The 57,315-nt window shown below is 65.1% G+C and carries 53 protein-coding genes (2 of these 53 only partly in view); 20 read left to right on the top strand and 33 right to left on the bottom strand.

Annotation, left to right across the window (positions count from 1 at the left end):
• Together M2336_RS09225 and M2336_RS09220 are read right to left on the bottom strand one after the other, a co-directional pair.
• A protein-coding gene (locus M2336_RS09225; protein WP_264574729.1) for a competence/damage-inducible protein A crosses the window boundary here: on the bottom strand, positions 1-48 show its beginning. The gene continues 708 nt to the left of window position 1, outside the view; only the first 48 of its 756 coding nucleotides appear in the window; the start codon lies at positions 46-48; its stop codon lies off the left edge, out of view.
• 65 nt (positions 49-113) lie between these two features.
• Positions 114-626, bottom strand: a complete 513-nt coding sequence (locus tag M2336_RS09220; RefSeq protein WP_264574728.1) for a GFA family protein — start codon at positions 624-626, stop codon at positions 114-116.
• Positions 627-689: 63 nt separating this feature from the next.
• Here M2336_RS09220 and map point away from each other — a divergent pair, with 63 nt between their 5' ends.
• The 4 genes from map to M2336_RS09200 all read left to right on the top strand — a co-directional run bounded on the left by map (position 690) and on the right by M2336_RS09200 (position 5,137).
• Positions 690-1,514: a type I methionyl aminopeptidase gene (gene map, locus M2336_RS09215; RefSeq protein ID WP_264574727.1), complete on the top strand. Its 825-nt coding sequence runs from the start codon at positions 690-692 to the stop codon at positions 1,512-1,514.
• A gap of 259 nt (positions 1,515-1,773) precedes the next feature.
• Positions 1,774-2,112, top strand: coding sequence for a P-II family nitrogen regulator (locus M2336_RS09210; RefSeq protein ID WP_181559032.1), 339 nt, complete (start codon positions 1,774-1,776; stop codon positions 2,110-2,112).
• Positions 2,113-2,174: 62 nt separating this feature from the next.
• Positions 2,175-3,587: a type I glutamate--ammonia ligase gene (glnA, locus tag M2336_RS09205; protein WP_181559031.1), complete on the top strand. Its 1,413-nt coding sequence runs from the start codon at positions 2,175-2,177 to the stop codon at positions 3,585-3,587.
• Between the two features lie 176 nt (positions 3,588-3,763).
• On the top strand, positions 3,764-5,137 hold the full coding sequence (locus M2336_RS09200) for an MATE family efflux transporter (RefSeq protein WP_264574726.1): 1,374 nt from the start codon (positions 3,764-3,766) through the stop codon (positions 5,135-5,137).
• Here M2336_RS09200 and M2336_RS09195 read toward each other — a convergent pair.
• The 4 genes from M2336_RS09195 to M2336_RS09180 form a co-directional block, all read right to left on the bottom strand.
• A complete protein-coding gene (locus M2336_RS09195) occupies positions 5,131-9,330 on the bottom strand; it encodes a translocation/assembly module TamB domain-containing protein (protein WP_264574725.1) in 4,200 nt (1,399 codons plus the stop codon). The two genes, M2336_RS09200 and M2336_RS09195, sit on opposite strands and share 7 nt — an antisense overlap.
• Complete coding sequence (locus M2336_RS09190) at positions 9,330-11,402, bottom strand: autotransporter assembly complex protein TamA (protein WP_264574724.1); 2,073 nt, start codon at positions 11,400-11,402, stop codon at positions 9,330-9,332. Before M2336_RS09190 ends, M2336_RS09195 begins: the two co-directional genes overlap by 1 nt.
• Positions 11,403-11,540: 138 nt before the next feature.
• A complete protein-coding gene (locus M2336_RS09185; RefSeq protein WP_264592894.1) occupies positions 11,541-12,017 on the bottom strand; it encodes a DUF1465 family protein in 477 nt (158 codons plus the stop codon).
• A gap of 108 nt (positions 12,018-12,125) precedes the next feature.
• A complete protein-coding gene (locus M2336_RS09180) occupies positions 12,126-12,326 on the bottom strand; it encodes a YdcH family protein (RefSeq protein ID WP_181559026.1) in 201 nt (66 codons plus the stop codon).
• A gap of 270 nt (positions 12,327-12,596) precedes the next feature.
• Between M2336_RS09180 and M2336_RS09175 the strand changes: the two genes are divergently transcribed.
• Positions 12,597-12,758 (top strand): YdcH family protein, encoded by a 162-nt coding sequence (locus tag M2336_RS09175; RefSeq protein WP_181561349.1) that lies wholly within the window; start codon positions 12,597-12,599, stop codon positions 12,756-12,758.
• A 163-nt stretch (positions 12,759-12,921) separates the two neighbouring features.
• Here M2336_RS09175 and sdhA read toward each other — a convergent pair whose 3' ends face one another.
• Genes sdhA through sdhC form a run of 3 tightly spaced genes read right to left on the bottom strand, consistent with a single transcriptional unit; the run spans position 12,922 to position 15,562 of the window.
• Positions 12,922-14,736 carry a succinate dehydrogenase flavoprotein subunit gene (sdhA, locus tag M2336_RS09170; protein WP_181559025.1) on the bottom strand — a complete coding sequence of 605 codons (1,815 nt, stop codon included), beginning with the start codon at positions 14,734-14,736 and terminating at the stop codon, positions 12,922-12,924.
• Between the two features lie 2 nt (positions 14,737-14,738).
• Positions 14,739-15,128 (bottom strand): succinate dehydrogenase, hydrophobic membrane anchor protein, encoded by a 390-nt coding sequence (sdhD, locus tag M2336_RS09165; RefSeq protein WP_181559024.1) that lies wholly within the window; start codon positions 15,126-15,128, stop codon positions 14,739-14,741.
• Complete coding sequence (gene sdhC, locus M2336_RS09160) at positions 15,128-15,562, bottom strand: succinate dehydrogenase, cytochrome b556 subunit (RefSeq protein ID WP_264574721.1); 435 nt, start codon at positions 15,560-15,562, stop codon at positions 15,128-15,130. Before sdhC ends, sdhD begins: the two co-directional genes overlap by 1 nt.
• Positions 15,563-15,772: 210 nt before the next feature.
• Between sdhC and M2336_RS09155 the strand changes: the two genes are divergently transcribed.
• The 3 genes from M2336_RS09155 to M2336_RS09145 all read left to right on the top strand — a co-directional run bounded on the left by M2336_RS09155 (position 15,773) and on the right by M2336_RS09145 (position 19,186).
• On the top strand, positions 15,773-17,161 hold the full coding sequence (locus M2336_RS09155) for a methyl-accepting chemotaxis protein (RefSeq protein ID WP_264592893.1): 1,389 nt from the start codon (positions 15,773-15,775) through the stop codon (positions 17,159-17,161).
• A gap of 73 nt (positions 17,162-17,234) precedes the next feature.
• On the top strand, positions 17,235-18,248 hold the full coding sequence (locus M2336_RS09150) for a 50S ribosomal protein L11 methyltransferase (protein WP_264592892.1): 1,014 nt from the start codon (positions 17,235-17,237) through the stop codon (positions 18,246-18,248).
• 74 nt (positions 18,249-18,322) lie between these two features.
• Positions 18,323-19,186 (top strand): dienelactone hydrolase family protein, encoded by an 864-nt coding sequence (locus M2336_RS09145; protein ID WP_264574718.1) that lies wholly within the window; start codon positions 18,323-18,325, stop codon positions 19,184-19,186.
• Between the two features lie 12 nt (positions 19,187-19,198).
• Here the strand turns inward: M2336_RS09145 and ligA are convergent, their stop codons facing one another.
• The 7 genes from ligA to M2336_RS09110 all read right to left on the bottom strand — a co-directional run bounded on the left by ligA (position 19,199) and on the right by M2336_RS09110 (position 26,426).
• Positions 19,199-21,400, bottom strand: a complete 2,202-nt coding sequence (ligA, locus tag M2336_RS09140) for an NAD-dependent DNA ligase LigA (protein WP_264574717.1) — start codon at positions 21,398-21,400, stop codon at positions 19,199-19,201.
• Positions 21,397-21,705, bottom strand: a complete 309-nt coding sequence (locus M2336_RS09135) for a hypothetical protein (protein ID WP_264574716.1) — start codon at positions 21,703-21,705, stop codon at positions 21,397-21,399. Before M2336_RS09135 ends, ligA begins: the two co-directional genes overlap by 4 nt.
• Complete coding sequence (gene recN / locus M2336_RS09130) at positions 21,705-23,369, bottom strand: DNA repair protein RecN (RefSeq protein WP_264574715.1); 1,665 nt, start codon at positions 23,367-23,369, stop codon at positions 21,705-21,707. The genes M2336_RS09135 and recN overlap by 1 nt, the downstream gene beginning before the upstream one ends.
• Before the next feature lie 72 nt (positions 23,370-23,441).
• Positions 23,442-24,227, bottom strand: coding sequence for an outer membrane protein assembly factor BamD (locus M2336_RS09125; RefSeq protein ID WP_181559017.1), 786 nt, complete (start codon positions 24,225-24,227; stop codon positions 23,442-23,444).
• Between the two features lie 342 nt (positions 24,228-24,569).
• A complete protein-coding gene (locus tag M2336_RS09120; protein ID WP_264576296.1) occupies positions 24,570-24,995 on the bottom strand; it encodes a hypothetical protein in 426 nt (141 codons plus the stop codon).
• Between the two features lie 210 nt (positions 24,996-25,205).
• Positions 25,206-25,625: a hypothetical protein gene (locus M2336_RS09115; RefSeq protein WP_264574714.1), complete on the bottom strand. Its 420-nt coding sequence runs from the start codon at positions 25,623-25,625 to the stop codon at positions 25,206-25,208.
• Positions 25,626-25,898: 273 nt separating this feature from the next.
• Positions 25,899-26,426, bottom strand: coding sequence for a helix-turn-helix domain-containing protein (locus tag M2336_RS09110; RefSeq protein WP_264574713.1), 528 nt, complete (start codon positions 26,424-26,426; stop codon positions 25,899-25,901).
• A gap of 377 nt (positions 26,427-26,803) precedes the next feature.
• On the opposite strand from M2336_RS09110, the gene M2336_RS09105 reads away from it, so the two are divergent.
• From M2336_RS09105 to M2336_RS09075, 7 genes are all read left to right on the top strand, one after another.
• Entirely contained in the window at positions 26,804-27,958 is a 1,155-nt protein-coding gene (locus M2336_RS09105) for an iron-containing alcohol dehydrogenase (RefSeq protein ID WP_264574712.1), read from the top strand.
• A 12-nt stretch (positions 27,959-27,970) separates the two neighbouring features.
• Positions 27,971-29,284 (top strand): MFS transporter, encoded by a 1,314-nt coding sequence (locus M2336_RS09100; protein ID WP_264574711.1) that lies wholly within the window; start codon positions 27,971-27,973, stop codon positions 29,282-29,284.
• A complete protein-coding gene (locus M2336_RS09095) occupies positions 29,281-30,018 on the top strand; it encodes an SDR family NAD(P)-dependent oxidoreductase (RefSeq protein ID WP_264574710.1) in 738 nt (245 codons plus the stop codon). The genes M2336_RS09100 and M2336_RS09095 overlap by 4 nt, the downstream gene beginning before the upstream one ends.
• 99 nt (positions 30,019-30,117) lie before the next feature.
• A complete protein-coding gene (locus tag M2336_RS09090; RefSeq protein ID WP_181559011.1) occupies positions 30,118-31,068 on the top strand; it encodes a helix-turn-helix domain-containing protein in 951 nt (316 codons plus the stop codon).
• A 119-nt stretch (positions 31,069-31,187) separates the two neighbouring features.
• Positions 31,188-31,655, top strand: coding sequence for a nuclear transport factor 2 family protein (locus M2336_RS09085; protein WP_264574709.1), 468 nt, complete (start codon positions 31,188-31,190; stop codon positions 31,653-31,655).
• A gap of 8 nt (positions 31,656-31,663) precedes the next feature.
• Positions 31,664-33,121 (top strand): NAD-dependent succinate-semialdehyde dehydrogenase, encoded by a 1,458-nt coding sequence (locus M2336_RS09080; RefSeq protein WP_264592891.1) that lies wholly within the window; start codon positions 31,664-31,666, stop codon positions 33,119-33,121.
• Positions 33,122-33,129: 8 nt separating this feature from the next.
• Positions 33,130-34,065: a 3-keto-5-aminohexanoate cleavage protein gene (locus tag M2336_RS09075; RefSeq protein WP_264592890.1), complete on the top strand. Its 936-nt coding sequence runs from the start codon at positions 33,130-33,132 to the stop codon at positions 34,063-34,065.
• A 139-nt stretch (positions 34,066-34,204) separates the two neighbouring features.
• Here the strand turns inward: M2336_RS09075 and M2336_RS09070 are convergent, their stop codons facing one another.
• From M2336_RS09070 to truB, 12 genes are all read right to left on the bottom strand, one after another.
• Positions 34,205-37,189, bottom strand: a complete 2,985-nt coding sequence (locus tag M2336_RS09070; protein WP_264592889.1) for a TonB-dependent receptor plug domain-containing protein — start codon at positions 37,187-37,189, stop codon at positions 34,205-34,207.
• 190 nt (positions 37,190-37,379) lie between these two features.
• Complete coding sequence (locus M2336_RS09065; protein WP_264574705.1) at positions 37,380-38,285, bottom strand: amidohydrolase family protein; 906 nt, start codon at positions 38,283-38,285, stop codon at positions 37,380-37,382.
• 60 nt (positions 38,286-38,345) lie between these two features.
• On the bottom strand, positions 38,346-40,910 hold the full coding sequence (locus M2336_RS09060) for a TonB-dependent receptor (RefSeq protein WP_264574704.1): 2,565 nt from the start codon (positions 40,908-40,910) through the stop codon (positions 38,346-38,348).
• 135 nt (positions 40,911-41,045) lie between these two features.
• Positions 41,046-41,408 (bottom strand): twin-arginine translocation signal domain-containing protein, encoded by a 363-nt coding sequence (locus tag M2336_RS09055; RefSeq protein ID WP_264574703.1) that lies wholly within the window; start codon positions 41,406-41,408, stop codon positions 41,046-41,048.
• 9 nt (positions 41,409-41,417) lie between these two features.
• Positions 41,418-42,272 carry an amidohydrolase family protein gene (locus M2336_RS09050; protein WP_264574702.1) on the bottom strand — a complete coding sequence of 285 codons (855 nt, stop codon included), beginning with the start codon at positions 42,270-42,272 and terminating at the stop codon, positions 41,418-41,420.
• 22 nt (positions 42,273-42,294) lie between these two features.
• The gene (locus tag M2336_RS09045) at positions 42,295-43,197 is read right to left on the bottom strand and encodes a hypothetical protein (protein ID WP_264574701.1); all 903 of its coding nucleotides are present in this window, start codon (positions 43,195-43,197) and stop codon (positions 42,295-42,297) included.
• Between the two features lie 3 nt (positions 43,198-43,200).
• On the bottom strand, positions 43,201-45,159 hold the full coding sequence (locus tag M2336_RS09040; protein WP_264574700.1) for a nuclear transport factor 2 family protein: 1,959 nt from the start codon (positions 45,157-45,159) through the stop codon (positions 43,201-43,203).
• Positions 45,156-46,166, bottom strand: coding sequence for an ABC transporter substrate-binding protein (locus tag M2336_RS09035; protein WP_264592888.1), 1,011 nt, complete (start codon positions 46,164-46,166; stop codon positions 45,156-45,158). Before M2336_RS09035 ends, M2336_RS09040 begins: the two co-directional genes overlap by 4 nt.
• A gap of 157 nt (positions 46,167-46,323) precedes the next feature.
• Positions 46,324-47,097, bottom strand: a complete 774-nt coding sequence (locus tag M2336_RS09030; RefSeq protein ID WP_264574697.1) for an HpcH/HpaI aldolase family protein — start codon at positions 47,095-47,097, stop codon at positions 46,324-46,326.
• Positions 47,098-47,277: 180 nt separating this feature from the next.
• Positions 47,278-49,608, bottom strand: a complete 2,331-nt coding sequence (gene pnp, locus M2336_RS09025; protein ID WP_264574696.1) for a polyribonucleotide nucleotidyltransferase — start codon at positions 49,606-49,608, stop codon at positions 47,278-47,280.
• 268 nt (positions 49,609-49,876) lie between these two features.
• Complete coding sequence (gene rpsO, locus M2336_RS09020; RefSeq protein ID WP_181558998.1) at positions 49,877-50,146, bottom strand: 30S ribosomal protein S15; 270 nt, start codon at positions 50,144-50,146, stop codon at positions 49,877-49,879.
• An 18-nt stretch (positions 50,147-50,164) separates the two neighbouring features.
• Positions 50,165-51,151, bottom strand: a complete 987-nt coding sequence (gene truB / locus M2336_RS09015) for a tRNA pseudouridine(55) synthase TruB (RefSeq protein ID WP_264574983.1) — start codon at positions 51,149-51,151, stop codon at positions 50,165-50,167.
• A 212-nt stretch (positions 51,152-51,363) separates the two neighbouring features.
• Here truB and M2336_RS09010 point away from each other — a divergent pair, with 212 nt between their 5' ends.
• On the top strand, positions 51,364-52,218 hold the full coding sequence (locus M2336_RS09010) for a hypothetical protein (protein ID WP_264569724.1): 855 nt from the start codon (positions 51,364-51,366) through the stop codon (positions 52,216-52,218).
• A 118-nt stretch (positions 52,219-52,336) separates the two neighbouring features.
• Complete coding sequence (locus M2336_RS09005) at positions 52,337-53,692, top strand: aldehyde dehydrogenase family protein (protein ID WP_264574695.1); 1,356 nt, start codon at positions 52,337-52,339, stop codon at positions 53,690-53,692.
• An 80-nt stretch (positions 53,693-53,772) separates the two neighbouring features.
• Here the strand turns inward: M2336_RS09005 and M2336_RS09000 are convergent, their stop codons facing one another.
• Positions 53,773-54,135: a DUF6491 family protein gene (locus M2336_RS09000; RefSeq protein WP_264574694.1), complete on the bottom strand. Its 363-nt coding sequence runs from the start codon at positions 54,133-54,135 to the stop codon at positions 53,773-53,775.
• Between the two features lie 114 nt (positions 54,136-54,249).
• A complete protein-coding gene (locus tag M2336_RS08995) occupies positions 54,250-54,843 on the bottom strand; it encodes a thymidine kinase (RefSeq protein ID WP_264574982.1) in 594 nt (197 codons plus the stop codon).
• Positions 54,844-55,093: 250 nt separating this feature from the next.
• Here M2336_RS08995 and M2336_RS08990 point away from each other — a divergent pair, with 250 nt between their 5' ends.
• The 3 genes from M2336_RS08990 (at position 55,094) to M2336_RS08980 (ending at position 56,019) form a co-directional block, all read left to right on the top strand.
• A complete protein-coding gene (locus tag M2336_RS08990; protein ID WP_181558994.1) occupies positions 55,094-55,300 on the top strand; it encodes a cold-shock protein in 207 nt (68 codons plus the stop codon).
• 105 nt (positions 55,301-55,405) lie between these two features.
• On the top strand, positions 55,406-55,741 hold the full coding sequence (locus tag M2336_RS08985) for a DUF6481 family protein (RefSeq protein ID WP_181558993.1): 336 nt from the start codon (positions 55,406-55,408) through the stop codon (positions 55,739-55,741).
• A 68-nt stretch (positions 55,742-55,809) separates the two neighbouring features.
• Complete coding sequence (locus M2336_RS08980) at positions 55,810-56,019, top strand: hypothetical protein (RefSeq protein ID WP_181558992.1); 210 nt, start codon at positions 55,810-55,812, stop codon at positions 56,017-56,019.
• A 14-nt stretch (positions 56,020-56,033) separates the two neighbouring features.
• On the opposite strand, the gene M2336_RS08975 is transcribed toward M2336_RS08980, so the two are convergent.
• From M2336_RS08975 to infB, 3 genes are all read right to left on the bottom strand, one after another.
• Positions 56,034-56,687 carry a glutathione S-transferase family protein gene (locus M2336_RS08975; protein WP_264574693.1) on the bottom strand — a complete coding sequence of 218 codons (654 nt, stop codon included), beginning with the start codon at positions 56,685-56,687 and terminating at the stop codon, positions 56,034-56,036.
• 106 nt (positions 56,688-56,793) lie between these two features.
• A complete protein-coding gene (gene rbfA / locus M2336_RS08970) occupies positions 56,794-57,183 on the bottom strand; it encodes a 30S ribosome-binding factor RbfA (RefSeq protein WP_264574692.1) in 390 nt (129 codons plus the stop codon).
• A gap of 29 nt (positions 57,184-57,212) precedes the next feature.
• Positions 57,213-57,315 carry the final stretch of a translation initiation factor IF-2 gene (gene infB / locus M2336_RS08965; protein WP_264574691.1) on the bottom strand. It continues 2,480 nt past the right edge of the window, so only the last 103 of its 2,583 coding nucleotides appear in the window; the start codon falls outside the window, past its right edge; it ends in the stop codon at positions 57,213-57,215.

The raw sequence follows: 57,315 nt of genomic DNA, 5'->3' as shown, positions 1-57,315 counted from the left end.
CTCGTCGCCGATCACGAGAAGGGCGGCAGTCCAGATGCGTTCGCTCATCGCCCGGCTTTAGACCCGGCGCCGCATCGCGCCAAGCGAGACCGGAAAATTTCTGCCCTGCGCTGTCATCCGCCGCCAGCCGCGCGCTGGACGATGAGCGCCTCAAGGCGCGAGAAACGGTCGGGCGGGAGGAGTTCCGCCGGATTGTAGGTAGCCTCAAAGCACGGGATATCCTCGGGCAGCGCCGTCCATGGCATTTTGCTGGCGGTGAAGATCACTGCGTCCAGCTTCACCCGCGCGGGGTCGTCCAGCGTACCGACCCGCACCCCCGCGCCGAGCCTGCCCAGTCGGGGATAATAGCTCCAGAGCGCCGTGCCGCATGCACTGCAACGGCAGATGATATGGTCGCCGCCACTGCCCGCCTTTACGACATGCTCGCTGAGCGTTCCGCTCAAGAGGTCCACGCTTTCGGCCTCCACGAACATGTTGACGACCGACGTCGACCCCGTCTGCACCTGGCAGCGCCGGCAGTGGCAGTTGTTCACGAAGATCGGCGCGCGCGAAACGCGATAGCGCGCCGCGCCGCACGCGCAGCCTCCGCTGAGGTCCCCTCCGGCTATTTCGGCAGCGTCCTGCATTGCGTCCCCCCTTCCCCTGGCAAGCCTATCGCCTTTCCGCACGCCTCCCCCTATATGGAGCGGATGACGACCTATCTCACGCCGACCGCCGAAACCCAGAACGTCCGCACCTCCGCCATCAAGCTGCATGGCCCGGAGGGCTTTGCCGGAATGCGCAAGGCGGGCCGGCTGGCCGCCGAGATTCTCGATGCGATCGTACCACTGGTCGTGCCGGGCGCGAAGACCTCCGACATCGATGATTTCATCCGCCAGATGATGCTGGATGCCGGCGCCGTCCCCGCGACACTGGGCTATCACGGCTATGCCTATAGCTGCTGCATCAGCCTCAACAATGTGATCTGCCACGGGATGCCGGGCGACAAGCCGCTCAAGGACGGCGACATCGTCAACATCGACGTCACCCCGCTGGTCGAGGGCTGGCACGGCGACACCAGCCGCATGTACCTGGTCGGCGATGTGCCGGTGAAGGCGCGGCGCCTGGTCGACGTGACTTATGACTGCCTGATGCTGGGCATCGAGCAGGCCAAGCCGGGCAATCATCTCGGCGACATCGGTCATGCAATCCAGAGCTATGCCGAACGGCATCGCTACGGCGTGGTGAGGGATTTCTGCGGCCACGGCCTCGGCCGGGTGTTCCATGACGCGCCCGAGGTGATCCATGTCGGACGGCCCGGCACCGGCCCCGAATTGCGGCCGGGCATGATCTTCACCATCGAGCCGATGATCAATGCCGGCAAGCCGACCGTGAAGATACTCGAGGATGGCTGGACGGCGGTCACGCGCGACCGATCGCTCTCGGCGCAGTTCGAGCATTCGATCGGCATTACCGAGGATGGCTGCGAGATTTTCACGCTCAGCCCCAAGGGTTTGCACCGCCCGCCTTATTGACGCTGGCCGCTATCCGGAGCTCGTGTTTCGACAGGCGCAGATCGGTGCCTATTATTTGGGCAACTGCTGTCCAAAATGCCCGAAATCCGGGCAATATCGACAAGTCACCGCAAAGTGTCCAATGCTTCGCTGGTGATTCGCGAACGGGCGCTGTAGCGTCCGATTTCCTGCGCGGTCGCGCATGTCGCCTGGGTCGAAATCGTCCGGGCAGCATGTCGCGGTCCGCAATCAAACCGCGAAACAAAGGGGTGCGTTTGACATGAAGAAGGTGGAAGCAATCATCAAGCCGTTCAAGCTGGATGATGTGAAGGAAGCGCTGCACGAAGTCGGCGTATCCGGAATCACCGTCACGGAGGCGAAGGGCTTCGGGCGACAGAAGGGTCACACCGAGCTTTATCGCGGCGCCGAATATGTCGTGGACTTCCTGCCGAAGGTGAAGCTCGAAGTGGTGGTGGCGGACGAGATCGTCGATCGCGTGGTCGATGCCATCTCCAGCGCCGCACAGACGGGCCGCATCGGTGACGGCAAGATCTTCGTCATCCCCGTCGAAAAGGCCGTGCGCATCCGCACCGGCGAGCTCGACGAAGCTGCCATCTGACCGTTTCCGTTCGCTGACCGAAGACTCGCAACAACTCAGACCAAAGAGAAGGTAACATCCTCATGGCCAATACGCCCAAAGATATCCTCAAGATGATCGAGGAAAAGGAGATCGAATGGGTCGATCTGCGCTTTACCGATCCCAAGGGCAAGTGGCAGCACCTGACCATGTGCGCCGGTGTGCTGGGCGAGGACGAGCTTGAGGAAGGCCTCATGTTCGACGGCAGCTCCATCGAGGGCTGGAAGGCGATCAACGAGTCCGACATGATCCTGAAGCCCGATCTGGACGCGGTCTATGTCGATCCGTTCAGCGCGACGCCGATGATGATCCTGTTCTGCAACATCGTCGAGCCCTCGAGCGGCGAACTCTACGGTCGCGATCCGCGCTCGACCGCCGTGCGCGCCGAGGCCTATGTGAAGGCCGCCGGTTTCGGCGACACCGTGTATGTGGGGCCAGAAGCCGAGTTCTTCATGTTCGACGACGTCCGCTTCAACACGGACTACAACGAGTCCTTCTACAAGATCGACGACATCGAGCTGCCGACCAATACCGGCCGCGAATATGAAGCCGGCAACCTCGGTCACCGTCCGCGCGCCAAGGGCGGCTACTTCCCCGTCGCGCCGGTCGATCCCTGCACGGACATCCGCGCCGAGATGGTCACGACCATGCTCGAAATGGGCCTCCCCTGCGACAAGCACCACCATGAGGTGGCCGCTGCGCAGCACGAGCTGGGCCTCACCTTCGGCACGCTGGTCACCACCGCTGACCGCATGCAGATCTACAAGTATGTCGTGATGATGGTCGCCCAGGCCTATGGCAAGAGCGCCACGTTCATGCCCAAGCCGATCGCGCAGGACAACGGCTCGGGCATGCACACCCACATCTCGATCTGGGACAAGGGCAATCCGCTGTTCGCTGGTAACGGCTATGCCGGCCTGTCCGACATGTGCCTCTACTTCATCGGCGGCGTCATCAAGCACGCCAAGGCCCTTAACGCCTTCACCAACCCGACGACCAACAGCTACAAGCGTCTGGTCCCCGGTTTCGAGGCGCCCGTGCTGCTGGCCTATTCGGCCCGCAACCGCTCGGCTTCCTGCCGTATTCCTTACGGTTCGGGCGCAAAGGCGAAGCGCGTCGAGTTCCGCTTCCCGGACGCGATGGCCAACCCCTATCTGTGCTACGCCGCGCTGCTGATGGCCGGCCTCGACGGCATCGAGAACAAGATCCACCCCGGCGAGGCGATGGACAAGAACCTTTACGATCTGCCGCCCGAAGAGCTGAGCCAGGTTCCCACGGTTTGCGCCTCGCTGCGTGAAGCGCTGAACAGCCTGGAAGCCGACCATGACTTCCTGCTCAAGGGCGACGTGTTCTCCAAGGACCAGATCGACGCCTATATCGAACTGAAGTGGCCGGAAGTGTACCGCTGGGAAATGGCGCCCAGCCCGGTCGAGTTCGACATGTACTACAGCTCCTGATCTTCAGGATTAAGCGAAACGGAAGGCCCGGGATCGAAAGATCCCGGGCCTTTTGTTGTGGGTGAATGCCGATGACCCACGCCGACTTCACGCATAGGGCGCGCCAATCATCGTCGCTTGTCATCCGCAGGGCCGCTCTCTAGGCCTGAGCGAAGCTGGGGGAGGATCGCGCGACAATGGGCGGCAGAAGCGTCTCGATGACGGAAGGGCGGCTGCTCACGGTGCTGCTGCGCGTGGCCTGGCCGATCACCGTCACCAATCTCGCCCAGGCCAGCTTCGATATCGTCAACGCCTTCTGGGTCGGCCGGCTCGGCGAGGCCGCGATTGCCGCTGTGACCGCCAGCGGGCCGCTGTTCTTCGTGCTGATCGGCCTGGGTTCCGGCCTGTCGACTGCCGGGGCGGTGCTGATCGCGCAGAATATGGGCGCGCGGCGGATGGAAGCGCTCGATCATGTCGCGGCGCAGACCCTGCTGATGGTCGGCATCGTCGCGCTGGCCTTCACGCTCGCGGGCGCCTTCTCGGCGTCAGCCGTGCTCACCCTCATTGGCGTGGAGCCGGCAATCCATGCGCGGGCGACAGATTATCTGCACATCCGCTTCATCGGCATGGTGCCGATGTTCGGCTTCATGGCCATGCAGGCCATGTTGCAGGCCGCCGGCGAGGTGCGCTTTGCCATGCGCGTGCAGATCGGCAGCGTCATCGCCAATGCACTGATCGATCCGCTGCTGATTTTCGGCATCGGGCCGTTTCCTGCGCTGGGTATTGCCGGGGCCGCGCTGGCGACGGTGATCGTGCAGATCGGCGCGCTTCTGGTGTTGCTCCACCACATGCTCTCGGGCCGATCCGTCCTGCATGTGCGAACTCGCCATTTCCGGCCAGACTGGTCGCATATCCGCCTGGCGCTTGGCCTTGGCCTGCCTGCCTCCATCGAGCAGGCGATCCGCACCTTCAGCTCGGTGCTGCTCATGGCGCTGGCCGCCAGCTTCGGCACGCTCGGCCTCGCTGCTTATGGCGTGGGGACGCGGCCGCTATTCTTCTGGTTCACGCCGATGCTCGGCCTCTCCATCGCGACCGCCGCCGTGGTCGGCCAGAATATCGGCGCCGGTCTCACCGACCGCGCGGAGCAGGCTGCGCGCCTCTCGGCCTGGCTCGGCTTTTGCGGGATGACGCTGATCGGCCTCATGAACCTGCCGTTCGTGCCGGCGATCATGGCGACACTGGCGCCGGGCGAACCGGATGTGATCGCCCTCGCCTCGACCTTCGCCTATGTCTACTTCCCCTTCCTCGGCGTGTTGACCGTGCCGCAAGCCTTGCTCGGCGCGTTCCGGGGCGCGGGCAGCCCGAGCCACTCCATGATCATCTCGATCATCATGCAATGGGGGTTCCAGATGCCGGCCGCCTATCTGATCGCCTATGCCACCCCCTGGGGCATTGCGGGCGTGTGGTGGAGCTATCCGATCGCCAATGTCGCGGCTGCCTTGCTCTGCCTCTACTGGTTCCGCCACGGAAGCTGGCGCCGCCGACTGACGCCGCCGACCCCGGCTCAATAATCCTTGGAAATTCGCGCCGCCGCGCTCTGCCGGCCGATGGTCGACACGGTGGAGATCAAGGCCAGCCAGCGGGTGATCTGATATTCGATGCTGGTGGCGCTATAGCCCTGCCCGTCCGTAATCAGCTCGACATAGAGATGCTCGCCGATATTCTTGCCGGCCGCGATCGAGGTTTGCCGTCCCGTGGTGGTATCGGCCGCCAGCACGCGCAGCCGCGAGAGGCCGGTCGCGCGGCGGACGGCGTTGATCGGGTCAAGACCGCCACCCCCGCCCTGGAATGCCGCCACGGCCGAGGCAAGCTGCAGCGCCTCAGGCGCCGAGAGGTTGGCGATCGAGGTGCCGAACAGCAGGCGGGAGAGCAGTTCATCCTGCGCCATCGCCGGAATGCTGGAGAAGGCGATGATCGGCCGCATGCTGGTGCCGGTGACGTTGATCGTCGCGCTCAGATCCTGCACGTCCGCGACCGCGCGGATATCGAGGCGCGGATTGACCGGCGTGCTGCCGGTAAAGGTCAGGCGCCCCTCCTGCAGGTCGAACCGGCGCCCCGCGAAATCATAGGTTCCGCGCGTGAGCGTCGCCACGCCGGAGAAGGCGGGCGCGGTCGCCAGCCCGCCGATCTTGAGATCGGCCGACCATTCGCTCTGCATCCCCAGCCCCTCAACGATGAGCCCGCGCGGCGCCTTGGCGGTGATGTCGAGCCGCCAGGGCGCGTCCGCCCGCGACCGCTCCACCTGATCGCCCGAGCGGTTGATCTCCACCAGACGCAGACGCGGAATTTCCGTCGACGAACTGGCGCGCCCGAGCGTAAACCGGCTGGAGACGGCCTCCAGATTGCCCGAAATCGTGCCCCCGCTGCCGGAGGAGACGATGCGTACGGGGCCGGTCACCGTCGCGCCGACATCGTCTCGGTCCATCAGCACTGCGCGATCTGCCTGCAGCGCGATATCCATGCCGATGCCGCGCTCGGCGGAGAGATCGAACACGGCCGTACCGGTAACCTTGCCGCTGCCGGCCCGGCCCTGAAGGTCTGGAATCGACAGTTGGGATCCGTTGAACCGACCGCTCGCCTGCACATCGCGGATCACCATGCCGGTCACCGGGCTGGTGATGCGGCCATTGCGCGTGGAGAGCGTCCCTTCAATGCGCGGATCGGACAAGGTGCCGCCGGCACTGGCGGACAGGCGAAGATCGCCACCCAGCGAAACGATCTCGACATTGGTGAGCCGCCAGAGCGTGTCGGCATCGCCGGCATAGCGGAACTGGGCCTGCAAGGGCGACCGGAACAAACGCTGACTCAGCGACCCGCTGCCAAGCGGCGTCACCAGTGCCTGCGCGCGACCGACCACCTTGCCGCCACGCGCCACCACCGCACGAGCTGCCAGCCGGCGTGTATCCAGCTCGGCATTAAGCCCCATATCGATGGGCGCTGAGCTGAGCGCCAGGCCGGAGCGGGTGAGACCCTTGACGCGCAAATTGAGCTTGCCGGTCGGCGGCCCGTCGACCGGCGCGACATAATGCGCCGTGCCGTCCATGGTGCCACCCAATCCCAGATCGTCATTGGCGAGATCGAGCAGCAGCAGCGGCACGGCCTGCATTTTGGCGTCCATCTCGGTGCGCGTCCCGCCGATAAAGCCGGACAGGCGCAGGGCGCCGCGTTGCATTCGCACGGTCGCCGGCGCCAGACGCCAGCCATCCTCTTCCCGGCTGAGCACTGCCGTTCGGTCGAGCCGGATCGCCGATTCATCCAGCGAGCCATCCAGATCGATGCTGATCCGGTTCGGCGCGATGCCGGCCCGCGCCTGCAGATCGAAGCTGCGCCCCGTCCGCGCATTCATGGAGACGGTGGCCGTTCCCTCGCCATTGACGAGCTTCAGCGCGCCGGCGAACCGCCCGATCCGCACGCCGCCGACGCGTACGCCGCGACCCTGCGCATTGGCGTTGATCGTCACCGCGCCAGGACGGAGCAGCGCTTCGCCCTCCAGCGAGCCACGATTGATGACGATGCCCGGCGAGCCTGTGAAGTTGGCCCCGCTCAGATCGACATCGAAGCCGATGCGCTGCACGCCATCGACCATCCCCAGCGTCACCGCGCCCTCGGCGGGACCGGAAAGCGACAGGGCGCCCTGCAAGCCGCCATCGACGGGCACGAGATCGCCCCGCACCGTGACGCCGCTCACGCCCAGATCCGCCACCGAGATGGTCGCGGCGCCACCGCGCGGCAGCAGGATGGCGCCGGTCGCGGCGAAGGTGCCAAACATCGAGCCGCCCTCGACCGTCACGGCATAGCCCTGATCGTCAGGGGTCAGCAGCGCGTGGACATTGGCGAGGCCGACTGCCGGCAGCGGGCGCGCGAGGGTGATGTCCACCCGGGGGCGATCCGGCTTGCCGGCGAGCGCCAGTTGCAGGGGACCATAATTGCGATGCTCGCCCTGCCCGCGCAGATCGAGCTGGCCAGCGCCGTCGATCCGCCCTTGGCCGACAAGGGTGAGCGCGGGCGCCACCAGCCGCAGATCGCGCAACGCGATGCCGCCGCCCGGCGCCAGCCCGACTTGGCTGGTGATGACCGGCAACCCGTCCCCAAGGCCACGCAGGAAGCCATTGTCGAGCCGCCGCATCGTCGCGCGGACGGTGCCGGAAAAGCTGCTCTGCCCTTGCGGCGGTCGGGCCAGCCGCAGCACGGCATCGAGATCGAGCCGACCCAGGCCGGCAATCTCCAGTCCATTCAGACCGCCGCGAAAACTCGCGAGGTAGCTCCCAGAGCCGAGATTGCCTTGCCCCTCGATCTGCCCGCGAAAACCGCTCGCCCGCACGTCCGAGCGATCCATGCGCAGATCATCGCCATTCTTCAGTAGCACGCTCTGAACGACGAGATTGCGCAGCCGCTCGTCCACAGCGCGCTGGCCGACAGTCAGTGCCTGCGCCGTCAGCCGGATGGGGAAGCGTCCGCGCGGGCCGTTCAGCCGGCCCTCGCCTTCCAGACGGATATTGCGAAGCGCCAACCCGCCCTGCCGCAGCTCGGCAGAGGTCAGCAGATACCCCACCTCCATGGCATCGAATGCACCGGACAGCCGGGCGCGCAGATTGACGGACTGGCCCGCGACGCCCTTCGCCAATTGGCCGGGCCGTGCGACCACCGCCGAAACGCGCAGCTCATCAAATCGATTGCGGCCGAAATCCACGCCGCCATTGGCGGCCAGCTTTGCGGCCGGCATCGCAAGTGAGGCGGTGCCGGAGAGCAGCCGGTTGTCGAACCGCACGTCCGTCTCGATCTGCGCCTGCTGGCTTCCCAGCACGGTCAGCGGTTCGAGTGGGCCAAGCAACGCCAGCGGCCCCTTCGCCTGATAGCGGCCCTCCACTGCGGTCAGTGCGACGTTCGCGGTGAGGCGGTTGGCGGTCAGCGCCGTCAGCCGGCCCTTCCAACGGCGCCAGTCGCCATCGCCATGGACGCGAAGCGACACCGGTTGCTGCGCATCCAGCGTGCCCGCGATCACGCCGCCCTGTGGCCCGACCACAATCGCGTCAAGATCGAACCGGCCATCATCGGGCCGGCTGTCCAGCGCCACACGCAGCACATCGCCCGTGCGCGGCGCGGTGGCCAGCAGGTCGATGACCGCGCGACCGGAGCGCACGTCGGCATTGCCAATTGCGCGGACCACGTGCGCCTCGCCCAACACCGCCGGGCCGATGCCCAGCCTGTCCACCCGCAGGTCCGCCAGCCGAATGTCGAACCCCGGCAGCAGCGGCTGCTTGGGCGAGGTCGAGGGCTTGAGCGCGGGCCGGCGGGAAAGGTCGGCCGAATGGATATGCAGCCGATCAAGATCGAGCCGGTTGGAGAGCCAGCCGAGCGGATACCAGCTCACATCGGCGCGATCGACCCTGGCGAACTGCCCTTGCGTATCGAAAAAGCGCACATCGCGCAGCACCATGTCGTTGAAGACGCGCCCCTCAATGGCGCCCACGGTGATGCGCAGGCCGGAGGTCGCCTCCCACTGCGCGATCTTGCGGATGATGAAGCGATGGCCGCCTTCGCTATCCAGCCAGCGCACCCCACCCCAGAGCGCCACCACCAGCGCCACGATGAGCAAAATGACCGAGAGGCTGAACCCCGAGCGCAGCAGCGAGCGCTTGCGGCGGGGCGGCGGCGGCGCCTGCTCCGACGCACCCTCCGGCAGGGGCTCGTCTTGCGCGGCCATCAGAAGGCCTGTCCCAGCGACACATAGACGCCGATGCGCGAGTCACCCGGTTGCGGATTGAGCGGGGTGCCGACATCGATCCGGATCGGCCCGAAGTTGCTGTAATAGCGAAAGCCGAGGCCCGCGCCGACGCGCATCTCGCGGATGGTCGGTAGGGGATCGGGCGAGATCGTGCCGGCATCTATGAACGGCACGATGCCGAACTGGTTGAGACTGCCGAAACGATAGCGCGCTTCCAGCGAGATTTCGCCGAGGCTGCGCCCGCCCACCGGATCGTTATTGAGGTCGCGCGGGCCGATGGCCTGATAGGCATAGCCACGCACCGAGGCGCCGCCGCCGGCATAAAAGCGCCGCGTCGGCGCAATGCGGTCGGCCGACGCGCCGACGATGGTGCCCAGACGCGCGCGCCCGGCGATGGTCAGTCGCTCGCCGACCGGAATATAGGTGCTGCCATCAATCTGCGCGCGGACATAGCCGAAGGCGCCATCCTGCAGGGACAGTTCGGGAGACAGGCGCCCGCCGAGGCGGAAGCCCTTGCGCGGATCGAGCAGATCGTCGCTGCCATCATGAGTCAGGCTGGTGGGCAGGGCGAGAATGAGATAGCGGCGCCGCACCGGATCGGGCGACCCCTCATATAGGCGCCGCTCGTCGCTGACACGCAGCTCAAGGCCGGCGGACCAGGTCCATTCCTTCTGGAAAATCAGGTTGGTGTGCTTTTCCAGGCTCGCGGCGATGCCGGCGGTCAGCGCGTCATAAGCCGGCTGATCGACATTGGCGATGCTGAGCTCGCCATTGAGAGCCTGATCGCGCTGCCACAGATTGTTGCGCCGGAAGATCGCGGACGCGCTCTGTTCCTGCGTACCGATCACGCCGCGTAGCGTCACCGCCCCTTCCGGCGGGACCAGATTGCGGTGCTGCCAGCGCACTTCCACGCGCGCGCCTTCGCCCGTGCCATAGCCGATTTCCCCGGCGATTGTCCGTGGCGGCGCGCGTGTCATGTTCACGACGATGTCCACCGCCTCGCGGTCAGGCCGCGCTTCGGGCGTGATGGTAAGCTGGGAGACCAGCCCGGTCGCGACGATGGCCCGGTTGAGATCGGTGAGTTCACTTTGCTTGAACGGGTCGCCCGGAGAAAAGCGGCTGATGACGGCCACGTGCCGCGCATCGAACGGCGCGCCGTCGTTTACACGGATCGAGCCGAAGCGAAGAAAGTCACCGGTATCGGCGTTGAGGCTGAGCAGGGCCTGACGCTGCTGATGGTCGACAGTGAGCACCGGTTCGCGCACCTGCGCAAACGGATAACCACCTTCCTCAAGGCTGACACGCAGCGCGCTTGTCGCGGCCAATATGGTATCGGTGTCGGCAGGGTCTCCTACCTTCACAGGAAAGAGCGAGCGCAACGGCTTGCCGTCCGCCATCGTCCCGTCCAGCCCGAACACCTCCACCGCGTTCAGGGCGAAGCGCTGGCCGGGGACGGCGCGCAGCGCGACGCGGACATAGGGGTCGCTTGCTCCACTGACGCCAAAGCGCGCACGGCTCCGGCCCTCATAATAGCCCCGGGTGCGCAGCAGATCTTCGAGCAGTTCCTCATCGGTCTGCGCCCGACGCCGGATCTGCGCGATGCTCGCACGGTCGCCTTCCCCCGCCCGCAGCGCAGAGAGCGCATCGAACCGACTGTAGAACATGGTGTCGGCGGCATCGCCCAGCCCTTCAAGATTGAGCTGATAACGCAGCGGCTGCGTGGGATCGAGCGCAGCAAGGGCTGCCGCTTCGCCCGCCGTGCCGCCTAGGGGGTCAGGCTCAGTGCCGGCGGGCGCTTGCGGTGCGGGCGTTGCCGTTCCCTGCCCGGCAGCCAGCGCGGGCTCGGCCTCTCCTCCGGCGTCACTGCCCTCCACTGCCAGAGTTTCCCCCGGCTGGTCGAGGTCAGGCCAGTCGAGGCCGATGTCGGGCATGTCATCGAGATCGAGCGCGTCCTGCGCGGCGTCGGGCGCTGGGGTGGCTTGACCGGGCGACGTTTGCGCCAGCGCGCGGTCGCACGTCAGCGCGCCCTGCGCCGCCAGCAGGATCGCCATGAAAGTCCCACCTGCACGGGAACACCTGCCCAAACGCGATCGCCGCAGCATCAGGCCTGTCTATGAGCTTGTCGCAGGACTGCAAGCAGCATTCGCGCGTGACGCACCGTTTTGCGGCGGGCTGTCCGGCCGGACGGCTCAGAAGGCCCGTTCAAGCCGCGTCAGCAGAACATGCGCCGGATTGATCGGCATCGCCGACAAGCGGGACCTGCGGGCCAGGAACTGGCGCTCGAGGCGGGCCACTCGCGCATAGAGCTCCTCGGAGCTGGCGATGAGCGCGCGCATCTCTTCGTTGAACTGGCACGAGACATCGAGCGGCGTGAGGGCGGCCGGGCCAAGCCGATAGCGCTCCTCCTCCCGCACAGATTCGCGCATCTCGCCATTGAAGATCGCGCGCTGCGTGAGCAGCCACGCGATGACGTGCATCAGCCGCGTCGTCACCTTGATCGATTCGCAGGAGAAATCGACCCAGCCGATGTGACCCAGCGCCTGACGATGCTCCTCGGCGCGATCATCGAAATAGGAGCGCGCCTCATCAGCCAGCACCATGGCATCGACATACAGGGCGTCGACAAGCTGACGGTCAAGCACGTGCGGGGGCATCGAGTCGTTCATGAGCCTGTGCTGCCACAAGCCGGGCGGAACGTCAGGTCGATTAACCTTCAATATACCATCTGGATGGGTGTTCCCGTCGATCCGGCGGCCGCTTATACCCGTGGGCGGTTAGGCGATAATGTCGGGAATCAGGCTGTTTTCCAGCATGGTGATCTCGTCGCGCAGGCGAAGCTTGCGCTTCTTGAGGCGGGCGAGCTGAAGCTGGTCGGGCAAGGAAAGCTGACCCAAAGCCGCAATCGCGCAGTCGAGATCGCGATGCTCGACACGCAAGGCTTCCAGCCGCTGCTCGATTTCCTCGATCGATAACACCGATTCGCCCCCAGTTCTGAACGGCACGCCTACATGGCAGGGCACCCTTGGCGCGGCAATGCGCAACTGCGCAACAAAAGAAGGTGGTTAGCGACTTTTCTTTCGTGCGCCCGCAAGCTTCTGTCTGCCCACAGAAAGAATGTTTAACGAAATAACGTGACACCGCATGACGGGTCTCGATTTATCGCAGCTTCGCGCAATTGCCAGAGACAGCGGGTGCGATTGGTGATTTACTGAACCTCCATTGAAGCAATGGCCAAGGAGGACATGATGGACACAAGCCACGTTTCCGCACTGCACGCCAAGCATGCCGGGCTGGAGGCCCGGATCAAGGACGAGATTACCCGTCCTGCGCCGGACAGTTACCGGCTCGCCACCCTCAAGAAAGAGAAGTTGCGCATCAAACAGGCACTCGCTTCCGCAGCGACCTGAGCGCCAGGGCTATGACAGCCAGGTAGGGGCGCTGGCCGCCCCTGCTCTGGCCAGCCCGGCTATCGTCAGACGACTGACGATCCCCAACGACCAAGCTGAAAACGCCTGCCGAAGCCACATCGCGCGGGACGCTCTGTTGGCGCCCCATCGCGATGGAGCCCGATCAGTAAACGCGCTTCTTCGGCGCGATATAGTCGATGTCGTCGGTCAGCGTATAGTCGTGCACCGGACGGCTATCGAGCTTCACGCTGCCGCCCTTGCCACCCCAGCCGTCGAACCAGCCGAGGGTGTGCTTCATCCAGTTGGCATCGTCGCGATCGGCATAATCCTCGCGCGCATGGGCGCCACGGCTTTCCTTGCGCGCAATCGCGCCGTGGATGGTGACGCTGGCTTGCGAAATGAGGTTGTCCAGCTCCAGCGTCTCGACGAGATCGCTGTTCCAGATGAGCGAGCGATCGGTGACCCCGATGTCCGTCATCCCCTCGTAGATCTTGCCGAGCTTTTCGACACCTTCCGCCATCAGCTCCTCGGTGCGGAACACGGCGGCGTGAGCCTGCATCGTGCGCTGCATGTCGAGGCGGATCTGCGCCGTGGGCGTGCCGCCCTTGGCATTGCGGAAATGATCGAGGCGACCCAGCGCCAGCTCGTCACCGCTCTTGGGCAGCGGCTTGTGCGGCGTATCGGGCTTCACGATCTCGGCAATGCGCTTGCCGGTCGCCCGGCCGAACACCACGAGGTCGATCAGGCTGTTTGAGCCCAGGCGATTGGCGCCGTGCACCGAGACGCAAGCCGCCTCGCCCACCGCGAACAGGCCGGGCACGACATGATCGGGATTGTCGCCCTTCCGGGTGACGACCTCGCCATGATAATTGGTCGGGATGCCGCCCATATTATAGTGGACGGTCGGCACCACAGGGAGCGGCTGACGGGTCAGGTCCACGCCTGCGAAAATCTTGCCGCTCTCGGTAATGCCCGGCAGGCGCTCGGCCAGCACCTTGGGATCGATATGATCGAGGTGCAGGTGGATGTGATCCTTGTTGGCGCCGACGCCGCGGCCCTCGCGGATTTCCATCGCCATCGAGCGCGACACGACGTCACGGCTCGCGAGATCCTTGGCGGAGGGGGCATAGCGCTCCATGAAGCGCTCGCCTTCCGAGTTGGTGAGGTAGCCGCCCTCGCCGCGCGCGCCCTCGGTGATGAGCACGCCCGCGCCGTAAATGCCGGTCGGGTGGAACTGGACGAACTCCAGATCCTGCAGGGGCAGGCCGGCGCGCAGCACCATGGCGCCGCCGTCCCCCGTGCAGGTGTGGGCGCTGGTCGCCGAGAAATAGGCGCGGCCGTAGCCGCCGGTGGCGAGCACCACGCAATGGGCGCGGAAGCGATGGATCGTGCCATCGTCCATGCAGAGCGCGATGACACCACGGCAGACGGGGCCGTCCGGCGTGTCTTCCATGATGAGGTCGAGTGCGAAATATTCGATGAAGAAGTCCGCGTCGTACTTCAGGCTCTGCTGGTACAGCGCGTGCAGCATGGCATGGCCGGTACGATCCGCCGCCGCGCAGGTGCGCTGGGCCGGCGGGCCTTCGCCCATATTCTGCATCATGCCGCCGAACGGGCGCTGATAGATCTTGCCTTCCTGCGTGCGGCTGAACGGCACGCCGGCATGTTCCAGCTCGTAAACCGCCGCCGGCGCCTCGCGCACCATATATTCGATCGCGTCCTGATCGCCGAGCCAGTCCGAGCCCTTGACGGTATCGTACATGTGCCAGGTCCAGTGATCCGGCCCCATATTGCCCAGGCTCGCCGCGATGCCGCCTTGCGCTGCGACAGTGTGGCTGCGCGTCGGGAACACCTTGGTGATGCAGGCGGTCTTGAGGCCGCTCTCGGCAATGCCCATGGTGGCGCGCAGGCCCGAGCCGCCGGCGCCGACGACGACCGCATCATAGGTGTGATCGATGATCTTGTAGGCTTGCGTCATGATTAGAGCGCCCCTCCGGCCAAGGCGATTTTCGCGACAGAGAACAGGCTGACCGCGGCACAGCCGATGACGAAGAAGTGCAGCAGGATGAGCGTGGCGAACTTCAGCCCCTCATCATGCACATAATCCTCGATGAGCACCTGAAGACCGAGGCGGATGTGATAGAAAACGCTGACAATCATCAGCATCATCGGCACCGCGACGATGGGCTGGGTCAGCCAGCCGGTGATGGCCGCATGGTCATGCGCCGGCAGCAGCGCCAGGCTGGCCAGCAGCCAGCTCACCAGCAGCAGATTGCCGATTGCCGTGAAGCGCTGGGCGATCCAGTGATGCGTGCCGCTCCGTGCCGAGCCGAGGCCACGCACGCGGCCCAGTCTGGTTCCGCTGCCCATCAGAATGCCCTCCCCACGAAGATCCACGCCCAGAAGGCCACAGTCGCCAGCGCCGAGGCGGCGAGAATGACCTTCGACCACCGCTTGTTCGCCGTCAGCTCAAAGCCCGCACCCATGTCCATCACCAGATGGCGCAGGCCCGAGAGCATGTGCTGGAAGAACGCCCAAGTCAGGCTGATCAGCACGATGCGCGCGATCACATTGGCGATCAGGCCAGCCAGATCGCCCGCATCCGCTTGCCAGACATAATATTGGAAGTTCGCATAGGCCGCCGGTCCGCTCGCCGCTGCATACAGCCACCAGGTCAGGCCGAGGCCGCCCAGAATCGCCATGCCATCCCCCGTCACGCGGTGGAGGATGGAAAGAAGCATATGCGGGCCCCACTTCCAGATGGTGAGGTGCGGGGAAAGCGGCCTTCGCCCGGATTGCGCCATGATCGAGCAGTCCTGTTCGTGAAAGAATGCGCCCCTTTAGCGCAAAGCTGCTGCACTGCAAACGCTCGCTGGCGCCATGTCACCAATGTGCAGACTGAGGTTCCGGTGAACATGGAAAACAGAGGATGTTAGCCCTCGATTAACGAAAGGCCGATATCACGCCACCCCATACGACCCGGCAAATGGCAGGACAAAAGGGGCACCGAGGCCATGATCGCAGGAAAAAGCGACACGATTTCAATGGCTGAACGGCTGCAGGAGTTCGACCCCCAAGCGACATTGCCGGGGCGGGCGCGTCAAATCCTGGCTTATCTCGGAGACCGCATCGACGAACTGGGCGACACCGCCATGGCGGTGTACCTCCCATGCATCGACCTTGCGGCGGTCGGCCCGGCTGAGCTGGAAGCCACGCGGCAGGGCGCAAGAACCTTCCATCGGACATTGCTCAGCGATTTCGCCGGGGAAGAATGGACGGAGATGGCGCGCACCGGCGTGATGAAGATGCTGGCGCGCGATGTCTCCATCCGTACCCAGATCGTCATCATCAACCGCGTGGTCGACAAGGTCCGTGATATCCTGACGGAGCTCGTGGCCGATCGCGACGAGCGCTCGGAACTGTTGGCCGCCATGCGGTTCATCTCGCTGGTGCAAGCGGAAGTGTGCTGCGCCTTTTACGCCGACACGATCCGCGAGCAGGACCGGATCGAGCGCCAGCGCCAGCGCGACAAATTCTCCGAATTGCTGAACACGCAGATCGATCTGGCCGCGCAACTGGGCGAGCGCCTGCGCGAACAGGCCCGCGAATCCTCGAACGCCACGCGCGGGATGCTCGACAAGGCCTCCGAAGTCGCTGCCGCCGCCGAACAATCGGCCATCGCCATGCGCGAGGCCGCGCACACCAGCTCCGGCCTGATCCGCGCCATCGAGGAAGCCCGCACCGAAGTTGACCAGGCGGCGGAAGTCGCCGCCCTGGCCTCCGAGCAGGCCGGCGAGGCCGTGAACGTCTCGACGGCGCTGAGCGATCACGCCCAGTCCATCGAATCGATCCTTGGCCTGATCCGTGATATTGCCGGGCAGACCAATCTCCTTGCCCTCAACGCGACCATCGAGGCCGCGCGCGCCGGCGATGCGGGACGCGGCTTTGCCGTCGTCGCGCAGGAAGTGAAGTCGCTCGCAAGCCAGACCGCCCACGCCACCGACGACATCGCGCAGAAGATCGCCGCCATCCAGAACGCAACGCGGCATACGGTCGAAACCAACGAGCGCATCCGCGAGACCGTGCTGAACGTGCAGACCATGGGCATGCGCATCCGCACCGCGATGGACGCGCAATCGCAGACCGTGACCATGATTACCGCCGCTGTGGACGAAACGGCCCTTGCCGCCGACTCCATGTCATCGAACATTTCGGCGATCCGGCAGGATACGGAGATCGTCGCATCCGAGATCGACGAGCTGGAAAGCGGCTTCACCGAAGTCCGCAACCTGCTCGGCGCCCTGCGCACGCGCTCGGCCAATTTCGTGGTCTCCATGGCACCGGCGACCGACGCCCAGGCAGAGCCGCAGCCCGCTTATCCACCAATCCGCCGCGCCGTCTGACAAATCCGCTTCGGTCGGGGCGACCCGGTCCATTCTCTCTCCCTTTGCCCTCCAAATCGGCTAGAGAGAGGGCATGACACAGCGTTCCTCCACGTCCAGCGCCGCGCCCGCGACGCCCTGGCAGATGACCTTTTCCTGCACGCGCGCGGTCGCCGAGCGGTTCGAGCTTGAGGCCGAGCCGCTGTTCATCGACTGGCCCTCGCCGCCCGCGATTCTGGCCAGCGAGCCGGACGAAAGCCAGCCCGATGCCTGGCAGCTCGACATCATCTTCGAAACCAAGCCGACGCGTGCCACCATCGATGCCATTGCGGCGCTGATGCCCGAGGGTGCGGCCACCCCCTACACGCTCGCGCAATTGCCGGACACCGACTGGGTGACGCAGAGCCAGGCCGGGCTGGAGCCGATGACCGCCGGGCCGTTCCATGTCCGCCACGACAGTGCGGAGAACCCGCGCGCCGACCGCATCGATTTTCTCATCCCCGCCAGCCGCGCCTTCGGCACCGGCCAGCATGAGACGACACGCGGCTGCCTGCTGGCGCTGGCCGACCTCAAGGCGCGGGGTATGCGCTATGGCAATATTGCGGACATCGGCACCGGCACCGGCCTGCTTGCATTCGCCGCCAACCGCTTGTGGCCCCGCGCTCATGTGCTGGCCTCGGACATCGACCCAGTCGCGGTGGACGTTTCGGCCGAAAATGCCGATTTGAACGGCGTTCCGCTCGGGGCCGGCGCGGGGGCGCTGCGGTTGGTCGCCGCGCCGGGGGTCGAGCATCCGCTCATTCAAGGCCTTGCGCCTTATGATCTGCTCATCGCCAATATTCTCGCCGGGCCGTTGATCGAGTTGGCGCCAAGCCTCTCAGCACAGGTCGCCGAGGGCGGCACGCTGATGCTGGCAGGCCTGCTGGGCAGCCAGGCCGGCCGCGTGCAGGCGGCCTATCGCGCGCAGGGCATGGTGCTGATCTGGGGGTTCGATCATGGCGATTGGCCCACGCTCGTGCTGCGCAAGCGCCATCGCTTCGGCTGGCGCCGCCCGACGCGCTGGCGCACGGGCGATCATGGCGCCGCGCCCGGCTTCGGCAGCTGGTAACACCGGCTGCGCATTGACAGGGCGCCCGCGCCGACCGACCATCCCCGCCTGACGCTGCGAGGGAGAGATTCGGCATGTGCGACAATGACATCCATCAGGGCCTGGTCGAGGATTGGAGCGTCACCCGGCGCATGTTCATGGCCACCGGTGCGGCCGTCGGTCTGGCCGGGGCGGCGACCGCGCAGGCCGTCGCCAACGTCACTGAGAAGAATGTGACCATCAAAACGCCCGACGGTTCTGCCGATGCCGCCCTCTTCCACCCCGCCGGCACAGGCCCCTGGCCCGCCGTGCTGATGTGGCCGGACATCATGGGCCTGCGCCCGGTGTTCCGCGAGATGGGACGGCGCCTGGCGGCCGAGGGTTATGTCGTGCTCGTGCCCAACCCCTTCTACCGCAATGCCGTCGCGCCGGTGATCGACGGGACGTTCGACTTCAGCAACCCTGAGTCGCGCAAGATCCTGTTCGGCTATCGCGCCGCGATGAGCGATGCCGCGGTCGATCATGACGCGGCGGCCTATCTCGGCTTCCTCGACGCGCAGCCGCAGGTCGACAAGGGCCGCAAGGCGGGCGTGCAGGGCTATTGCATGGGCGGGCCGCTCTCCTTCCGCACCGCCGCTGTGGCTTCGGCACGGATCGGCGCGGTCGGCAGCTTCCATGGCGGAGGCCTCACCACCGACCAGCCGAGCAGTCCGCATCTGCTCATCCCCAAGACCGATGCCGCCTATCTCGTCGCGGTGGCGCAGAATGACGATGCCAAGGAGCCGGAATCCAAGACGATCCTGCGCAAGGCGTTCGATGCGGCGGGCAAGACCGCCACGGTCGAGGTCTACCCCGCCGACCATGGCTGGTGCGTGCCCGGCAGCCAGGCCTATAACCATGACGCGGCGGAAAAGGCCTGGGCGGCGTTGCTCGCCATGTACCGCACGGCGCTGGCCTGACGCGGAGGCGCCCTAGCCGGCGCTCCGCACGATCTCGGCCCAGGCGGCCTCGTCGATCACCTCGATCCCGAGGTCGGCGGCTTTCTTGAGCTTGGAGCCGGCGCCCGGCCCGGCCACCACCAGATCGGTCGACGCGCTGACCGATCCGGCCGATCGGGCGCCCAGCGCCTCGGCCTGCGCCTTGGCTTCATCGCGGCTCATCGTCTCCAGCTTGCCGGTGAAGACGATGGTCTTGCCCGAGACGGCGCTGGCCTTCACATCCACCACATAAGGAGGCGGCGAAACCTGCGAGAGCAGGTCGTCCCACGCCGCGACATTATGTTCCTCATGGAAGAAGTCGCCCAGCGCCTCAACAACGGCGCCGCCGATGCCTTCGATCGCGGTGAGCGTGGCCTTGGCCTGTTGGACAACGTCCCCGTTCGGGTCGAGCGACGTCGAGACCCGTTCGCGCATCAGCATCTCGACTTCGCTCGATGCGAACGGAAGCCGGTCGGCATTGGCAAGCATCGACCACGCTTGCAGTGCCGGCAAGGTCGCGAATGCCTTCATCAGATCGCGCGCTGTTACCGCGCCGACATGGCGAATGCCGAGGCCGAACAGAAGCCGCGCGGCATCGGGCGCGCGCCGGTCCTCGATGGCCTTGAGGAGATTGTCGACCGACTTCTCCTTCCAGCCCTCGCGGCCCAGCAGATCGGCGCGATGCTGCCTGAGCCGGAAGATGTCCGCCGGGCCATGCTCCAGCCAGCCGAGCGCGAAGAACTCGCGAATGGTCTTGTCGCCCAAGCCATCGATATCCATCGCACCGCGACTGACGAAGTGGTTGAGCCGCTCGATGCGTTGGGCCGGGCAGATGAGGCCCGCCGTGCAGCGCACATCGACCTCGCCTTCCTCCGCCACCGCCTCGCTGCCGCATTCCGGGCAATGATCGGGGAAGATGTACGGCGCCCGCTCCGCGTCACGGGTCAGATTGTCGACGACCTGCGGGATCACATCGCCAGCGCGCTGGACGAGAATCCGGTCGCCGGGCCGCACGCCCAGCCGCGCGATCTCGTCGCGATTGTGCAGCGTGACGTTCTGGACCACCACCCCGCCGACCGTCACCGGCTTGAGCCGCCCCACCGGCGTCAGCTTACCGGTGCGGCCGACCTGAATGTCGATGGCTTCCAGCGTTGTCTCGGCCTGTTCGGCGGGGAATTTATGCGCAATCGCCCAGCGCGGCGCCTTGGCAACGAAGCCGAGCCGCGCCTGCCAATCCAGCCGATCCACCTTGTAGACCACGCCGTCAATATCGTAATTCAGGTCCGCGCGCTGTTGCTGGATGGCGCGATAATGCGCCAGCATCGCCGCGCTGCCATCGCACAGCACCAGATGCCGGGACACCGGAATGCCACAGCCTTCCAGCGCTTTCATCACGCCATATTGCGTATCCGCCGGCAGGCCGTCATCGCTCACCACGCCCCAGCCATGCGCGAGAAACCGCAGCGGGCGGCTGGCGGTGACGCTGGCATCCTTCTGGCGCAGCGATCCGGCAGCGGCATTGCGCGGATTGGCGAACTGCCGCACGCCCTCGGGGTCGAATGCCTCGCCCCGCGCCTCGGCCGTCGCGCGCGCCTCGTCCATCAGCCGCGCATTGAGCGCGGTGAAGGCGGACTTTTCCATATAGACCTCGCCGCGCACCTCGAGGATGGCCGGTGCCTCAGCGGGCAGGGTCTGAGGGATATCGCCGATATGCGCAACATTGGGCGTGACATCCTCGCCCACCTCGCCATCGCCGCGCGTCGCCGCACGGACGAGCTTGCGGTCCTCATAGCGGATGGAGAGCGACAGGCCGTCGATCTTGTCCTCCGCCGTCATCAAGACCGGCTCGTCCTCACCGAGCGCCAGATACCGCCGCACGCGCGCAACGAATTCCGCCACATCCTCGTCCGCAAAGGCATTGTCGAGGCTCATCATGCGCTTCTCGTGGCGCACTTTGGCGAGCGCAGACGTCGCCACCGAAGCGCCCACCTGCCGATTGGGGCTGTCCGCCCGGATCAGCTGCGGGAAGGCCGCCTCCAACGCGTTATTCTCGCGCACCAGCGCGTCGAAAGCGGCATCGCTGATCTCGGGCGCGTCATTGGCGTGATAGAGCCCGTTATGCCGCGCGATCTCCTTCGCGAGCCGCATGAGGCGGTTCGCGGCCTCAGCTTCGGTGAGTGTGTGGGGGTCGGTCATTTAAGAAGTAGAACTAGTAACGGCGAGCAGGCGAGAATCGAACGAGCAACGATCCATTGGGCAGTTCCAAGCAGCGGCTGATTGATAAGACTAATAGAAGCCTTCAAGTTCCAAATGCTTATGCTTAGCATGCCGATCAGAACGGCGCCTGGCAACCAGTGCAGGCCTTCTGCCTCTACAATACCGATATGCATGAGGAGTAGCAAAGCCAGCATTCCGAGCAGCGACACGAGAAACATCACGCTGCCGAAGAACATGAGCCCCAGATCAAACAGCACCACCCTGTTTAATTTCTGAAAGCCCATCACACCCCCTCCAGCAGCCGCTCGGCCTGTGCGCGCGCTTCGTTGGTGATCTCGGCGCCGGAGAGCATGCGGGCGATTTCCTCGCGGCGTTCGGCATCGTCGAGCGGATGGACGCCGGTGCGGGTGATGGTGCCTTGCGAGGATTTGGCGATGAGCAGATGCGCTGCGCCGCGTGCGGCCACCTGCGGGGAGTGAGTAACGACGATCACCTGCCCGCCACCGGAGAGCCGTGCCAGCCGCTCGCCGATGGCGCCGGCCACGGCACCGCCGACGCCCCGGTCGATCTCGTCGAAGATCATCGTGCCGGCACTGCCCTGCGCGGCGAGCGCGACCTTGAGGGACAGGATGAAGCGCGACAATTCGCCGCCCGAGGCGATCTTGGTGAGCGGGGCGAAGGGCGCACCGGGGTTGGTGGAAATCATGAACTCGACCCGATCCTTGCCGGACGCGCGCCACTGCCCTTCCGGCAGCGGCTCGACATCGGTGCGGAAGCGCGCGGCATCCAGCTTGAGCGGGGCCAGTTCGCCGGCGACCGCCGCGTCCAGTCGGGCAGCGGCCTCCCGGCGGCCATCGCTGAGCGCCTGCGCCGCGGCTTCATATGCCTGCCGCGCGGCCGCGACATCCCGTTCAAGATCGGCCAACCCCGCCTCGCCCGCATCGATCCGCGCGAGCTGATCGCTCATCCGCGCCGCCAGATCGGCCAAATCGTCGGCCGCGACCTGATGCTTGCGCGCCAAGGCCCGCAGATCGAACAGGCGGGTCTCGATCGCGTCCAGCCGTGCGGGATCGACGGACAGCGCCTCGCCAGCCCGCGCGAGATGCTCCTCCGCTTCGCTGGCCTCGATCACGGCGCGATCGAAGGCGGCGAGCGCCTGCGTCAGCAACTCATGCTCCTCGCCGATCCGGTCCAGCCGTCGCGCTGCCTGTCGAAGCTTGGCGAGGGCGCCGTCCGATCCGCCGAGCAAATCGTCGAGCGCGGCCATGTCTTCGGTGAGGCGCGCGCCCTTCTGCATGTCAGCGCGTTCGGTGGCGAGCGTCTCCTCTTCACCCGGTTCGGGCGCGAAGGCTGTCAGTTCGGCCACAGCATGGGCGAGATAATCGCGTTCACGAGCGGCGCTCTCCAGCGTCTCGCGGGCCTCGGTGAGCCGCGCCTGCGCAGCCTGCCAGACGCCGTGTGCGGTGCGTACCGCTACGGCATCCAGTCCGCCAAAGGCATCGAGCAGGTCCATATGCCCGCGCGGGTTGATGAGGCCGCGCTCGTCATGCTGGCCGTGAATCTCGACAAGATAGCCGCCGACATCGCGCAGCAGCGCCGCCGAGCAGGGCTGATCGTTGATGAAGGCGCGGCTGCCGCCATCGGCCTTGAGCGTGCGGCGGATCAGCAGCGGCTCGCCCGGTTCCTGAGCAACGTCGCTTTCGGCCAGCAGGATGGCCAGGGCCGAACCGGGCGCCGGCGGATCGAATGTCGCGGTCACGCTGGCCTGATCGGCACCGGCGCGCACGAGGCCGCTATCGGCCCGCATCCCCAGCGCCAAGCCCAGCGCATCGAGCAGGATCGACTTGCCCGCGCCGGTTTCGCCGGTGAGCACGGTCAGCCCTCGCTCGAACACGAGATCGAGCGCCTCGATGAGCACGATGTTACGGATCGAGAGGCCGGTCAGCATATGCGGTGCAGAGCTAATCCATTGCCCTCATGCTGTCACCCGCCTTCGCCAGCGCAACGCGCCGGAAAGATATCAGGCGCTCGGAGCGTGCTGCGTCATCAGGCGGTAGGAGCGCTGATACCAGTCCGAATCGGGATAGTTGGTCTGCAGCACCGCAGCGGCGCGCTTGGCTTCTTCCGGCATGCCGAGCGCCAGATAGCTCTCGACCAGACGGTGCAGCGCCTCTGCCGTGTGGCTGGTTTGCTGGTAATTGTCGACGACCTGCCGGAAGCGCATCGCGGCGGCGATCCACTCGCGGCGGCGCTGGTAGAAGCGGCCGACTTCCATTTCCTTGCCGGCGAGATGGTCGTTCACCAGATCGAGCTTGAGCCGGGCGTCCGACGCGTAGCGCGAATCGGGGTAGCGGCGGACCAGCTCGTTCAGCGCATCGCGGGCCTGAAGCGTCAGCTTCTGGTCGCGCGTCACATCGCTAATCTGCTCATAATAGCATAAGGCGATCAGATAATAGGCATAGGCCGCGTCGCGGTTGCCCGGATGGATCGAAAGGAAGCGCTGGGCCGACTGGATCGACTGGCGATAATTGCGCGCGGCATAATAGCTGAACGAGCTCATCAGCTGCGCGCGGCGGGCCCAGGGCGAATAAGGATGCTGGCGCTCAACCTCATCGAACAGCACGGCAGCCTCGGCAAAGCGACCATTGTCGAGCCGCTGCTGGCCCGCCAGATACAGCGTGCTGACGTCGCGCGCGACATAGCGCGTATCAACGCGGTTCGAACTGCGCGCGCAGCCGGCCAGCAAGGCGAGTGAGATCAGGCTGGCGGCAATCAGCCGGCCACGACGCAGCGGTGTAACGGTCATGCGCAGCCTCTTAACCGAGCAACCGGACCGCGCCAAGCGAATGATGAGCGCTTTGCGCCACGGGCAGAAGACAGATGATGCATGGCGCGCGAAACAAGGACCGGCCCGTTGAACCGGCGCTGAACGAGAGCGGCTGAATGGGCGCCTGCCCCTCTTTTCCCATGCGAGCGCACTGCCCGCAAACCGCGCCGCCGCTCTCTGTGTGGGAGGTGGGAAGCGGCGACGCGGCCTGCACCTTGCGGAGCAGAAAACGGTCGACGCCCGACCCGAACCGGGGAATGCGCACGCCAGCGTGGGGGATGGCGGCACACGGTTCAGGCCGGTCGTCGACCTGCGAAGCTGTCAGACGTCCGGGTGGTCGCTGACATAACTCCGCATCCTCGCGGACCCGAGGGGCGTTAGCCCGACCGTCCGCCGCTCGGGTTCTTCACCCGCAACGACGGCCAGCCCCGCTTGGACCAGTTTATCGATCACTGCAGCGGCCTCAGCCGGGCTGAGCATGTTGCCCACGGCCAGGGCCGTGTCGCTCACCGGACTGGACTGCAGTTCACCGACGAAAAGAGAGAGCATCACGTCCATGGCGCGATCGGCCATGACGGGCGTGTAGAAATGCTTGCTGCGCAGACGGCCGAGCATGTGCATGCGGCCGGCCTTGGCCCGCAGAACGCTCGAAGCTTCCGCGGAGCGAGGATCAGCCGGCGCGTCCGACCGGGCTGCGGCGTCGCGTTGCACGATATTGGGCACGTCAAAAAACTTTCGATTCGGCATCGGACTACCCTCGCCGCGCGGGAAACACCCCGCGCGCGAAAGATGCGCCGCCGCTGTGAGAAGAGGCGGCGGATAGACCACCGTCTCTGCCGGCGCATGTCCCGTAACCACCAGACAGTGAGGAGCCTATCGTCACCAGCCGCGCTCACTGACCGGGAAGACCGGGCCGAGCGGCGGGAATAAGACCCGTGAGGTGGTCGGGTTGACCACTCATTGTCCAATACCGCGATGGTCGCCGAGATAATTGCGCATTCGCGCCGATCCCATCGGGGTCAGGGTGATCGCATCGCCTTCGCCGACAGCAGGCCCGCCCTCTCCCGCCGACCCGGCGCGGACCAGACCTGCCTTGATTAGCGCTGCAACCACCTCGTCTTGCGGATCGCTGCGCAGATCCTGCGCGCCGTTCAACGATGCCCGGGAGACCGTCCGCCCCTCGCTCTGGGCAAGGAACAGCGTCAGCATGGCCGCCATGGCGTCATCGGCCATCACCGGCTCTGGAAAGAGGGCACTGCGCTGGCCCATGAGGGCCTGCAAACGCCGCGCCCGCTCGATCACCGGGTCATCCGGCAGACAAGCGCGCGCATCGTCGTCCACGCCCGGTGGGCGCGGCTTATTGGCTGTATCGAACATCACGATCCGTCCCTGGGATATTCGCGGGGTTCACACTGAACCCGTGTCTCCTCGCCTATCCCTGCCTCAACATCATTCTCAAACGCGTGGCAGTCAGCGGCGGTCCGTCATGTCTTGAAGTCGATTGTCATCTGGTGCGACCCTGCAATTTTAGAAGCCTTTTTGGCTTTCTAAGGTAACATTATGTTATGCGAGCTTCACTTTGTGCGCCGTGATCACGGGAAGTCAACCGCTAAAGGACGGACCGATGGAGCGATGCGATGGGGTCCCACCTCATCTGTCCCGTTTTGATTCGTTCCTGCCGGAATCAGCACCAAAACGGCACGCTTCGAGGATGTTGGACAGCGCCGGCAGCATTGCCGCGCGAAAGGCATAGCTACGGCGGCCTGTCTCGATCGCCGATCCGGCGAGGCCTTTTTCGTTGAGCGCAGCCCGCAGCGTTGAGATGTGAACCTTGATCGCCGCACGCGACATCGCACCGCGATCCAGGAGCAACGCAAGTTCATCGAGCGGGATCAGCCGGTCAGGCTCGGCAATCAGGCGCAGGAGCAGGCGCGCACAGATATGGCCCCGCAGTGCCAGGGCCGCATTCAGATGGGCAACTGCCATCGGCTCGTTCGCGTGACTGAGCAGCCCAACCGGCAACGCTCCGTCGGCAAAGGGCCTCGCACCGGCCCCTTCCGCAACCTCCTGCTCAATCTCAAGCAGATGGCGCGCGGCCTCGATGCGGTCTGCAGCTTCTTGAATCAGCCGGGCCGCACGATGACGGCGCGCTTGGCCGGATCGATCTGGCTCCGTCACCCCACCCCTCCACGGTCAACGGGGACACGTCATTGGGCGGCTTGCAATGGCGCGGTGCGGCACCGGTCTTATGCCCTGCAAGGTGCCGGAGCGTGGCATGGGTTCCTTCCTGTCGATCAAGCGGGAGACGCTAACCCAGTCCGCCCCCGGCATTCCATCAATTGCCTCCATTTCGGAGTCGAAAAGGCGCGGCGAGGTTAGCACCGCTGCCGGGCGCGCTTCGTCAGCCCGCGGCTCGCGCGGAGCCCTGCCCCTTTCGCCCTTTGGCTCCGCCACCAAGTGCCGATACGAGCGCGGCAAAGCATATTGCCGCCTAGATCAAGACAGCACGCCGCGCGCTACCGAGAGAGAGACGGGATGGGATGGAGAGGTGAGCCTTGCAATCTGAACAGCTTTTGAGCCTGCGCAATGTCCGCACGGTGCGCATCGGTGCCGGTCTTCTGCCGGCCTGTGCCGCCGATGTCGTCGCGTCCGGCGCCGAAAGCGCGCTGATCGTCTCCGGCAGCCCCCTGCGTGCGCTCAGCGAAGCACTCGCCTCCGAACTGGCCAAAGCCGGCTGCGCCGCCACGATTTTCGACGCCATTGCCGGCGAGCCGACCTTCGCCGATTTTGAGGCCGCCATGGCGACGGCGCGCGAGAGCCAAGCCGGCTTCATCATCGGACTGGGCGGCGGCAGTGCGATGGATGTCGCCAAGCTGGTCGCCGCGCTGATGGATGGCGCGCAGGGCATCGATGACGTCATCGGCACAGGCCTCCTCCAAGGCCGCGCCATTCCGCTCGCCTGCATCCCGACCACCGCCGGCACCGGTAGCGAAGTCACCCCCATCGCCATTCTGGAAGACGTGGCGGCGGAACTGAAGAAGGGCGTGGTCAGCGATCATCTGGTGCCGGATTTCGCCTATCTGGATGCCGAACTCACCGTCTCAATGCCCCGCGCCGTCACCGCCGCGACCGGGCTGGATGCGCTTACGCATTGCATCGAGGCCTATGCCAACCGCTTTGCCCATCCCGTCGTCGACGCCTGGGCGCTCGAAGGCATCCGCCTGATCGCCGGCCATCTCGAACGCGCCTGCACGGACGGCACAGACCTGGAGGCGCGCGATGCCATGCTGCGCGCGGCGCATCTGGGCGGCATGTGCCTTGGCCCAGTGAACACCGCGGCAGTCCACGCCTTGGCCTATCCGCTCGGCGGCGAATTCCACATCCCCCACGGCGTCGCCAACTCGCTGCTGCTGCCGCATGTGCTGCGCTTCACCCTGCCTGCGGCCCCCGCTCGCTACGCTCAGGTCGCTGCCGCCCTTGGCGTGGCGCGGACCGGCGATGACGAGGCGGATGCGCTGGCCGGCATCGCGCAGATCGAGCGCCTTTCCGCTGCCATCGGCATCGAGCGGCACTTGTCCGCCTTCGGCATCGGCGCCAACGCGGTGCCCAAGATGGCTGCCGCCGCCATGACCGTGCAACGGCTGCTCATCAGAAATCCGCGCGAGGTCACCGAATCCGATGCGCGCACCATCTACGAAGCTGCGCTATAGGACCGACACCCCATGAAAGCCGACCTCTTCTCCTGGTATCGCGGCGCGGACCGCAAAACCCGCCGCGTGTTCTGGACGTGCAGCGCCGGCTGGGCGATGGATAGCGCGGATGGGCTGGTCTATCAGTATCTCATCCCGCTGCTCATCGTCGGCCTTGGCATCTCGCTGACCGAGGCCGGGACCATCGCCAGCGCCAATTATTTCGCGGCGGCGATCGGCGGCTGGATCGGCGGCTGGTTGTGCGACCGCTATGGCCGCGCCCGCATCCTGCAGCTCACTATCCTGTGGTTCTCCTTCTTCTCCTTCGCCTCCGGCTTTGCCCAGAATTTCGAGCAACTGCTCGTGCTGCGCGTGTTGCAGGGCATCGGCTTCGGGGCGGAATGGGCGGTGGGCGCGGTGCTGCTCGGCGAAATCGTCTCACCCAAGCATCGCGGCAAGGCGCTGGGCACGCTGCACAGCGGCGCGGCAGTCGGCTCCGGTCTGGCCGCGTTGATCGCCGGGCCATTCGCCTCCGCCTTCGATCCCGAGATCGGCTGGCGCCTCGCCTTCTTCGTCGGCATCATTCCGGCCGCCTTGATCTTCTTCATCCGGCGTGGGTCCGACGATTCTGATCTGTTCAAGCAGGCTCAGCAGCGTGCGCAGGAGACCGGACAGCGCACCAGCCTCACCAGCATCTTCCGGCCCAAGGTCGTCCGCATCACCATCTTGGCATCGCTGCTGGCCGTCGGCGCGCAGGGCGCGGGCTATGCGGTGAGCAGCTACCTGACGGTGTTCCTTGCCAATGAGCGCGGCATCGGCATCGCGATGGCCGGGCTGTGCGTGATGTTCAACAGCGTCGGCGGCTTCTTCGGTTTTCTGTTCAACGCCGCGATCAGCGACTTTGTCGGGCGCCGCAATGCCTTCCGGCTGTTCGGCCTCGGCTTCGTGATCTCCGCCGCCATCTATCTGTTCGGGCCATGGGGCGGGAATGTCTGGTTCCTCGTGCCGTTCGGCATCGTCTACGGCTTCTTCCAGTTCGGCATCTATGCAAGCTTCGGCCCCTATTTCACCGAACTGTTCCCGACCGAACTGCGCGGCACCGGACAGGCCTTTGCTTATAATTTCGGCCGTGCCGCGAGCGCTCTGTTCATCATGACCGTACCCTTGGTGGCCGCCATCATCCCGCTGGGCGCGGCGATGGCCATCGTCGGCATGGGGGGCATCCTGTGCGCCCTCATCGCAACGCTGATGCTGCCCGAGACCGCCGGCCGCGCGCTGCAGTCACTGGATGACTTCGGTCGGGACGAAGCCCCCCAACCCATTGAGGCAAAGGCAACCGCTCCATGAGCCAGCAGCCCATCGCGGTCGTCATCGGCGGCAGCCGCGGCATCGGCGCCGCCATCGTCCAGCTGCTCGCGGCGTCCGGCTACCATGTCGTGTTCAGCTATGCGCGTGACGCAGCGGCGGCGCAGGCCGTCGCAGCGAGCGTCGCCACTGCCGGCGGTCAGGCTCACGCGGTGCAGGCGGACAGCGCGCGCGAGGCCGATCTGATCGCCCTGTTCGACGAAGCGCAGGCGCTGGGGCCGATCGGCGCGCTCGTCTATTCCGCCGGGATCACCGGCCAGGCCTCTCCCCTGGCGGAGGTCTCGGCGGAAACCCTCAAGCGCGTGATGGCGGTCAATCTCACCGGCGCGATGCTGGCGGCGCGTGAAGCCGTGCGGCGCATGGCCCTCTCGCGTGGCGGCGCGGGCGGCGGTATCGTCTTCATTTCGTCGCGGGCGACCGCTTATGGCTCGGCCGGGGAATATGTCTGGTATGCCGCATCCAAAGGCGGCCTCGATAGCCTGATGACCGGACTGGCGCGGGAAGTCGGCGGTGATGGCATTCGCGTCAACTGCGTCTCCCCCGGCCCGGTCGCCACGGACATGCTGAGCGCCGAGCGGCTGGCCGCCGGCGCTGCCCGCGTGCCGATGCAGCGCGCTGCACAGGCGGATGAGATCGCGCAGGCGGTCCGCTATCTGCTCTCGTCCGAGGCCTCTTTTGTGAATGGCGCGAACCTCGCCGTCTCCGGCGGCGTGTGACTATGGGAAACTTGCAAAGCGCCTTGAAATGGTTGACCCTGAAGGAAAGCGGCCGGGACGCCTCGATAGAAGGACAGAGGGCACGCGGAGAGGATAAACATGGAATCCTACAGCACTGAAGCCTTCCCCATATCGACGCGCGCGGCGGCATGGACAAAGCTCTATTCGCAGCAGCTCAATCGCGTGAACTTCACGCCCGCGGATCGGCACGAGTTTGCCGCGCGCCTCAGCCTCAGCCATTTCGGGCCGATCCAGCTCGCCAGCATCGCGGCCAACCGCAGCCATATCGAGCGGACGCGCAACCACATCCGCCCCGGCGCGCCGCGTCTCTATTCTTTCCTCATGCAGGCGCGCGGCAACAGCGTGCTCGACCATTGCGGGCATCAGGCCCAGCTCGATCAGGGCGATTTCGTGCTGTGCGACAGCGCGGCACCGCACAGCTTCACGCTCGGCGACAATTCGATGATCATCATGCTGCGCGTGGATGCCGGCCTCATCAAGAAGCACCTGCCCACGCCCGAGCGCTTCTGCGGCCTCAAGCTCGATCATGAGGTGGGGCTGACCGCGGTCATGTCCGCCATGCTCGAAAATCTGAACACGCAGGTGCAGAGCGGCTTCCATTCCGATCATGACGGCCGCTTTGCTCGCCACGTGCTGGAAATGCTCTCCACGGCCTATGCGATGGGCTTTGACGAGCAGCCGGAGGGTTCGGCGGTGATGCTCGGCCGGCAGAGCGAGGTCATTCGCTATATCGAGGACAATCTGCGCGACCCGGAATTGACGCCCGCCCGCGTCGCCGAAGGGCTGCGTATCTCGCCGCGCTACCTGCGCACCCTCTTTGCCTCGCGCGGGGAGAAGGCCTCCAGCTACATCGTCCGGCGGCGGCTGGAAGAGTGCGGCAAGCAACTGCGCAATCCCGCCTGGGCCGGCCATACGCTGACCGAGATCGCCTTCGCCTGGGGGTTCAACAGCGCGGCGCATTTCACCCGCACCTTCCACGAGCATTTCGGCATGGCGCCGCGCGATTACCGGCGGGCCGGCTCGAACTGACGAGCCGACCGGCGCCTTCCTGAGCAAGTCATCCTGCCCGCCCGGGCAAGCGGCGGCGCAACCTCTATGTCAGCCCGGTCTCCACGCCGACAGGCGAGACATGGAGGACGGAAGACGCAATGGTTGCCAGGGAAGTGCTTGATCTGAACCAGATATTGTCGCTGCAGCTGACCGAATATTGGCACGAGATCGATACCAACAAGGGGCGCAAAGCCTCGGATTATTATACCGAGGATGCCGTCTTCCACGGCCAGTTCGCCTCCTATAACGGCCGCGCGAAAATCCAGCAATTCTACGACTGGCGCGCCGAGCGCGGCGAGCGGCTCGCGGTCCATGCTTTCACCAACTTCCGGGCGTGGTTCACTGGGCCGGACAGCGCGGAAGCGACCAATTACCTGTTCCTCTATGCCGCCGATGGCGTGCGTCCCCTCCCCACCCATCCGCCGGTGACGATCTCGCTGGCGACCGACCGCTATGTTCGCGGCGCCGGCGGGCGCTGGCTGTGCACCTATCGCCGGTTCGAGCATTTGTTCGAGAGTGATACTCCGATCACCAATCCGAACCTGGACGATCAAGAAGCAAAGTGAGCAGGCCCATGAGCAGACAGCGCGGTGAACTCGACGAGAAGTATCTTCTGCTTTCCAAGGCCTATGTGGCCGGCAAATGGGTGGATGGCAGTGGCGACCCCATCGCTGTCGACGATCCCTATACGCTCGAGACCGTGGGACAGGTGCCGCGCGTCAGCGAAGCGCAAGTGTCTGAGGCCATCGACGCCGCGAACCGCGCCTTTCCGCAATGGGCACGATGGCCCGCCAAGGAGCGCGGCGCGATCCTCCGGCGCTGGTATGAGCTGGTCATCCAGCACAAGGAGGACTTCGCCCGGCTCATCACGTTGGAGAACGGCAAGGCGCTCAAGGAATCGCGCGCCGAGGTCGACTATGGCGCCGGCTTCCTCGAATTCTACGCCGATGAGGCGACCCGCTCGTTGGGCGAGATCATCCCCGCCCCGGTGACTGGCCGCCGCCTCATGGTCGAGCGCGAGCCGATCGGCGTGTGCGTGGCGATCACGCCATGGAACTTCCCGCTCGCCATGCTCACGCGCAAGGTCGGCCCGGCGCTGGCGGCCGGCTGCACCATGGTCGCCAAGCCGGCCGAGCTGACGCCACTCACCGCTTTGGCCTTCGCCAAGCTGGGTGAAGAAGCGGGTGTGCCAGCGGGCGTTTTCAGCGTCGTCACCGGCAATTCCAAGACTATCGGCCCGGTGATGACCGGATCGCCGATCGTCCGCAAACTCTCCTTCACCGGCTCGACCCCGGTGGGCGCGATGCTGGCGGAAGCCTGCGCCCCGACGATCAAGCGGCTCGGCCTCGAACTGGGCGGCAATGCGCCGCTGCTCATCTTCGATGATGCCGACCTCGACACCGCAGTCGAAACTGCGATGGTCGCCAAGTTCCGTAATGGCGGCCAGAGCTGCGTCGCGGCGAACCGCATCTATGTGCAGAATGGCATCCGCGACCGCTTTCTCGACGCGTTTGGTAGCAAGGTCGCGACGATGAAGGCTGGCGACGGCTTTGAAGATGGCATCGATGTCGGCCCGATGATCGACGATCGCGCCATCGCCAAGATCGACGAGCATCGCGAGGATGCGCTGCGCCGTGGCGGACGTCTGATTGCCGGGGGCGCATCGCCGGGCGGGCGCATCGCGGTGCCTACGCTGATCGGCGACGTCGCCTCGGATGCGCTGCTGACCCGGGAGGAGACCTTTGGACCACTGGCCGGTGTCATCGGCTTTGCCAGCGTGGAGGACGGCGTGCGGCTGGCGAACGACACGCCCTTTGGCCTCGCTGCCTATCTCTGCTCAAGCGATCCGGCGACGATTGCCCGCGTAGGGCGGGATCTGGAGAGCGGCATCGTCGGCATCAACACCGGCCTCATCTCGACGCCTTTTGCGCCCTTTGGCGGCGTCAAGCAGTCGGGTCTCGGGCGCGAGGGCTCACACCACGGCCTCGCCGAATATCAAAACCTCAAATATCTCTGTCACGCAGGACTTTAGACCCGCTTATGCGCAAACATGCCAAGGTCATCATCACATGCGCGCCGACCGGCTCGATCCACACGCCCTCCATGTCGCCGCATCTACCAGTGAGCGCGGACGAGATTGCGGAGGCCGCCATTGGCGCAGCGCAGGCCGGGGCGGCGATTTTGCACCTGCATGCCCGTAATCCGGCGGACGGCAGCCCAAGCCCCCGCGCGGCCGATTTCATGGCCTTTCTGCCGCTCATCCGGCAGGCGACGGACGCGGTGGTCAACATCTCCACTGGCGGCAGCGCCACCATGTCGCTTGATGACCGGCTGGAAGGCGCCAAGCAGGCCCGGCCCGAGCTGTGCTCGCTCAACATGGGGCCGCTGATCTTCGATTTCTCCGGCGCGGCCAAGCGGGTCACGCAATGGCAGCACGACTGGGAGCAGCCCTATGTCGAAGGCGCGCGCGGGCGGATCATGTACAATGACAATGCCTATATCGAGCGCATCATGCTGGAGGTCGGCCGGGAATTCGGCACGCGCTTCGAGTTCGAATGCTACGACATCGGCCATCTCTACACGCTCGCCCACTTTGCCGACCGCGGCCTCATCGACCCGCCCTTCCTTATCCAGGGCGTGTTCGGCATCCTGGGCGGAATCGGCGCCGACCCACGCAATCTGGCGCATATGGTGACGATTGCCGACAGCCTGTTCGGCGAGGATTATGTGTTCTCGGCCTTCGCGGCGGGCCGGCATCAGCTCGGCTTCTGCACCCAGAGCGCGCTGCTCGGCGGCAATGTCCGCGTCGGGCTGGAAGACAGCCTGTTCATCGGCAAGGGCGAACTCGCCACCTCCAACGCGCAGCAGGTGGAGCGTATCCGCCTCGTGATCGAAGCCCTGGGCCGCGAGATTGCGACGCCTGCCGAAGCCCGCGCGCTGCTCGGCCTCAAGGGCGGCGACGCTGTAGGGTTCTGAGCCGAGGCTTCGGCCTCCCTTTCAACGTCCATCGCTTTTGGGTGCCCGCCCGGCCTGAATGGCCGGGCAGGCATTTCTGCAACAGAAAGCCGGGCCTCCTTACGGAAGCCCGGCTGGCATCTGCAGCGCTGGCGTCAGATCAGAATTTGACCCGTACGCCGGTTCGGAACCGCGCCCCGAAGGTGTCGAAATAGACCGGGTTGGTCGGATAGTTGGAGCCACCCAGGCCGCCGCCACCCGGCGCAATCGGCGGCTTCTTGTCGAAGATATTGTCGATCGCGCCGAACACCTCGATGCTGTTCCCACCATTTCCGACCGGAATGGCATAGGACATGGCGAGGCCGAAATAGCTCGCTCCCTTCACGCGGTTGGTGTTGATGCTGTTGCGCAGCGTCGGGTCGTAGCCTTCATCTTCCGGCCCCACCCGCTCGACATTGTAGATGCCCGAGCTGATCCGGCGCATGCTCACCGTGGCGTTGAACGGCCCGCTGTCATAGCTCAGGAACGCGTTGACGATCCACGAGGGCGCAGGGTTGAAGTTGCCGCCACTGCTCACCGGCCCGGTCTGCCCGGCATAATCGATCACCGGCGTGGTCGGGTCGGCCTGCACCTTGAAGTCATATTGGTGGTTGGCCAGCACGCGCAGGTTGAGCGCCCCGCCCCAGTCGGCCGAGAGGTCGGACAGGCGCAGCGTGTAGTCGAACTCGAAATCGAGGCCGCGCACAGTCATGTTGCCGAGGTTCACCTGCCGGGCATCGATGTACGAGATGTTGGTCGGCGAGACGAAGGTGATCCGATCGCAGAAGATGTCGAACTGATCGCAGAAATCGACGATCTGCTGGCCGCCGAGCCGGCTGACGGCATCCTCGATTGCGATCTGATACCAGTCGACCGACATGCGCAGGCCCGGAATGAAACCGGGCCGGAACACGATGCCCGCCGTTGTCGTATCCGCTTTTTCCGGCGTCAGCGCGAAGCTGCCGCCATTCAGGATCGGGGTCGGATCGTCATTGCCGACGCCCGTGATGTTCGGATTGTCGACGATGCCCTGCGAGGAGCCTTCCTCGGTCGCCACCTGGCGCTGGAAAAGCTCGCGGAAGCCGGCAGCGCGGATGTCGCGCGAGCGCGAGCCGCGCAGGCGCACACCGCCGCCGATTTCCCAGATGCCGCTGAGCTTGTAGCTCACCGCCTCGGTCGTCTTCTCCTCGCTGGTGAACGCATCCGACGCCTTGTTGCGCGTCCAGCGTACGGCGCCGTTCAGCTCCAGCGTTTCGAAGAAAGGCCGGTTCGCCAACAGCGGCACGCTCACTTCGCCGAAGGTTTCGAGAACCTCGATAGTGCCGCCATAATCGAGGCCGAAGGTGAAGGCGTAGTCAGTGTAATTGGGGATGTCGCCATGGGTCACATCGCCCTTTTCCTTGCGATATTCCACACCCGTGGCTGCGCCGACCGGCCCGGCGCCAAAGCCGTCGAACAGCGAGCCGCTGATTGAGGCGGCAGCGACATGCTGGGTATAGAGGAAGTCCTCCACCACCGGGCGGTAAGCGTAGTCGATGGCCGCCTGGCTGAGATTATCAAGTCCAAACAGGTTCATCGGCACGCAGCCCTGCGCGCGCGGATCGGGATTGGCCTTGAGCAATTCGCGGCAGACGATCTGGTTGTTCGCGGGGTTGACCACTGCATCGAGCCCATATTGGAACTCAGTGTTCACGCGCGAATAGCGGGCGGACTGGTGCCGCTTGTTGCGTCCGTACTGGTAATAGACGTCCCAGTTCCAGCCGCCGCCAATCTCGCCGGTGACGCCGAACACGGCGCGCCATACATCAGCGGTGACGGAGTTGAGCGCCGGAATCTGCGCATCGACATCCTTGCCGAGGCTGAATTGCGTACCGGCCAGCAGCGTCTTCAGCGAGGCGGGCAGGAAAGCGTTGTCCGGCTTCACGAAATAGGTCGAGCGCGGGCCGGCTGTCACGCCGCTGTTGGAGGCGGAGCGATGCGCGTAGGTGACTTCGGTATAGGCTTCGACCGTGTCCGACAGGTCGTATTTGCCGGAGAGATAGCCGACGAAGCGCTCGACCGGCGTCTGGATGTCGGAATCCGCATAGGTCGATTCGCCGTCGCCGCCCTGCCGCGGGCCGGTCTGCGACGATTGGACGTACGTGCCGGGATCGAACTGCACAATGCCGGTGCCGTCGTCATTGAAGCGGATGTTGCGCGCCGCCGGCGCGGCAGGCGCTCGGTTGCGAACCACGCCGCGCGCATCGTTAAACGCCTGCTTGGAATTGGGGCCGATGATGAAGTTGGGCAGACCATAGCCCGGCGTGCCGGGACGATCGAAGCCCGAGAGCGAGCCGTTGGCCAGCACATTATTGGCATTCACGAAGACGTCGTAGCTTTCCGCACACCAGTCGCGCGAAAGCGAGCAATCGCCGATGCCGTCCTTCTTCTCATATTCGCCGCCGATGACGATATGGCCGCGGCTGCCGACGCGCGTGCCATAGACGAGCGAGCCATGATGGCCTTTCCCATCACCCCGGAAGGTCTGGCCATAATCGACCTGCCCGCGCAGCCCCTCAAGCTCGGTGTCGAGGATGAGGTTGACAACACCGGCAATGGCATCCGACCCATAAGCCGCCGATGCGCCGCCCGTCACCGTCTCCACGCGCTTGATCATCGCGGTGGGAATGAGGTTGAGGTCAACCGCACCGCCGTCCGATGTCGGAACGAAGCGGCGGGAATTGACCAGCGTGAGCGTGCGCGTGCCGGAATCCGGATTAAGGCCGCGCAGGTTCGCATAAGAGGCGCCGACATTCGCGCCCGCGGTGATGCCGGCGGTCGCGTCCGACTGGAACGCCGTGTTCTGCGGGATAAGCTCGACGATATCGCCGGCATTCACGATGCCCAGCTTCTCAGTCTGCTCGATGCCGAACACCGTCGCGGGCGTCGGCTCGTTAAAGGCATTGTTGCGGATGCGCGTGCCCGTGACGACGATCGAGGGCTCGCTCGCGTTTTCCGCGCCGCCGCCGTCCTGCGCTTGCACCGGCATCGACAGCAATGCAGCGGCGGGCAGCGCCGCCCACATCAAATGCGACGCGCCCCCGCGTCCCTTCACTTTCAAAGTCATTCGTACGGCCTCCCCATTATGTATATTTTGCGCGCACGACCTTTGCCGGGCGCGATCTCATGCGGACCATCGCATTGCGCAACGGGCCGCTTCTTATCTCCAAGTGATCCAGCTTATGCCGAATTCGGCACAAACAGAGCCGGACGACGGCATCGCCCGGCTCCGATGTCATCGGTGTGCTGCGGTGCTCTTACGCCCAGTTGAGCGCGCGCTTAATCGTGCCGCCCAAAATCCACTCCTTGTCACTCTGCGAAATCTCATTGGTGTGGAGCAGGCTGTAGAGCGCGTCCGCATAGGGCTTCCAGTCCTTGCGGAGCGGGAAGCCATTGGGACCCGGCGGCGTTTCCGTGCCCCAGCGCTGCCGGGTCATGTCGCTCGCCCACAGGCACCGTTCCGGGCCGAAGGCGTGCAGGATCTTGTGAACGTATGGCCAGATGTCGTGATAGGGATAGGCCTCCTTGGAGATGATCGGCATCCCGCACAGCTTCACATAGACATTGGGATAGCGCGCCATGTCGAGCAGCTTGGGAAGGTTCGCCCAGCGGTCCTTGGGCGGCGCGATCATCGACTGGGTGACCCCGTAGTGATCGATGATGATCGTCATGTCCGGGTGCCGCTCGGCATAGATCGCGGCCTCGTGACCGAACTCATGGGCACCGACGAACATCGGGATCTTATACTTGGCGCCATAAGCGAAATAGCGGTCGAACGCGCCCTGCCTGACCAGCGGACTGACCGCGATCTGCGCGCCCGGCTTGCGCCAGACCTGCCCGTAATTGGTGAACAGCACGCGCGTGGCGAGCATCCCCGGCTTCTTCTTGAAAGCCGACATCTGCTGCTCGAGGTCCGGCGCCGCATGGTCGAACACTTCGACCGCCCCGAACCGGTCCGGATAGTAGCGCACCGCCGCTTCGTTAAAGGCCCGGCCCGCATAGATAATCGCCTTGTCGACGCCGACGCAATCGATCGCCTCGCGCGCCAGTTCGACATTGATGAACTCTTCAAGCTGCGGCGTGATCGTCTCGCCTTCGGGCTTGGCGGCGCGCATACCGCCGCCGATATGGGGTTCGTGGATCTGACCGTCGATGATCTGCATATACCTTGTTCCTCTCGCCTATGCTTGATGGTCGGTGACGGGCCAGCGCCCGCCTTCCGATCAGAACCGCTTGTTCAGGGTGAGATACCACTCACGCGGGGCGCCCGGCTGGCCGTTGATCTGCGGATAGCCGATAGCCTGGTAGATGAAGTAATTGCGCCAGTAGAACTGCTTGAAGACGTTGGTGACGCCCGCTGCGATGGAGAAATCATACTCCTTGTTCGCGTAAGTCAGGCGGGCGTTGACGAGCGAATAGCCGTCCTGATTATACTCTACACGGTCCGGGCTGTAGACCTGGCTGCCGGTGTAGAACCAGTCGACACGTGGCGTGACCGTGCCCTGCAGAGCCGGCGCATCGAACTCATACTGGATGCCGGCATTGGCCTTGAGCTCGGGGATCGCCACCGGGCGCCGGTTCTGGCCGGCCGGGCGGGCATCAAGATCGGCCGACGAGAATTTGTGGTAGCCGATTGAGCCGCCGACCGCCAAGCCCTCGACCGGACGGAAATCCAGCTCCAGCTCGAAGCCTTTCACCTTGCCCGGCGTGTTCTGGTAGAAGGTGCGGCCGATGCAAGCAAAGCCCGGCGTCCCGGCGGTGATCTCAGCCGCCGTCAGCGGACGGCAGGTCGTGAACGCGGGATTCACTGGATTGGGAATTTCGAGGAAACCCCCTGGGGCTGGCTGCCCATTGGCACCCAACTGATATTCCTGACCCGAGACGCTCGTCGGACGGGTCTTATAGTCCGTGTAGAAGGCCGCAGCGTTGATCCGCAGCATCCGGTCGAACAGATCGGTCTTGACGCCCAGTTCGTAGGACTGGGTTTCATCGCCCGGATATTGCGCAACCTGGCTCGGCTGGAGCGGACGGGCATTGAAGCCCGGCAGCCGCGCGCCGGTGGAGACGGACGCATAGATCATCGTGCGCTCGCTCAGCTTGTAGTCAGCACCGACCTTCCAGTCGAACCGCTCGTCCTTGATGTCGAAGTTGAAGACGGTCTGGCCGGTGGGCGAGATGGTGAACTGCGTCGAGGCGGCCGTCGTGCCATCCAGCACGCTGCGATAATCAACGCCCTTCTTGTCCTTGGAGAAGCGCCCGCCAAGCGTCAGGCCAAAGCGATCGCCGAAGGGCCGCAGCGTGGCGTTGGCGAAGACCGCCTTGCTCTCCGGCGTGTAACGGCTCCACAGGTAACGCTGCGTGTTGTTGAACGGCGACGTGCCGGAGAAGCGCTGTTCGCCATCCGCCCAATAATAGAAGGCGCCGACGACCCAATCGGCCCAGCCGGTCTTGCCGATCAGGCGGATTTCGCCGGTCCAGTCATCCTGGAACACATCATTGCGATTGTTTTCCATGGCGACGGGCGAACCATCGACATCGAACCCGAACACGCCATCATAGCGGCGATAGCCGACGATGCCGACGACATCGATGCTGTCGCTGATCTCATATTCAATCCGCGCATTGCCGCCCCAGTTCGTCTGCGGAACGTTGCTGGGGTGCGTGATACCGCCGCGGAAGGGCGAGCCATTGTAGAATGTGTTGCCGGGAATGGCTGTGCCAGCCGCGATCGGATCGGCAAAGGTCGCGAAGGTCGTGTAAGGGTCGCCGGTGATGAAGCGGCTATCATAAGCAAAGGTCGGGCCGCCCGGTGCCGTCCAGCGGTTGAACAGCGTCGAGACCGCGGAGCGGCCGGCTGCGACGGCCGGGTTAATGGCGACGACGCTATCCATGGCCGCCTCCGAATTGTCCTGGAGATAATCCAGCGCGGCGGTGATTTTGAGGCGCGGCGTGGGCTCCCAGTAGATCTGGCCACGGATGGCCTGCACATCCTCACCACCCAGATGGCCGATGGTGCAATCCTTGGGCGGATTGATGTCGGAATTGTTGAGCAGGCCGGCATCCGCAGTCGGGAACAGACCGGCCAGCTGAGGCGTGCCCCGGCGGATCATTTCGCAGCGGAAATCGAGCTGCCGCTGGTAGCCAGTCATCTTCTTGACCAGACCGGAGACAGAGAGCGACATGGTCGATCCGAGCGGCAGGTTGATACCGACGCGCATCTCGCGGCGGTCATAGCTGCCGACTGTGAACTCGCCATAGCCCGAAGCTTCGCCCAGCACCGGGCGGCGGGTAGTGAGGTTGACGGCGCCGGCCAGCGAGTTGCGGCCGAACAGCGTGCCTTGCGGGCCCCGCAGCACCTCGACCCGCTCCAGATCAAGCAGATCGAACATGGAGCCGAAGACAAGCGGATAATAGACATCGTCGATATAGAAGGCGACGCCCGCTTCACCCGACAAATTGGTCTCGCTCGAGCCGATGCCACGGATGAAGGCGCTCATGCCGGGGCCGAATGCCGCCTGCGACTTCTCGAAGGAGACGTTGGGAACGACGCGCGACATTTCGGCGACGTTGGTCAGCCCCTGCTCCATCAGCGCGTCTGCCGGCAGCGCCGAGATCGCAATCGGCGTATCCTGCAGGTTGGTCGCGCGACGGGTCGCCGTAACGACGATGTCCGCGATCCCGGTTCCACGCTCGGAAACGCCGTCCGCCTCAGTGACCTGCGCATGGCCGGTCTGCGCTATACACAGCGCCAGCGCGGACGCTGAAACCTTACCGAAAGTCCTCTTCATCTCATCCCCTCCCGAATTGGTGCAGCCATGTCTGGCCTCGGGGGGAGCACTAGAGGGGCTCCATCATCCAATCTTGCCGGATGCGGCACTGAACGACGCCTTGCCCGGCATATGCCGTTTACGAACCCGCGTTCATCACGCGAACTGCTGCAGTTCCGGATAAGGCAGCGCCGGTCCCTCGCCGATGCGGAAGGTGCAGTGACCGGTATAGACCGCGGCATCGCCATGCGCGCGCACGGGCCGGCTCATGAGGTAACGGCCGTTGATCAGCCGAACCGTGCCGTTTTCGTAGCGCGCCACGACGTCCTTCTGCGCGACCCGCACCTGCCGACCGGCGAACAGCGCCTCCAGCGCATCGGTATCATCATGGATGCCATCGGCATGGAGCACCGGCACTTCGGCTGCCTGAAGGGCGGTGGGCACCATGGCCGCGCCGACGATGGCGCCGCCGCTCGCACCGATGAAACCGCGACGGGAAAGCTGGGTGTTGGGCATCATGGTCTCCAATCAGGAAAAATAGAGCTTGAGTGCAGTCCGGCAAATCTGGGCGCGCTGAGCGGGATCGGGCACCCAGCGGCGGTAGCTGGCCAGCACCTGCTCGTAGCCGATGCGGCGTTCGTAGCCGACGAAGGGCGCGTCACTGCCCCACAGCAGGCGATCGGTGCCGACGCGCGCCACCAGATGTTCCGCGACATGCTGGGCGAGGCTTTCGAGGTCGCCATCGGGATCGTCGCGCCAGGCTTCCGGCCCCGGCAGGCGGAAGCCGCCCGAGAGCTTGACCCAGGTATGTCCCTTGTCGACCGCATCGAGCATCGCGCGGAAGCCGACGCAATCGAGCGGCGCCTGCGGATCGGGATGGCCGAAATGGTCGATCACGATGTCGACCCCGCTTTCCACCAGCGCATCGAGCACCGGCGGCAGGTTCTGTCCCTCGATGGCGACATGGACATGCCAGCCAAGATCGCGGGCGCGGCGAAACAGCAGCCGATATTCGTCGCTGCGATAATCGGCATGATATTCGGCGCGGGCGAGCTGCAGCCGGATGCCGATGATGCCATCGTCGCGCATCCGCTCCAGCACGTAGAAATCCGTGCCCGGGGGAACGATCGCGGTACCGCGCAGCCTTTTATGCCGGCGCAGTTCGGAAATCAGATAGTCATTGTAGCTGCCCGAAATGCTGAGCGCGGAGATCACCGCGAAATGGATGCCATGCGCATCCATCCGCGCGAGCAGGTCATCCGCCGTAAAGGCATAGTCCGGCGTGATCCACGCGCCGCTGGTGACGGGCATGTCCGCCGAAAAGATGTGGGCATGGCAATCGATGATAGGATTGCGCACCGCGTCATCGGTCAAGGATGTCATCTCGTCCCCCTCCTCGACTGCATCATTGCGCGCGCGGATACTCATCCGCGTTCAGCACCCAGCCGGGCATGTCCGAGAAATCGGCACGCGGGGGCGAGAAGATATCGACCAGCACGTTACGACCGGGCGCGGACGGCGCGGAGGTGTGGATGACGCGGGGCGGAATGACGCACACCGACGGCGCGCCGCAGCGCTCATGCTCGTCGTCGCGCCAGTCATGCTGGTTGGCCGTCCATGGCCAGCGCAGATGGTGCATATAGTCGCCCTCCAGCGCCAGGGAGCACTGCTCGAAATCATCGTGATGATGCGGCGAGAGCTTGGTCACATCGCGCGGCCCCTGCGGCGGGAAGACGTTGACCATGAAGGTGGTGCATCGCCAGATCTTGCCGAAACGCCCCGGCTCGTCCGGCACATCCAGGCTGTAACTGCGCAGCTTGAACCCATCGACCGGATCAGGCCACGGCTGGAACGGCGGAATCTGCGGATGCGGCCCAGCATAGGCCTGCGGATTGACGACCCGCGCAAGCAGATCTTGCGCCTCCAGCGAAAACAGCCGGACGATCTGGCCAGCCGAGCGGACCGTGATGCGGCTATCGCCCGGCGGCACGAAGTTGATGCTGTTGCCAGCGATCTCGTGCGGCACGCCGTCGATCTCGATGGTCACCGCGCTCTGCGCATCCGGCAGCAGCAGGACATATTCGTCGACTTGGCCGGATCGGTCGAACACCACGCCTTCTTCCGCCTGCGAGTAAGCGACGACGAAATTCTGCCCACGCGTGAGCCAAGTCTTGAGGCCGGGCGCCGTCTCCTGTGGGGCCTCTTCATAGAAGCGGGCGTAAGTGGAGGCCCCGAAGGCGCTGGCAGGCGCGGCTCCCCCGGCTGCGGCAGTCGAGAGGCGGGAACGGGGATCGTCGGATTCGTACATGAATTACTCCGTGGCGGCGGCGCGGCGGCCGTCCGACCAGTGCAGGAAGGTCTCGGGAGCGCGGCCGCTCACCGGATTGGCGAAATGGAAGCCCATCGGGGCGATGGCGGGATAAGGCGCGAAGGTGACGCCGCGCAGCGGGCCATCCGGCGGGTTCTTGGCAACATCCTCGGGCTTGGGGCGATAGCGCTCGCTGGCGCCCGGCACGATCGCGGCCCAACCGCCGGCGTAATCGGCGAGCCAGACATAATCGAGATCCATGCCGTGAATGCGCCAGACGCCGTTTTCGAGCACCGCCTGATTCTCGTAGATGCCCGAAATCCACGACCCCTGCCCCTTGGCGGCGCTGTTGAACTGGAACAGGCGCAGGCGGATATTGGCGCGCATCCCGTCTTCCGAAACGGTCACATAGGGCTGCGTCTTCTGGTGGATGGCCATGAACGCCGCCGAGCGCCCGGCATTGCCATAGCGCCCGAACAGCGACCCCCGCACACGCTCCCGCCCGACATAGGTGCCGATATAGGAGAGCTCTTTCCAGCCGTCGGTGGCGAAGAGATCGGCCGTGTCGTCCCAGCGGAACTCGTCGATATAATAGCCATAGGCATCGGCGATGTTTTCCGCGCCATCGAAGGCGGCCGCGCGGGCGAGCAGTGTTGCTGCATCTCCGGTGCCGGCAAAGGATGGCGCGGGCGCGAGCGCATCGGCGAAGCGCGCCGGTGCTGGTCGATGGCCGGGATAGGACGGTTCGGCCAGTTGCGAGGGCCGGTCCGGTCGCGCCGCAGCCACGCCGGGCAAACCGGCCGCAAGCGGCGCCTGCCAGCCTTTTGCATAAGCCGCGCGCATCACCGGCACGCGGCGCAGCGCCGTGATACGCCAGCGGCCACCTTCTCCGCGCGCGCAGGTGAAATCCTGGATCGTCGCAGACCAGTAGGTCTCACCGCCATGCTGACCGGTCATCCCGATCTCGATATTGCGCACCGTGGCGCTACGTCCGCCCGCATCCATCGTCACGACCGGCATGAGCTGGGGACGGTCGTTCAATTCGCCGGTCTTCAGACCGGCCTCGCCGAACAGCGCGAGCGCACGGCGGACGCCGGCATGGCCCACAAACTGCCCGGTGCCGGCAATGTCGACCAGCGCATCTTCGGTGAACAGATCGACAATGTCGTCGTCCATCTTGCGATCGAGATAGAAGCCGAACGCGGCCTGAAGATTCTGCACCAGCCCCTGCGAGACCAGCAGATCGGCCTGCCCTGCGATCTCGCGGACCGGCAGCGGGCTCGGTGCGGGACGCTTGGCGCCCCACGGATTACCGGCCTGATCTGGCGTATAGTGGAACGGCACCATCGGCACGCTGGGCGCAACATGCGTCCAGCCCTTGTCATAAGGGCCGGCAAATTGCGGGTGATAGTGCATCCGCGCAATCGCCCAGCCACCCATGCCGCCGGCATCGCCGGAGACCCGGACATAATCGATCACGTGAATGCCGCCGGCCCAGCCAGCCGACTGGCCGTTCACGCCCGTCATCGCCACCTCATGCCAGCGTCCGCGCGCGGACTGGCCGTCGGGCGCGAGGGTGATGACCGGGCTGAGGAACAGGCGCAGATTGAGATGCCCTGCCGGCAGTCCACGACTGTCGCCGCCCATCGTGCTGCGCAGATGCGCCTCGATGGGTGTGCGGCCTGTCACGGATTGCGTGCCGTCGGTCCATAGGCCGTCAGCGGCGAACAGACGCGCCATGTCGGCCCACTGGCCGGCTTGCGCATAATGCGCCCAGACATGCTGGAGGCGTTTGATCTCGCGGATCGCGCGGACATCCGCGAGGCGCGCAGTCAGGTCCGCAGCGTCACTGCCCGCCCCCGCAGACGCCATCCGTGACGTTGCGCAGCCCGCTAGCAGCGTCGCCGCACTCCCGAGCAGGATCGCGCGTCGTGAGAGGATCATGCGCCCCGGCTCGCTCACGTCGTCGGCTCCAGCGCCAGCGCCTCTTCGTACACGCTGCGGTCGATCAGCGTCGCAAGCTGCGCGCGCGACCTTGCCGGCCGCTTGTCACGCTCTGCCAGCCACTGTTCTTCCTCAGTCATGATATCGAGCAGGTCGGCAGGATAATCAGCGTTGAAGGCGTGGTGCTTCCACGCCGTCTGCACTTCCTCCACCGAATGGCCGCCCCGCTCCACCACGAGGGCCTGCGCCGCTGCAGGGTCCTTGCGGAGCGCCGCCGCCGCATCGATCACGGCACGGACGAAGCGGACGATCTGCTTGCGCTTGACCGGATCGGCGAGATTTTCCGCCGTGCTGTTGAGGTTGAACTGCTCGGCATAAACGCCATCGCCGCTGAACTCGATCAGGTCGTTACCCAAGGCGCGCGCGCTGTTCTCGCTCTCCGGCTCCCAGATGATCACGGCATCGACGCGCCGTTCGGCGAGCGCCTTGGTCATCTCGCTGAGCGGGCCCGGCGTACGGACGACCTCGATATCGTCATAGGACAGGCCAGCCTGGGCCAGCATTTTGTGAAAGAAATAGCCCGAGGACGTCTGCGGGATCGACGCGACGCGCTTGCCCTTGAGGTCCGCGACGCTCGCGATCCCCGCCGATTTCCGCGCAACGATGCGATAATGCCCCTCGGTCACCTGCAGGATGATGCGCAGATTGGGATGCTTGACCGAGTAGCGCAGCGCCTGCGTTTCGGCATGCGTGGCGACATCCGCCACGCCTTCCTCGCCGAAGCCGGCAATGATCGGCTCTCCAACCAGATTGGGAATGCCGCCCATCTTCACCGTGGCAGCATCGGGATAGAAAGTCTTGGCCGCCAGGAGCACGGGTGCGATCTCGAAAGTTTGGATATTGCCGTACACGGCAATCGGCCCCGGCTTCCCCTCATCCCTGGCTGTGGCACTCGCGGGAAGGAGCGCGCCGGCCGCGAGCATGGCCGCCATTGCGAGACTGTTCCTGATTGTGCGCACCGTCATCCCTCCTCAACACCGCAACCTGTTGGCCCGGCCCTATTCATTCACGCTAGGCGCCCACGCTGGCGGGCCGCAATTCAAATGCGCGTTGATGCCGCGCGAGGAAAAACTGGCTTCCGTCGAGGACAAATAGCGCAGGCTGGGCTGCGCCTCGCTCGCCTCAATCCAGCCCTCCCCGCACCGCCTGCACCGTCTGCGCCGCGGCGTGCGCGAACATCATCGCATCATTGCTCACCATCACCAGCGAGAAGCCCATCGCCAGATACGGCGCGGCTTCCTGCGCGGTGCCGACGGCCACGCCAGACAGCAGGCCCGCCTGCTTGGTCGCGGCGAGCATGGCGGCGGTGAGCGCCTCAACATCGGGATGCGCGGCCGATTTGCCGCTGGAGAGAAACAGGTCGCCATGGCCGATGAAAATGCCGCCCACATGCTCGACCGCCGCAAATTCCGCAGTCCGCTCCAGACTGGCCCAGTCCTCAAGCTGGATCATGCGCAGGCACTGCCCGTCGCCCCGCGCGACATACTCCGGAATCGGCGCCAGACCCCAGCGACCGGCACGCGAGGTGAGGCCGAGGCCCCGCTCCCCGGCCGGGCTGAACACCATCTTGCGGCACACCGCATGGGCATCGGCAGGATTGGTAATGCGCGGCACCAGCAGGCCGTCCGCGCCAGCGTCCAGCAGGGGCTGGATCGGCGATCCGCTATGATCGGGCAGCCGAACCAGCGCCGCCATGCCCATCGTCTGCGCAGTTGCGATCAGCGTGTAGGCACGCTCGAGAGTGTGCGGGGCGTGCTCCATGTCGATCACTACGACATCGAAGCCGGCATGGCCGATCAGCTCCAGCGTCTCCAGCGACGGCAGCTTGACCCAAGTCCCCAGCAGGCCCCGCCCCTGCGCGGCCCGCTGCAGCGCATAGTCTACGAAATTGTCCACTAACCGCCCTGTTCGATCCGCTGCACCGGTGCGCAAAAAGCCACTGTGCGCAGGCCGACGGCGCCCGCTTGTCTCGAACGGCTCGGAGTCTTTGCAGAGCTGCAACGCCCGCTCGGACCGTGGGCATGAAAAAAGCCCCGCATCGCTGCGGGGCTTCTCTCAATCTCGCTTTGAAGGCGATCAGTCGTCGTCGCGCTTCAGGAAGGCAGGCGCGAACTCGGGCGCCGGGCCGTCATCATCGCTGCGCTCGCGGCGGGGGCCGCGTTCACCACGCTCGCCGCCACGGTCACCACCGCGATCCCGGCGGGGACCACGGTCGCCACGGCCGCCGCCGTCACGACGCGGACCACGGTCGCCGCGATCACCCCGGTCGCCACGGTCACCGCGCGGTTCGCGGGCAGGACGGGTGTCCTCCAGCTCCTCGCCGGTTTCCTGATCGACAACGCGCATGGAGAGGCGCACCTTGCCACGCGGATCGATCTCGAGGACCTTGACCTTGACTTCCTGGCCTTCCTTGAGGACGTCCGCCACCTTCTCGACCCGCTCGTTGCGGATTTCCGAGACGTGGACGAGGCCGTCCTTGCCGCCCATGAAGTTCACGAACGCGCCGAAGTCGACCAGATTGACGACCTTGCCGTTATAGACCTTGCCGACTTCCGCTTCCTCGACGATGCCGAGGATCCAGGCCTTGGCCGCCTCGATCTGGTTCACGTCGGACGAGCTGATCTTGATCAGGCCTTCGTCGTCGATGTCGACCTTGGCGCCCGTCTCCGCGACGATCTCGCGAATGACCTTGCCGCCCGTGCCGATGACTTCACGGATCTTGCTCTTGTCGATCTGCAGCGTCTCGATGCGCGGGGCATGAGCCGAGAGTTCGGTGCGGACTTCGCCCAGCGCCTTGCTCATCTCGCCCAGAATGTGGGCGCGACCGTCCTTGGCCTGACGCAGCGCGACCTCGAAGATCTCCTGCGTGATACCGGCGACCTTGATGTCCATCTGCATCGTGGTGATGCCTTCGGAGGTACCGGCGACCTTGAAGTCCATGTCGCCAAGGTGATCCTCGTCACCCAGAATGTCGCTGAGGACCGCAAAGTCCTTGCCTTCCAGGATGAGGCCCATGGCGATGCCGGAGACCGGACGCTTCAGGGGCACGCCGGCATCCATCATCGAGAGCGAACCGCCGCAGACGGTCGCCATCGAGGAGGAACCGTTGGACTCGGTGATGTCCGAGAGCACGCGGATCGTGTAGGGGAATTCATCCTTGCTCGGCAGCACCGGGTGCAGCGCGCGCCAGGCGAGCTTGCCGTGGCCGACTTCACGACGACCGGGCGCGCCGAAGCGGCCCACTTCACCGACCGAATAGGGCGGGAAGTTATAGTGCAGCATGAAGTTCTCGTAGGAGAGACCGGTCAGACCGTCGATCATCTGCTCGGAATCCTTGGTGCCGAGCGTGGTCGTGCAGATGGCCTGCGTCTCGCCGCGCGTGAACAGCGCCGAGCCGTGCGTGCGGGGCAGGAAGCCCACCATCGCTTCGATCGGGCGGATCTGCGTGGTCGTGCGACCGTCGATACGCTGCCCGTCCTTGAGGATGGCGCCGCGCACGATTTCCGCTTCCAGCTTCTTCATGAGCTTGTTGGCGACCATCTGGGTCTGCGCGCCCTCAGCCGCGAACGCTTCCTTCGCCTTGGCGCGGGCTTCGTTCAAGGCACCCGAGCGCGCCGACTTGTCGGTCAGCTTGTAGGCGGCGGCAATGTCCTTGCCGATCAGCTTCTTGAGCTTGGCCTTCATGTCCGCCGTATTGTCGGAGAGGTCGATTTCCCAAGGAGCCTTGGCGGCCTTCTCGGCCAGCTGAATGATCGCGTCGACGACCTTGCGCGAAGCATCGTGAGCAAACATGACGGCACCGAGCATGACGTCTTCGGAAAGCTCCTTGGCTTCCGATTCCACCATCATCACGGCGGTGTCGGTGGCTGCGACAACGAGGTCGAGCTCGCCGGTCTTCACCTCATCGAGGCTCGGGTTGAGCTGATACTCGCCATCCTTGTAGCCGACGCGCGCGGCGCCGATCGGGCCCATGAAAGGCACGCCGGAAATGGTGAGCGCAGCGGAAGCCGCGATCATCGCCACAATATCGGGCTCGGTCTCGCCATCGAAGGAGAGAACCTGCGCGATCACGTTGATCTCGTTGTAGAACCCTTCCGGGAACAGCGGACGCACTGGGCGGTCGATCAGGCGGGAGACCAGTGTCTCCTTTTCCGTCGCGCCGCGCTCGCGCTTGAAGAAGCCGCCCGGAATACGCCCGGCAGCCGAGAATTTCTCCTGATAGTGAACGGTGAGCGGGAAGAAGTCCTGCCCTTCCTTCACCGACTTGGCGGCGGTGACAGCGCACAGCACAACCGTTTCGCCATAGGTCGCGAGCACCGCGCCGTCGGCCTGACGGGCAATACGGCCCGTTTCGAGCTTGAGGGTCTTTCCGCCCAGCTCGATTTCTACTGTCTTCACATCAAACATTGGTTTTCCTTCCACCCACCGGCCCTATTGCGCGGCGGGGCTGCAGTGCGGGCTAAGCCGGCCCGCGGCGGTTCGGGACTAGTCTTGCGTCCCACAAAGAGGTTGGCCGAAGTGCCATCCCCTCCTCGTCACTCCCGCCAAAGCAGGAGTCCAGTTCTGTCATCTCAGCCTTGGACGGCGCTCCCGCGCCTGTCTCGTGCTGGATCCCCGCATGCGCGGGGGTGACGCAATACGTAAACGGCCCGCCGAAGCGGGCCGAACGATTGGGTCACTTGCGAAGGCCGAGCTTCGCGATGAGAGCGGTATAGCGCCCCGCATCCTTCTTCTTGAGATAGTCGAGCAGCGAACGACGCTTGTTGACCATCATCAGCAGGCCGCGGCGGCTGTGATTATCCTTGTGGTGGCCCTTGAAGTGCTCGGTGAGGTTGGAAATGCGCTCCGTGAGGATCGCAACCTGCACTTCCGGCGAACCGGTATCGCCCTCTTGCTGGGCATTGTCCTTGATCAGTTCCGCCTTGCGTTCAGCCGTAATCGACATCGTCATTCCTTTCCAAAATCAGAGATTGAAGCCCCGCACGACCCGGATTTCCGGGCCCAAAGCCTCCACCAGCGCCACAGGCGTATCGCCCTCGGCTGCTAGCATGAGCCCTTGCTTGCGAGGGTCCCCGGGCAGTGTCCGGCCTTGTCTCAAGGCCATCGCCTGCTGCGAGGTGACGGGGAGAGCCGGGATGTCGTCCAGCCCTGCCGTCAATGGCAGCATATGCTGCGCAATGGCGCGCCCTTTACCAGCATCGCTCAGAATGTCCAGTGAAATAGCCCGATCCAGGGTGAACGGACCGGCCTTTACCCGGCGCAGCATCGTCACATGCCCGACCGTGCCGAGCGCCAGCGCGATGTCCCGCGCCAGGCTGCGGATATAGGTGCCTTTCGAAACATGGGCAGTGAGGGTGACGGCTTCAAGGGTTTCGCCCTCGTCCGCCATTTCTCCTCGTCCGCTCGCATCGAGCGAAGTCGAGATGCCCGCGAGCGACGCAGCGGTGTCTCGACTTCGCTCGACACGAACGGAGGGGGCGGCGTTGACCGAGAGAGCGTGAACAATCACCGCCCGCAGTTTCATCTGCACCTCTTCGCCCGCCCGCGCGCGATCATAAGCGCGCTGGCCGTCCACCTTGATCGCGCTGTAGACGGGCGGAGCCTGCTCGATCGGGCCGGTAAACTGGGCCAGCACCGCTTCTACCTGCGCGAGGGTGGGCCGCACGTCGGAGGTCGCGATTACCGCGCCCTCCAGATCGAGCGTGTCGGTCTGCGCGCCGAAGCAAATCGTGAAGTCGTAGATCTTGTCGCTGTCCAGCATTCGCCCGGCCAGCTTGGTCGCCTCCCCCACCGCCACGGGCAGCACGCCTGTCGCCAGCGGATCGAGCGTGCCGCCATGGCCGACCTTCGCCTTGGGCAGGCCAGCCTCGCGCAGCGCGCGCTTGACGGCGCTCACCGCCTGGGTGGAGCCAAGGCCCAGCGGCTTGTCGAGGATCAGCCAGCCATGCAGCGGCTTGGGCCCGGTGTCAGGCATAGTGTCGGGATCGTTCATCGGCTGCCCATAGCGAGGCATATAGCGCCTGTCAGGCCCCGCTGGCCGCAAGGGCCGCCGCGCGTGCCTTGATCTGTTCATATTGTAGCCATAGGCATGCTTATAGGCGCAAGGGTGGGTTGCGCCCCCGCCCGCCACGCCCAGTCCGGTGCCAATGCAGTTGAGGTCCGTTGATTTACAGCATCCGCTCCGGCTTCCAGCGTCTGACCGGACGGGCCCGGACCCGATTTGGCGAGCGCGCGACGGCGTTTCTCCTCGCATTAGCGGTGGAGGGGCTGATCGTGCTGGCGCTTATCGCCTTTGCTCCCTCCCCTTTCGAAGCCCGCGAAGCGCCCGACAAAAATGTCCTGACATTCGACGTCGCGATCCCGCCCGACCCTGCGCCCGAACCTGAACAGACCGAGCCGGAGCAGGCTGAACCCGAGCCCGTTCCCGAAGAGGCCCAGCCCGAACCAGAACAACAACCCGAACCGGTCCCCGACCCACCGCAGCCGCCCAAGCAGCCCGAGCCAAAGCCGATCGTCACACCGCCGGCGCCGCGCAAGCCCGCCTTCATCGAGATGAAGCCGGACCAGATGGCGGCTGTCGATCTTCGCGCGATCCGCCCGGCCGCCCCCGCTCCGCCGGCCCCCGCCCGCCCAGCAACGCCCATGGGACCACCGAACACCGGACAACCAGCCGATACACCGCTGGTCGACGGCACTGGCCCCAATGGCGAACCGCTCTACGCCGCCAGCTGGTATCGCGAGCCCTATCCCGAGGAATTGCGTGGCTATCTCTCGACCGCGCGCAGCCAGGGCTGGGGCATGATTGCCTGCCGCACGGTTGCCGATTATCGGGTGGCCGATTGCGTGCCGGTGGCAGAATATCCCAATGGATCGGACATCAACCGCGCGATTCTGGCCGCCGCATGGCAGTTCCGCGTGCGCCCGCCCCGTGTCGGTGGCAAGGTACTGGTCGGCCAATGGGTGCGCATCCGAATCTCATACGAGCAGCGTCCTGCCGGTGCCGCGGGCAGGCCGTGATCGACCGGAAATGACTCTGTCAAAAAATCTTGCGGACGCCACCAGCGCCTTGTCTTGCAGCGCGTGAAGCCTCTACAAGGCGCCATTCCTTCCACAATCCAATATAGGCGAGTGATCCATGACCGGCACCCAGCAGACTGCTTCCCAGATCTCCGATGACATTGCCCGCGTTTTTGCCCTGCAAAAGGCGAACCAGTGGAATGTCAAAGCCACCACCGCTGCCGAGCGTCGCCTGAAGCTGACCAAGCTTAAGGACGCGGTCGCGTCCCACGCCGACGATATCGTCGCGGCGGTGCTGGAAGATACCCGCAAGCCCGATCCGGAAATCCGCGTGACGGAAGTGCTGAACATCCTCGGCAACATCCAGCTCATTCTCGACAATCTCGATGACTGGATGAAGCCGACCGAAGTCACGCCCTCCAAGGTGGAGACCGACCGCGCCCAGATCATCTATGAAGCGCGCGGCGTCTGCCTGATCCTCGGGCCATGGAACTTTCCGCTCGGCCTCGTCTTCGGCCCGCTTGCCGCTGCCGTCGCGGCCGGCAATTGCTGCATCCTCAAGCTCACCGACCTGTGCCCCGCCACCGAGAAGGTCGCCGCCAAGATCGTGAAGTCGGTCTTCGAGGAGAATGAGGTTGCCGTGTTCGAGGGCGATGTCAGCGTCGCCACCGCACTGCTCGACCTGCCGTTCAATCACATCTTCTTCACCGGCAGCACGCGGGTCGGCAAGATCGTGATGACCGCCGCCGCCAAGCATCTCGCCAGCGTCACGCTGGAGCTGGGCGGCAAGTCGCCAGTCATCATCGATGAGGGCGCGGACGTCGAGAAGATCGCGGCCGATCTCGCCGGCGCCAAGCAGTTCAATGGCGGCCAAGCCTGCATCTGCCCGGACTATGTGTTCGTGAAGGAAGACCAGAAGGCAAAGCTGGTCGAGGGCTTCAAGGCGAATGTCGAGAAGAATCTCTATGAGAACGGCCAGATCAAGAAGGAAGGCATCGCCCAAGTCGTCAATCAGGCCAACTTCAATCGCGTGAAGGGCCTCTTCGACGATGCCGTGGCGCAGGGCGCCACCGTTGCCGCAGGCGGCGTGCTGGAGGCGGAAGACCGCACCATCCACCCGACCCTGCTGACCGACGTCAATCCGCAGATGAAAATCCTGCAGGAAGAGATTTTCGCGCCCATTCTGCCCGTGATGACCTATGACAATCTCGATCAGGCGATCAGCTACATTGAGGAGCGCGACAAGCCGCTCGCTCTGTATGTCTACAGCAATGACGAAGCCAATGTGCAGAAGATCCTCAACCGCACCTCGTCAGGCGGTGTGACCGTGAACGGCGTCTTCTCGCATTATCTGGAGAACCGCCTGCCCTTCGGCGGCGTCAATGGCAGCGGCATGGGCAGCTATCATGGCTATTTCGGCTTCAAGGCCTTCAGCCACGAGCGCGCGGTATACATCCACCAGACGGCCGCCTGAAACGCAACCTGAACATTCGCGCGGAGCGGAGGGGCAGCCCCTCTCCGCTCCCGCATCCCGCCCGCCACGGGCGAGCGGGCTTACTTCTTCTTCGGCGGCGGCCCGCTCTCGACAAGCGATTTGAGCGGGTAGCGCGTGCCAGCCACGACAATCGCGCCGAACCGGTCGAGCCGATCGAGGCCCTTGGTCTCGAAGCCGATGGATTGGGCAAAGGGCAGGTCCGGCGCGCCGGTCATCAGCGTCGCCAGATACCATTGCCCGCCACTGGCCTGCACATAGATTTGATCGTCGCTCACTGCCTGCCAATCGCGAATGCCGCGCTGGTCGACAAAGGGGATCGACGCTTCCTTGCCGGCGGCGCCCTGCGCGGCCGGCTGGGCAATGACGGGCGCGCCAGCCAGCAGCAGCGCGCTTGCCAGCATCGCTTTTCTGAAATGGGTCATGGCGTGCATCCTTCCGATAATGATGTGAGTCCGGATCATCACGTTACGATAGCATGACGCGCGTGAAGCGGCGATGAACCGTTCGGCGCTGCATGATATCGCTTCATCGCAACTCTAGAATCGCCGCATCGCATCGCTGAAATGCCGTCGGCACAGCGCGACATAACGATCATTGCCGCCGATCTCCGTCTGCGCGCCTTCCCGCACCGCCTCGCCCCTCTCGTCTACCCGCAGGTTCATCGTTGCCTTGCGTCCGCAATGGCAGACCGCCTTGAGCTCGACCAACGTATCGGCGATGCCGAGCAGCGCCGCCGAGCCAGGGAAGAGCTTGCCCTGAAAATCGGTGCGCAGCCCGTAGCACAGGACGGGAATGCCGAGCTCGTCGGCCACGCGGGCGAGCTGCCAGACCTGCTCTGGCGAGAGGAACTGCGCCTCGTCCACCAGCACGCAGGCAACCGGCCCTTCAAGATGCGCCGCCTGGATGCGCCCGTGCAGATCGGTCGTCACATCGAAGCTGTTGGCGGCAGCCCGGAGGCCGATCCGACTGCCTATGCTGTCCACTGCTTCATTATCACCCTCCCGCGCCGTCCCCCGCGCCGTCCAGAGCATCGTCGCCATGCCCCGCTCGCGATAATTGAAGTCCGCCTGCAGCAGATTGGTGGACTTCCCCGCATTCATCGAGGCGTAGTAGAAATAGAGTTTGGCCATGCCGCAGCTTTGCCTGCGCGGCGCCTTTTCGACAAGCGGGGAGACACCGCGCAGGCCCCGCCCGGCCATGACCGGCCCTTTCGCTTTCTATTCCAACGCCATCGTGCTACACCATGCGGGCTTAACGTCGCCTTTGACGGATATCGGACCGCTTCAGCGTCCCCCTTTGTCCCCATCTAGCCTCACGAAGCCGGGACGCGCGAATGCATCGCGCGTGCCCGATTACCATTTGGGAACAAGGATACCCAATATGACCATCGGAACAGTCAAGTTTTTCAATGCCGACAAGGGCTATGGTTTCATCGCGCCGGAAGACGGCGGCAATGACGCCTTCGTGCACATCTCGGCCGTCGAGCGCGCCGGCATGCACACCCTGCAGAAGGATCAGCGCATTTCCTACGAGCTGGAAAATGACAAGCGCGGCAAGGCTTCGGCCGTGAACCTTCAGGCTGTCTGAAGAAAAGGGCTGCCCGACGACCGGGCAGTTTGAAGATACAGGGCCGGGCGGCATCGTCGCCCGGCCTCCTCGCCCGAAGTGGCGAAACGGAGCTGAATTCTACGCATGAAAAAATACAAAGAGCCGGACTTTCAATCACGCATTGCTGCCGCAGCCGATGCCCGCAACGAGGTGATGGCAAAATTGCGCACGCGCGCGCCCGTCGATCCGGAAGTCGCTGCTGCCCGCGCCGCTGCCGCACAGGCACAGGAAGCCGCCCAGCAAGAAAAGCATCGCCTCGCCCGGCTGGCCGCGCAAGAGCGCAAGGCCGCCAAGCAGGCCAAGGCTGAGGAAGCCGCCGCTGCAAAGGCAGCCAAAGAGGCAAAGAAAAAGCCCGAACTTACCGAAGCCGAACGCAAGGCCGCCCGCGACGCGCGCTACCTCGCGCGCAAGAACCGATAAGATGTGGGCCTGCGCGGTTCCGCTCCGCGCAGACTTCACGCACCCCCTCTTTCCGCCGGGAGCCGATAATGAGCCGCGAGACGATCAAACCCTTCCTCATCACCAAGGACGATGGCGGCAATTTCCGCCTGACGGTGCGCGAGACGCGCTATAATTCGCAGGGCTATCCGCTGGTTACCTCCACGCTGCAGGACGAGACCTTCACGACGGCCACGCAAGCCCGCGCCTTCGCGCGTGACACGTTCAAGGCAGAGCCGGGGCAATACGCCACCAAGTGACGGCGTCGCCCGGCTCAGCGAGCCGTGGATTGCCTCTCGAACACCGCCCGCTGCGACGCGAAGGCACGCTGGAAGGCGGGCCGCGCCTCGCCGCGTGCGACATAGGCTGAGAGAGCCGGATAGCCCTTCAGCAGATCCGAGCTGCCGAGCCGCCGCAGCACCGTTATCATCATCAGATCGCCCGCGCTGAATGCACCGTCCAGCCACGCGGCCTCGCCGAGCCGCGCGGAGAGGTCATCCAGCCGCGCCCGGATACAGCCTTCCAGCATCGGCAGGCGCGCGTCATACCAATCCTTGTCGCGATCGACATGCCCGGCCGTCTCGCGCTCGAGGATCGGCGGCTCCACCGTGCTGAGCGCGGCAAACATCCACGCAATCGCGCGCGCCCGTCCGTCCATATCGGTCGGCAACAGACCGACATGCCGCTCGGCAATGTGGAAGACGATGGCGCCGGATTCGAACAGAACCAGCCCATCCTCCTCATAAGTCGGGATTTGCCCGAACGGCTGGCGCATGCGGTGCGGCGGCTGCTTCATCGCCGCGAAGGAGACGAGGCTCACAGCGTAGGGCTGCCCCACTTCCTCCAGCGCCCAGCGGACCGGCATGTCGCGCGCTAGGCCACGGCCGCGATCCGGCGAACTCTCAAACGCAGTAATCGTAATGGTCATGGCAATGCCCCCGGACGGACGCATGATGCCCGTGCAAGCGGCGCTCGACAATATCAACCGGATCAGCCCGGCGCGCGAACGATCAACGGATCATCACGCCGGGCTCTCACTCCTCTTCGTCGACGATGTCCTGCGCGACCTTGGGTGAGCGCAGGATCGCATCGATGTGGCTGCCTTCCTCGAAGCTCTCATCGCTGAGGAATTTGAGCTTGGCGGCGAACTTCATCTTCACGCGCTTGGCGACCTCGCGCTGCAGATAGGCGGTGTTGGTGCGCAGTGCCTTGAGCACCACCTCTTCATCCCGCCCCAGCAACGGCTTCACGAAAACTGTCGCATGGCGCAGATCGGGCGACATGCGCACTTCCGTCACCGTCACGACGTGACTGGCGAGCACATCGTCATGCACGTCGCCACGCTGGAGCACGTCCGCCAGCACATGGCGCACCTGCTCCCCCACCCGCAGCAACCGAACGGAAGGTTCCCCCGAACCGCTCATGACTTACCTCCTTCGCGGCGCGCCGGACGTCAGAGCGTCCGTGCGCGTTCCTCGACTTCGAAGAGCTCGAGCGTATCGCCGACCTTGATGTCGTTGGTGTTCTCGAGCACCGCACCGCACTCCATGCCGGCC

The organism is Sphingobium sp. B1D7B (assembly GCF_025961965.1).
GTDB lineage: Bacteria > Pseudomonadota > Alphaproteobacteria > Sphingomonadales > Sphingomonadaceae > Sphingobium.
This window is presented reverse-complemented; position numbering and strand designations above follow the sequence as displayed.

Excerpts from the sequence above, each read along its gene's own strand:
- M2336_RS09115 (WP_264574714.1), bottom strand. The coding sequence starts at position 25,625 with ATGTTCGATACAGCCAATAAGCCGCGCCCACCGGGCGTGGACGACGAT.
- M2336_RS09060 (WP_264574704.1), bottom strand. The coding sequence starts at position 40,910 with ATGAAGAGGACTTTCGGTAAGGTTTCAGCGTCCGCGCTGGCGCTGTGT.
- sdhA (WP_181559025.1), bottom strand. The coding sequence starts at position 14,736 with ATGACGCAAGCCTACAAGATCATCGATCACACCTATGATGCGGTCGTC.
- M2336_RS09070 (WP_264592889.1), bottom strand. The coding sequence starts at position 37,189 with ATGACTTTGAAAGTGAAGGGACGCGGGGGCGCGTCGCATTTGATGTGG.
- sdhD (WP_181559024.1), bottom strand. The coding sequence starts at position 15,128 with ATGGGCAGCGGAACCAGACTGGGCCGCGTGCGTGGCCTCGGCTCGGCA.
- M2336_RS09090 (WP_181559011.1), top strand. The coding sequence starts at position 30,118 with ATGGAATCCTACAGCACTGAAGCCTTCCCCATATCGACGCGCGCGGCG.
- M2336_RS09125 (WP_181559017.1), bottom strand. The coding sequence starts at position 24,227 with ATGACCGTTACACCGCTGCGTCGTGGCCGGCTGATTGCCGCCAGCCTG.
- M2336_RS09065 (WP_264574705.1), bottom strand. The coding sequence starts at position 38,285 with ATGCAGATCATCGACGGTCAGATCCACGAACCCCATATCGGCGGCGGT.
- pnp (WP_264574696.1), bottom strand. The coding sequence starts at position 49,608 with ATGTTTGATGTGAAGACAGTAGAAATCGAGCTGGGCGGAAAGACCCTC.
- M2336_RS09145 (WP_264574718.1), top strand. The coding sequence starts at position 18,323 with ATGTGCGACAATGACATCCATCAGGGCCTGGTCGAGGATTGGAGCGTC.
- recN (WP_264574715.1), bottom strand. The coding sequence starts at position 23,369 with ATGCTGACCGGCCTCTCGATCCGTAACATCGTGCTCATCGAGGCGCTC.
- M2336_RS08990 (WP_181558994.1), top strand. The coding sequence starts at position 55,094 with ATGACCATCGGAACAGTCAAGTTTTTCAATGCCGACAAGGGCTATGGT.
- M2336_RS09175 (WP_181561349.1), top strand. The coding sequence starts at position 12,597 with ATGGACACAAGCCACGTTTCCGCACTGCACGCCAAGCATGCCGGGCTG.
- M2336_RS08985 (WP_181558993.1), top strand. The coding sequence starts at position 55,406 with ATGAAAAAATACAAAGAGCCGGACTTTCAATCACGCATTGCTGCCGCA.
- M2336_RS09000 (WP_264574694.1), bottom strand. The coding sequence starts at position 54,135 with ATGACCCATTTCAGAAAAGCGATGCTGGCAAGCGCGCTGCTGCTGGCT.
- ligA (WP_264574717.1), bottom strand. The coding sequence starts at position 21,400 with ATGACCGACCCCCACACACTCACCGAAGCTGAGGCCGCGAACCGCCTC.
- M2336_RS08975 (WP_264574693.1), bottom strand. The coding sequence starts at position 56,687 with ATGACCATTACGATTACTGCGTTTGAGAGTTCGCCGGATCGCGGCCGT.
- M2336_RS09085 (WP_264574709.1), top strand. The coding sequence starts at position 31,188 with ATGGTTGCCAGGGAAGTGCTTGATCTGAACCAGATATTGTCGCTGCAG.
- M2336_RS09210 (WP_181559032.1), top strand. The coding sequence starts at position 1,774 with ATGAAGAAGGTGGAAGCAATCATCAAGCCGTTCAAGCTGGATGATGTG.
- M2336_RS09005 (WP_264574695.1), top strand. The coding sequence starts at position 52,337 with ATGACCGGCACCCAGCAGACTGCTTCCCAGATCTCCGATGACATTGCC.
- map (WP_264574727.1), top strand. The coding sequence starts at position 690 with ATGACGACCTATCTCACGCCGACCGCCGAAACCCAGAACGTCCGCACC.
- M2336_RS09035 (WP_264592888.1), bottom strand. The coding sequence starts at position 46,166 with ATGACGGTGCGCACAATCAGGAACAGTCTCGCAATGGCGGCCATGCTC.
- rpsO (WP_181558998.1), bottom strand. The coding sequence starts at position 50,146 with ATGTCGATTACGGCTGAACGCAAGGCGGAACTGATCAAGGACAATGCC.
- M2336_RS08995 (WP_264574982.1), bottom strand. The coding sequence starts at position 54,843 with ATGGCCAAACTCTATTTCTACTACGCCTCGATGAATGCGGGGAAGTCC.
- rbfA (WP_264574692.1), bottom strand. The coding sequence starts at position 57,183 with ATGAGCGGTTCGGGGGAACCTTCCGTTCGGTTGCTGCGGGTGGGGGAG.
- M2336_RS09055 (WP_264574703.1), bottom strand. The coding sequence starts at position 41,408 with ATGATGCCCAACACCCAGCTTTCCCGTCGCGGTTTCATCGGTGCGAGC.
- M2336_RS09080 (WP_264592891.1), top strand. The coding sequence starts at position 31,664 with ATGAGCAGACAGCGCGGTGAACTCGACGAGAAGTATCTTCTGCTTTCC.
- sdhC (WP_264574721.1), bottom strand. The coding sequence starts at position 15,562 with ATGGCGCAATCCGGGCGAAGGCCGCTTTCCCCGCACCTCACCATCTGG.
- M2336_RS09195 (WP_264574725.1), bottom strand. The coding sequence starts at position 9,330 with ATGGCCGCGCAAGACGAGCCCCTGCCGGAGGGTGCGTCGGAGCAGGCG.
- M2336_RS09100 (WP_264574711.1), top strand. The coding sequence starts at position 27,971 with ATGAAAGCCGACCTCTTCTCCTGGTATCGCGGCGCGGACCGCAAAACC.
- glnA (WP_181559031.1), top strand. The coding sequence starts at position 2,175 with ATGGCCAATACGCCCAAAGATATCCTCAAGATGATCGAGGAAAAGGAG.
- M2336_RS09200 (WP_264574726.1), top strand. The coding sequence starts at position 3,764 with ATGGGCGGCAGAAGCGTCTCGATGACGGAAGGGCGGCTGCTCACGGTG.
- M2336_RS09045 (WP_264574701.1), bottom strand. The coding sequence starts at position 43,197 with ATGTACGAATCCGACGATCCCCGTTCCCGCCTCTCGACTGCCGCAGCC.
- M2336_RS09155 (WP_264592893.1), top strand. The coding sequence starts at position 15,773 with ATGATCGCAGGAAAAAGCGACACGATTTCAATGGCTGAACGGCTGCAG.
- M2336_RS09120 (WP_264576296.1), bottom strand. The coding sequence starts at position 24,995 with ATGCCGAATCGAAAGTTTTTTGACGTGCCCAATATCGTGCAACGCGAC.
- M2336_RS09135 (WP_264574716.1), bottom strand. The coding sequence starts at position 21,705 with ATGGGCTTTCAGAAATTAAACAGGGTGGTGCTGTTTGATCTGGGGCTC.
- M2336_RS09075 (WP_264592890.1), top strand. The coding sequence starts at position 33,130 with ATGCGCAAACATGCCAAGGTCATCATCACATGCGCGCCGACCGGCTCG.
- M2336_RS08980 (WP_181558992.1), top strand. The coding sequence starts at position 55,810 with ATGAGCCGCGAGACGATCAAACCCTTCCTCATCACCAAGGACGATGGC.
- M2336_RS09050 (WP_264574702.1), bottom strand. The coding sequence starts at position 42,272 with ATGACATCCTTGACCGATGACGCGGTGCGCAATCCTATCATCGATTGC.
- M2336_RS09190 (WP_264574724.1), bottom strand. The coding sequence starts at position 11,402 with ATGGCGATCCTGCTGGCGGCGCAGGGCGCGCTGACGTGCGACCGCGCG.
- M2336_RS09095 (WP_264574710.1), top strand. The coding sequence starts at position 29,281 with ATGAGCCAGCAGCCCATCGCGGTCGTCATCGGCGGCAGCCGCGGCATC.
- M2336_RS09220 (WP_264574728.1), bottom strand. The coding sequence starts at position 626 with ATGCAGGACGCTGCCGAAATAGCCGGAGGGGACCTCAGCGGAGGCTGC.
- M2336_RS09185 (WP_264592894.1), bottom strand. The coding sequence starts at position 12,017 with ATGAACGACTCGATGCCCCCGCACGTGCTTGACCGTCAGCTTGTCGAC.
- M2336_RS09150 (WP_264592892.1), top strand. The coding sequence starts at position 17,235 with ATGACACAGCGTTCCTCCACGTCCAGCGCCGCGCCCGCGACGCCCTGG.